The organism is Kribbella sp. DT2 (assembly GCF_049844575.1).
GTDB lineage: Bacteria > Actinomycetota > Actinomycetes > Propionibacteriales > Kribbellaceae > Kribbella.
Window position 1 is genome coordinate 220,475 of record NZ_JBNCLH010000009.1, and the last position, 57,008, is coordinate 277,482.

The following is a 57,008-nucleotide window of genomic DNA, read 5'->3' on the forward strand; positions in this document are numbered from 1 at the left end:
GAGTCGGCCCAGGACACGTTGTTGTTGTGCGTCAGCGTCATGTACCGCACGCCGAGCGCGCGCATCACCCGGAGAACGCCGAGCGACTCACCGATCGAGTGCCCGCCCTCCATGCCCATCAGCGACGCGATCCGGCGCTCCTTGAACGCGGCCTCGACCTCGTCCGCGGTCGGCGTCAGCGCCATCGACTCGGGGAACCGCTCCACCATGCGGTGCACGAAGTCGAGCTGCTCGAACGTCCGCCGTACGGCGTCGTCGTCCTGCGGCACCCACAGCGACCAGAACTGCGCCGCGACCTGCCCGAGCCGCAGCCGCGGCAGGTCCGTGTTGAGCTTCGGCACCGAGACGCTGAGGTCGTACGCGTCCAGGTCGTAGTTGCACAGCTCCCAGAAGGCGATCGGCAGGTCGTTGTGCCCGTCGATCAGCGGATGGTCCCGCAACAGCGTCTGCACCCGCGCCACACTCGTCGTCATCCCGCCATCCTGTCAGCCCGGCGGGCGGCTGTCAGGCGGGGCCGGGCGTCCAACTCCTTACCTCCTGTCAAGGAGTGTCCCCGGCCTGAGGGACAATGGACCGGTGAGTATCGAGGAGCTGACCTTCGACGCGGCCGGGCTGATCCCGGCGGTGGTGCAGCAGTACGACACGCGCGAGGTCCTGATGGTCGGCTGGATGAACGCCGAGGCCGTCCGCCGGACCGCCGCGACCGGGCGGGGCACGTTCTGGTCGCGCAGCCGTCAGGAGTACTGGGTGAAGGGCGAGACCAGCGGCCATCGCCAGCACGTCAAGCAGATCCTCGTCGACTGCGACGCCGACACCCTGCTCGTGCTCGTCGACCAGGAAGGCCCGGCGTGCCACACCGGCACCCACAGCTGCTTCGAGCACGGCCAGATCGAGGTGAAGGCGTGAACACTCCGACCCTCGAGACCTTCCGTGAGTACGCCAAGGACCGTCGCGTGATCCCGGTGACGCGGCGGTTGCTCGCCGACGCGGAGACGCCGATCGGTGTCTACGGCAAGCTCGCGGCCGAGCGCGAGGGCACGTTCCTGCTGGAGTCGGCGGAGAACGGCGGCGTCTGGTCGCGGTACTCGTTCATCGGCGTCCGCAGCGCCGCGACGCTGACCGAGCGCAACGGCGAGGCGATCTGGACAGGCAACCCGCCGGTCGGCCTGCCTGAGACCGGTGACCCGCTGCTGGCGCTGCGCGAGACGCTCGAGATCCTGCACACCCCGCGCCTGCCCGACCTGCCCCCGCTCACCGGCGGCATGGTCGGCTTCCTCGGGTACGACGCCGTCCGCCGGCTGGAGAAGTTGCCCGACACAACGGTCGACGACCTGGGCCTGCCCGAGCTGACGTTCCTGTTCGCCACCGACCTGGCCGCGCTCGACCACGAGACCGGCGAGATCTGGCTGATCGCGAACGCGGTGAACTGGGACGACTCCGACGAGCGCGTCGACGAGTCGTACGCCGACGCCGTCCGGCGGCTCGACGCGATGGAGCACGACCTGGCGCGTCCGACGCCGTCGTACGTCGTACGGGCTGATCGCACGGTCGAGGCCGACCCGCACCGGCAGCGCTCGAGCGCGGAGTACCGGGAGGCCGTCGAGCACGCCAAGGAGGAGATCCGGGCGGGCGAGGCGTTCCAGATCGTCGTCTCGCAGCGGTTCGAGCTGGAGACGACCGCGAGCGCGCTGGACGTCTACCGGGTGCTCCGGAGGTCCAACCCGAGCCCCTACATGTACCTGGTTCGCCTCGACGGCTTCGACATCGTCGGCTCCAGCCCGGAGGCGCTGGTCAAGGTCACCGACAACAAGGTGATCCTGCACCCGATCGCCGGCACCCGCCGCCGCGGCGTGACGCCGGAGGAGGACCACGCGCTGGAGGAGGAGCTGCGCACGGACGCCAAGGAGCGCGCCGAGCACCTGATGCTCGTCGACCTGGGCCGCAACGACGTCGGCCGGGTCTGTGCGCCGGGCACGGTCGAGGTGGTCGACTTCATGGACGTCCGCCGGTACAGCCACGTGATGCACCTGGAGTCGACGGTGACCGGGCGGCTGGCCGCGGGCAAGACCGCGTTCGACGCGCTGACCGCGGCGTTCCCAGCCGGAACGTTGTCCGGGGCCCCCAAGCCGCGGGCGATGCAGATCATCGACAAGCTCGAGGTGACGCGCCGCGGCGTGTACGGCGGCGTCGTCGGCTACCTGGACTTCGCCGGTGACGTCGACACCGCGATCGCGATCCGGACGGCGGTGCTGCGCGGCTCGACCGCCTACGTCCAGGCCGGCGCCGGCATCGTCGCGGACTCCGACCCCGCCGCCGAGGACGCGGAGTGCCGCACGAAGGCCGCGGCGGTCCTGAACGCGATCGCCGTCGCAGGAACGTTCACCGAGGCCTGATGCGCAGCCCGCAACGAGTCGTCGACGCGCTCGCCGTCCTGGCGCTGGCGCTGCTCGCGCTCTCGGCGTACCTGACCTGGTCGACCGCCGACCCCGGCAGCGGCCGCCCGTCGGTCGACTTCACCGGGTACGCCGTCACCCGCGCGCCGCTGACGCTCGGCCTGGCGGCGGTGGTCGCGGTCGTCGTCGCCAAGCTCGCCGGTACGGCGCTGCGCCGGATCCTGTCCGCGCTGGTGCTGCTGATGGGCGTCGCGGCCGTCTGGGTCGCGCTCCAGGTCCGGCCGGACACGAACGAGCTGGGCCGGATCCGGCCCGAGCTGAGCCAGGCGGTCACCGACCACGTCGGGCTGAGCACCGGACCGGCGCCCTGGCTGGCGCTGGCCGGGGGAGCGGCGCTGGTCGCGGCCGGGCTCGCCGGCGTACTGACAGCGCACCGGTGGCGACGCCCCACCCGGCGTTACGAGCGTGATCCGGCCGCCACACCCGCGGATCAGTGGAAGGCGATCGACGCGGGTGAGGACCCGACGATCTGATCGCGGCGGGCTACCGCCACAATAGGACGGGACGACGACGAGGAGTGGCCCAGGTGACGGACAAAACCAGCACGGAAGTACCGGTCAAGTACGACAGCGACGACGACGCCCACGCGGGCGGCCTGCACGGCAGCACTCCCGCGGCCTGGACCGCCGTGGTGATCGTGCTGGTCGGCTTCACTCTCGGCGCCATCGCGATGGTGATGGGACCGAACTGGGTGCTGTTCTGGATCTCCGCCGCGATCGCGGTGGCCGGCGGACTGGTCGGCAAGGTGATGCAGTTGCTCGGCTTCGGTGCCAAGTCCAGCGACCACCACTGACGGACGGACCACGACATGACTGTGCTTGACGACATCCTCGCCGGGGTTCGGGAGGACCTCGCGGAGCGCCAGGCGTCGGTCAGCCTGGACGACCTGAAGCTCGAGGCCCAGCGGATGCCCGACGCCAAGGACCCGATGCCGGTCTTCCGCGGCGACGGGATCGCGGTGATCGCCGAGGTGAAGCGCTCCAGCCCGTCCAAGGGCGCGCTGGCCGAGATCACCGACCCGGCCGCGCTGGCCGGGGAGTACGAGCAGGGCGGCGCGGCGGCGATCTCGGTGCTGACCGAGAAGCGGCGCTTCAACGGCAGCCTCGACGACCTGCGCGCGGTCCGCGGCAAGGTCGACGTCCCGGTGCTGCGCAAGGACTTCGTGGTCTCCTCGTACCAGCTGTGGGAGGCCCGCGCGGCCGGTGCGGACATGGTGCTGCTGATCGTGGCGGCCCTGGAGCAGGAGGCGCTGGTCTCGCTGATCGAGCGGGCCCAGTCGATCGGCCTGTGCCCGCTGGTCGAGGTGCACGACGAGGAGGAGACCCGGCGCGCCGTCGACGCCGGAGCCCAGCTGATCGGCGTGAACAACCGCAACCTGAAGACCCTCGAGATCGACCGCGACACCTTCGCCCGGGTCGCGCCCGGCATCCCGGCCAACCTGGTCCGGGTGGCGGAGTCCGGTGTCCGCGGCCCGCGTGATGTAATCGAGTTCGCGCGCGCCGGGGCCGATGTCGTCCTCGTCGGTGAAACCCTGGTGACCGGCAGCGATCCCCGCAGCTCGGTCGCCGATCTGGTCGCTGCCGGATCGCACCCCGCCATCCAGCAGCGTCACTGAGACGTAGAACCCCTGCCTGGTCGGGGGTCCTGACACCGTCCGCGGGCTCGGCTTCGGCCGGGCCCGCGGACCGTTTCCGGACCTGGCCGGGGTGGGGTCGGAAGGTGAAGAGATGACCGCACTGCTTCCCGACCAGCTCGGGCACTTCGGCCGCTTCGGCGGCCGGTTCATGCCGGAGGCCCTGATCGCCCCGCTGGACGAGCTGACCACCGCGTGGCAGGAGGCGATGGCCGACAAGGCCTTCACCGACGAGTTCGAGCGGATGCTGCGCGAGTACGCCGGGACGCCGAGCCTGCTGTACGACGCCACCCGGCTGTCCGACGTCGCCGGCGCCCGCATCCTGCTCAAGCGCGAGGACCTCAACCACACCGGCGCGCACAAGGTCCGCAACGTGCTCGGCCAGGCGTTGCTGACCAAGCGGATGGGCAAGACCCGCGTGATCGCCGAGACCGGCGCCGGCCAGCACGGCGTCGCCACCGCGACCGCCTGCGCGTACCTGGACCTCGAGTGCGTCGTCTACATGGGCGAGGTCGACACCGAGCGCCAGGCGCTCAACGTGGCCCGGATGAAGCTGCTCGGCGCCGAGGTGATCCCGGTCAAGACCGGCTCGCGGACGCTGAAGGACGCGATCAACGAGGCCCTGCGCGACTGGGTCTCCAGCGTCGACAACACCCACTACCTGCTCGGTACGGCGGCCGGCGGCCACCCGTTCCCGGCGATGGTGCGCGACTTCGTCCGCGGCATCGGCGACGAGGCCCGGGCCCAGTCGCTGGAGCTGCTCGGCCGGCTGCCCGACGCGGCGATCGCCTGTGTCGGCGGCGGGTCGAACGCGATCGGCCTGTTCGCCGCGTTCGTGCCGGACACCGGCGTCAAGCTGTACGGGATCGAGGCCGGCGGCGACGGCTACGAGACCGGCCGGCACGCCGCGACCATCACGGCCGGCCAGATCGGCGTCCTGCACGGCGCCCGGTCGTACCTGCTGCAGGACGACGACGGCCAGACGATCGAGTCGCACTCGATCTCGGCCGGCCTGGACTACCCGGGCGTCGGCCCGGAGCACTCGTGGCTCGCGGAGACCGGGCGGGCGTCGTACCGGCCGGTGACCGACGCGGACGCGATGGACGCGTTCAAGCTGCTGGCCCGGACCGAGGGCATCATCCCCGCGATCGAGTCGGCGCACGCGGTCGCCGGCGCGCTGGAGGTCGCCAAGGAGCTCGGCCCGGACGCCGTGCTGCTGGTGAACCTGTCCGGCCGCGGCGACAAGGACATGGACACGGCCGGCACGTGGTTCGGCCTGATCGACGAGAAGGGCCACCAGGCATGAACGATGTGATTGCCCTGGGCAACGCAGGGCGCGCGATCCGGAAGGCCAACGACGAGGGACGGGCCGCGCTGGTCGGCTACCTGCCGGCCGGGTACCCGTCGATCGACGGCGGTGTCGACGTCATCAAGGCGATGATCGACGGCGGCGCGGACGTGCTCGAGATCGGCCTGCCCTACACCGACCCGGTGATGGACGGCCCGACCATCCAGCGGGCGGCCGAGGTCGCGCTGGCCGGAGGGCTGCGGACCCGCGACGTGCTCGCCACGATCGAGAAGGTCGCGGCGTACGCCGACGTACCGGTGCTGATCATGACCTACTGGAACCCGATCGAGCGGTACGGCGTCGACCGGTTCGCCACCGACTTCGCGGCGGCCGGAGGAGCGGGCCTGATCACGCCCGACCTGGTCCCCGACGAGGCCGGCGAGTGGATCGCCGCGGCCGACAAGCACGACCTGGACAAGGTGTTCCTGGTCTCGCCGTCGTCGACCGACGCGCGGATCGCGATGACGACCGCGAACTGCCGCGGCTTCGTCTACGCGACCGCCGTGATGGGCGTCACCGGGACCCGCGAGCAGGCCTCCGACCTGGCGGCGCCGCTGGTGGCCCGGACCAAGGCGACGACCGGGCTGCCGGTCGGTGTCGGGCTCGGGGTGTCGAACGCGGACCAGGCGGCCGCGATCGCGACGTACGCGGACGCGGTGATCGTCGGGTCCGCGCTGGTGAAGGCCGCCGGTGACGGGCCGGCCGCCGTCCGGGCCCTGACGGAAAGTCTGTCCGAAGGCGTCCGGCGGGAACCCGCGACGCCCGCCGCTCGTTAGACGCCCGTGAGTCGAACCAGGAACGCGGCCGTTCTCCTCGCCGCGGTGACTCTGCTCGCCCTCGCCGGGTGCAGCAGCGGGCAGAAGCAGCAGGCCGACAACCCGGGCGGAGCTGTGATCCGCACCGCATCGGGTGACCCCAACGGGTTGCGCGGCGCGGTGCTGGACCGGCCGTACGCGCTGCCGGCCAAGTCGCTGACCGACACCGGAGGCAACGAGTTCAACCTGCGGACGTCGACCAAGAAGCCGGTCACGCTGGTCTTCTTCGGCTACACCAACTGCCCGGACGTCTGCTCGACCGTGATGGCCGACGTCGCCTCCGCGCTGACCAAGCTCGACGACGCCGTCCGTGGCGACGTACAGATGCTGTTCGTCACCACGGACCCGGCGCGGGACACCGGTCCGGTGATCCGCAAGTACCTGGACCGGTTCGACCCGTCGTTCGTCGGGCTGACCGGGTCGCTGACCTCGATCAAGGACATCGCGAAGGCCGTCGGGGTCCCGGTCGAAGGCATGAAGAAGCTGCCGTCCGGCGGGTACGAGGTCGGCCACGGCGCCCAGGTGCTCGGTTTCGGCAAGGACGAGAAGGCCACCGTGCTGTGGCTCGACAACGCCGCGATCGGTGACATGGCGCACGACTTCGGCAAGCTGGTGGAGGACAACCGGTGAGCCGGCGGGCCTGGTTGCCCTGGGTGTCGACGGCGGCCCGGCTGACGCTGGGCGCCGTGATGCTGGTGGCCGGCGCCCTCAAGGTCGCCGACCCGGCGATGGCCGCCCAGGCCGTCCGGGCCTACGACTTGTTGCCTCAGGCACTGGTGACCCCGGTGGGGTGGGGTCTGCCGTTCCTCGAGATGGCGATCGGTCTGCTGCTGATCGTCGGCTTCGGGACCCGGCCGGCCGGTGTGGCCGCCGGGGTCTTCATGGTGGTGTTCATCGCCGCGGTCTCCTCCGCCTGGGTCCGCGGCCTGTCGATCGACTGCGGCTGCTTCGGCGGTGGCGGTACGGTCGCGGCCGGGCAGACCAAGTACCTGCAGGAGATCCTGCGCGACACCGGTCTGCTCGTCCTCGCGGGCTGGCTGTTCGTCCGGCCGTTCAGCAAGTTCGCCCTCGAATCCGATCCCCACGTACCGACAGGAGCTACGGCGTCGTGAGCAAGAGCAAAACCCCGGTGAACCCGCTGCTGCAGAGCAAGAAGCGCCGGATCGGGCCCGGCGTCGTCGTCGTGGTGATCCTGGTGCTCGCGCTCGGCGCGGGCGTCGGTGTCCAGTACTGGCGCAGCAACTCCGGCGTCGAGGTCAGCTCCAGCGGCGGACCCGAGCCGACCGTGATCACCGGTCCGGGCACCAACGGGCAGGGCGTCAAGGTCGGGCAGGCGGGCGCCAAGGTCAACATCGACCTGTACCTGGACTTCCGCTGCCCGCACTGCAAGGACTTCGAGGACGAGTCCGGCGACACGATCAACAAGCTCGTCGACGACGGCACGGTCACCCTGACCTACTGGCCGTTGATGTTCGTCAACCCGGACAACTCGCCGCGGCTGGCGAACGCCTTCGCGGCCGCGGCCGCCGAGGGCAAGGCCCGCAGCTACGCCGACGAGCTGTACGCCGACTTCGCGAAGTCGTGGACCGAGGACCAGCTGATCGAGCTGGGCAAGCAGCTGAAGGTCGACGACGCCAAGTTCGAGGCCGGCGTGAAGGGCACCACGTACGGCGGCTGGCTGGAGTCGGTCGGCCAGGCGGCCACCACCCGCAAGGTCGAGGGCACACCGACCGTGTTCGTCAACGACAAGATGCTGCCGGCCGACGCGCTGACGCCCGAGGGCATCACCGCGGCCGTCAACGAGGCCAAGGGCTGATTCGGCCGCTCGGAGTGCGGCTACCGGCGTACCGGCGGCCACACTCCGAGTCCCCATCGTGACCGCAGGTTGGTGGTCGCGGTGGGGACGGTCGAGTAGCGTTCGTGCTTGCCATGTCTAGTCAGCTGACCGCCGTGATCTTGCCGGCCTTCATTCCCAGTCCCAGCCAGGGCGTCTGGCACCTCTTCGGGCTGCCGCTGCGCGCCTACGCACTGTGCATCCTGGCCGGTATCTTCGTCGGTTACTGGCTCGGCCGGAAGCGCTGGGTCTCCCGCGGCGGTTCGGCCGAGGTGCTCGCCGACATCATCATGTGGGCGGTGCCGTTCGGTCTGGTCGGCGCCCGGATCTACCACGTCGTCACCGACTGGAGCCGGTACTTCGGCAAGGACGGCGACCCGGTCGAGGCGCTGAAGATCTGGCACGGCGGACTCGGCATCTGGGGCGCGATCGCGTTCGGCGCGCTCGGCGCGTGGATCGCCTGCCGCCGGCACAAGGTCCCGTTCCTCGCCGTCGCGGACGCGATGGCGCCCGGTATCGCCCTGGCGCAGGTCCTGGGCCGCTTCGGCAACTACTGGAACCAGGAGCTGTACGGGCGCCCGACGACGCACTGGTTCGGCCTGGAGATCGACCCGCAGCACCGCGTGGCCGGGTTCGAGCAGTACGCGACCTTCCACCCGACGTTCCTGTACGAAGCCCTGTGGAACCTCGGTGTCGTCGCGCTGGTGCTCCTCGCCGGCCGCCGCTTCAAGCTCGGCCACGGCCGGGCCTTCGCCCTGTACGTCGCCGGCTACACCGTCGGCCGTGCGTGGATCGAGAACCTCCGCATCGACACCGCCGACCACGTGCTCGGCCTGCGCCTGAACGTGTGGACGTCGCTGATCGTGTTCGCGGCCGCGGTGGTGTTCTTCATCCTGAGCGCCCGCCGGCACCCCGGCCAGGAAGACCTCCGCACGGCTACGCCGGAGGACGACGACACCCCGTCGGCCGCCGACCAGGTAGCGGACGCGAGTGAGAACGCCGACGAGCCTGCGAGCGGTGCTTCGCTGGTCGACACCGGGGACGAGAGCACCCCCGAGAGCGAGCGCCCCGAAGGTGCTGGTGCGCCTGCTGGCGACCGCCCTGTGGGTGCGAGCGTGCCTGCAGGCGACCGCCCGACGGGTGCGAGTGTGGCCGATGCCGGCCGCCCGGCGGATGCGAGCGTGCCTGCCGACGGTCGCCCGGCGGGTGCGAGCGTGCCTACCAACGGTCGCCCGGCGGGTGCCGGCGTTCCTGCTGGCGATCGCCCTGCGGGTGCGAGCACCCCGGCCGGCGACACCACCCCGACCGCGCCCGCCGACGGGCCGCGTGACTGACCACAGCACCACCCCAACAGGCGACGAGCCCACCTCGTCGCCTGTTCACGCCAACGGCGAAACACCGCCGCAGGCGGACTCAGGTGTGAGCGCGCACCCGGTGGGCGACGAGCAAAGCTCGGCCGCCGCTGGCGGCGCAACGCGGGCGGACGTAGCACCCGGCGCTGGTGCCGCCCCGGTTGCCGGGCCCGCGGCGGGTGGGCCGGGTTCGTCCGCTCCCGGCTCGGTGGGCGGGGATCCGGCAATGCCTACCGAGTTGAGCGGTGCGCCGTTGCCGGGTGGGGATCCGGGGGTGCCTGCTGAGTTGAGCGGTGCGCCGTTGCCGGGTGGGGGTCCGGGGGTGCGTGCCGAGTCGAGCGGTGCGCCGCTGCCGGGTGGTTCGGGTGCGAGCGCCTCCCCGGCGGGTGACGCGGCCGGGCGGCGTACCGGCGTACGGACTGTTTCTGCGGAGCACTCGGGGGATCACACTCATCGGGACGTGACCGGTGGGTGGCTGCGGCCGGCGGTGTTCGGGGCGATGGACGGGCTGGTCAGCAACTTCGCGCTGATCGCGGGGATGGACGGCGGGACCTCGTCGGGGTCGCAGTTCATCGTGCTGGCGGGGCTGGCCGGGCTGGCTGCGGGAGCGTTCTCGATGGCGGCGGGGGAGTACACCTCCGTGGCGTCGCAGCGGGAGCTGGCGCGGGCCGAGATCGAGGTCGAGCGGCTGGAGATCCAGCGGCACCCCGGGGACGAGGAGCTCGAGCTCGCCGACACCTACCGGGCGAAGGGCCTCGATGCAGACCTGGCCGACAAGGTCGCCAAGCAGTTCCACGCCAACCCCGAGCAGGCCCTCGAGGAACACGTCCGCGAAGAGCTCGGCATCGACCCCAACGACCTCCCGTCGCCGGTCGTCGCGGCCGCGTCGTCGTTCGTCTGCTTCGCCGTCGGCGCGCTGATCCCGCTCCTGCCGTACCTCCTCGGCGCCTCCAACGTCCTCCCGGCGCTGATCATGTCCCTCACCGCGCTGTTCGTCTGCGGCGCCGTCGTCAGCCGCGTCACCAGCCGCTCCTGGTGGTACTCCGGCCTCCGCCAACTCCTCCTCGGCGCGGCCGCCGCCGCCCTCACGTACTTCGTCGGCACCCTCGTCGGCCCCGGCATCGGCTGACCCCAACCGATACCCAGTACGCCGTACTGCAGGACACCACCCCAGCTACACCGCTTAGTCGCAGGCGAGATGGACAACCTCCTCCAGCTCCACCAACCGCCGCACATGCCCACCGGCGTCTGGCTGCCCGAGTGCCCAAGCAGCCCGTGACGCTGCGGTGAACGCGGCAACGAGCACGGCACCACGCCGTACGCCGGGATCGCCGAAGGCGTCGACCAGCTCGTCCAGCGAACGATTGGACGCCAGCAACAGATACCCGAGATCGAACCCGAGCGGCCCGAGCCCGAACTGCTCCCAGTCGATCGCCACCACGTCGTCCCCGTCGCGCCCGAGCAAGTTGACCGGGTGCGCGTCCCCGTGGGTCGGCACCCGCGGCAACGCCGCGAGCTCCGCCAGCGCGGCCTTCCGGTGCGTCCACAACCGATTGAGGGCCTCAAGCAACGAATCGCTCAAGCCGGCAGAACCGAGAGCGGACCAGCCACCGCGCCGAGCAACAGTCTCCAAGCGCGCCGCCAGTACGTCGCGCGCACCCCACGGCGGCTCGGTCACGTCGGCGCGGGCGAAGCGCCCGAGAGCGGCGGCCAGGAGGAGATCGGCAACAAGTGAACGGGTGCCCGGCTCACCTCGGGCCGGCTCGACCCACTCCATCCACAGCGTGATGCCCTCGGCGTCCTCCTCCACCCGCAGCGTCTCCGGCGCCCTCAGCCCCGGCGTACGCCGTACAAGCCCGGACTCGGCCACCAGGGCCTGCCGGCGCCAGTAGGTGTAGTGGCGGGGGTCCTCAGCTCCGCGCACGAGGCGTTTGACCACCGTGCCCTCCGGCGTACGCCAGACTCCTCCGTTGTGGCCGGTGCCGGTGGTGAGCGGGGTCCAGGTCGGGTGCACGAGCAGCAACCCTGCCTGAAGACACGCCGGATGTTCACCTGGTTTCGGGTGGTCGCGGAGGGCGCCAACTGCGAAGATGGAGTGGCGGAGTGAGCGCTTGCTTACAGGGCGTGACACTCAACAGTGAAAGGGCGTCCGGCCGTGAAACGACTGTCCACCAGTCGGGCGTCTTGAGGTAGTCTCGGGACTCCCGGCTTGGGCCAGTGTTGTCCCGCGGCCAGTTGTTGACCGTAGGACGACGGGAGCCCTGAATGTTTGGTCGCCCCCCTTTCTTTGGCGAGCAGAGCCCCAGCGAGGGTCTGTACGACGGCAAGCACGAGCACGACGCGTGCGGTGTCGCCTTCGTCGCCACCCTGACCGGTGAACCGAGCCACGACATCGTGGCCAAGGCTTTGACTGCCCTGCGCAACCTCGAGCATCGTGGAGCCTCCGGTGCCGAGCCTGACTCCGGTGACGGTGCCGGCATCCTGATCCAGGTCCCGGACGCGTTCTACCGCAAGGTGTGCGACTTCGACCTGCCCGTCGCGCGCGCCTACGCGACCGGGATCGCGTTCCTGCCGCAGGACCCGGACGACGCCGCCAAGGCGGTGGCCCGGATCGAGGAGCTCGCCGACGAGGAGAACCTGACCGTCCTCGGCTGGCGCGACGTACCGACGACACCGGACCTGCTCGGAAGCACCGCCCGTTCGGTGATGCCCGTCTTCCGCCAGTTGTTCGTCGCGTCGAAGGCCGGCCGCGTGCTCGGCCTGGCCCTGGAGCGGATGGCGTTCCGGCTGCGCAAGCGCGCCGAGCGCGAGACCGCGACGTACTTCCCGTCGCTGTCGGGGCGGACCATCACCTACAAGGGGATGCTGACCACCGACCAGCTGGACAAGTTCTTCCCCGAGCTGACCGACCCCGACCTCGCCTCGGCGATCGGCGTCGTGCACAGCCGGTTCTCCACCAACACGTTCCCGTCCTGGCCGCTGGCCCACCCGTACCGGTACATCGCCCACAACGGTGAGATCAACACCGTCCAGGGCAACCGGAACTGGATGCGCGCCCGCGAGGCCCTGCTCGCGAGCGAGCTGATCCCGGGTGACCTCGAGCAGCTGTACCCGATCTGTACGCCGGGCGCTTCGGACTCCGCGTCCTTCGACGAGGTGCTCGAGCTGCTGCACCTGGGCGGCCGTTCGCTGCCGCACGCGATGCTGATGATGATCCCGGAGGCGTGGGAGAACGCCGCCACGATGGATTCGAAGCGCCGCGCGTTCTACGAGTTCCACTCAACCCTGATGGAGCCCTGGGACGGCCCCGCGAGTGTCGTGTTCTCCGACGGCACCAAGGTCGGTGCGGTGCTCGACCGCAACGGCCTGCGCCCGTCGCGCTACTGGGTCACCGAGGACGGCCTGGTCGTGCTGGCCTCCGAGGCCGGCGTACTGGACATCGACCCCGCGACGATCACCCAGAAGGGCCGGCTCGAGCCGGGCCGGATCTTCCTGGTCGACGTCGAGGCGCACCGGATCGTCACCGACGCCGAGGTGAAGTCCGCGCTGGCCGACGAGAACCCGTACGACGAGTGGCTGCACGCCGGCCTGATCCGGTTCGAGGACCTGCACGAGCGCGAGCACGTCGTCCACAGCCACGCGTCGGTGACCCGCCGCCAGCAGGTCTTCGGGTACACCGAGGAGGAGCTGCGGGTCCTGCTCACCCCGATGGCCAAGACCGGCGCGGAGCCGATCGGCTCGATGGGCACCGACACCCCGATCGCCGTGCTGAGCGATCGTCCGCGGCTGCTGTTCGACTACTTCGTGCAGCTGTTCGCCCAGGTGACGAACCCGCCGCTGGACGCGATCCGTGAGGAATTGGTGACCTCGCTGTCGTCGAGTCTCGGCCCGGAGTCGAACCTGCTCGACCCCGGCCCGGCGTCGTGTCGTCAGGTGGTGCTGCCGTTCCCGGTGATCACCAACGACGAGCTGGCCAAGCTGCGGCACATCAACCTGGACGGCGACATGCCGGGCCTGGCGACGATGGTCCTGCGCGGCGTGTACGACGTCGAGGGCGGCGGCGACGCGCTGAAGGACCGGCTGGACGAGATCTGCGCCGAGGCGTCCGCGGCGATCGCCGACGGCGCCCGGATCCTGGTCCTGTCCGACCGGCACTCCAACGCCGAGAAGGCGCCGATCCCGTCGCTGCTGCTCACCTCCGCGGTGCACCACCACCTGGTCCGCGAGAAGACCCGCACCCAGGTCGGGCTGGTCGTCGAGGCCGGTGACGTCCGCGAGGTGCACCACGTCGCGACCCTGATGGGCTACGGCGCGGCCGCGGTCAACCCGTACCTGGCGCTCGAGTCGGCCGAGGACCTGGCCCGGCGTGGCACCTACCTGCCCGGGGTCGACCCCGACCAGGCGGTCCGCAACGTCGTGAAGTCGCTCGGCAAGGGCGTGCTCAAGGTGATGTCCAAGATGGGCGTCAGCACCGTCGCGTCGTACACGGGCGCGCAGATCTTCGAGGCGTCCGGCCTGGCACCGGACCTGGTGGACAACTACTTCACCGGTACGGCGAGCAAGCTCGGCGGCATCGGCCTGGACGTCGTCGCCGAGGAGGTCCACCGGCGGCACCTGCGGGCCTACCCGGCCAGCGGGATCCTGCCGGCGCACCGCAAGCTCGAGATCGGCGGCGAGTACCAGTGGCGGCGTGAAGGCGAGCCGCACCTGTTCGACCCCGAGACCGTGTTCCGCCTGCAGCACTCGACGCGGACCGGCCGGTACGACATCTTCAAGCAGTACACGAGCCGCGTCGACGAGCAGTCCGAGCGGCTGATGACGCTGCGCGGGCTGTTCGGCTTCAAAGATCAACACAGTGACTCGGGTCGCGAGCCGATCTCGATCGACGAGGTCGAGCCGGTGGCGGAGATCGTCCGGCGGTTCAGCACCGGCGCGATGAGCTACGGCTCGATCAGCGCCGAGGCGCACACCACGCTGGCCGTCGCGATGAACCGCCTCGGCGGCAAGTCGAACACCGGTGAGGGTGGCGAGGACTCCAACCGCCTGCACGACCCGGAGCTGCGCAGCTCGATCAAGCAGGTCGCGTCCGGCCGCTTCGGCGTGACGGCGGAGTACCTGACGAACTCCGACGACATCCAGATCAAGATGGCGCAGGGCGCGAAACCCGGCGAGGGCGGGCAGCTGCCCGGCCACAAGGTGTACCCGTGGGTCGCCGGGACGAGACACTCGACGCCGGGCGTCGGCCTGATCTCGCCGCCGCCGCACCACGACATCTACTCGATCGAGGACCTGGCCCAGCTGATCCACGACCTGAAGAACGCGAACCCGTCCGCACGGGTGCACGTGAAGCTGGTCTCGGAGGTCGGGGTCGGCACGATCGCGGCGGGTGTCAGCAAGGCGCACGCGGACGTCGTACTGATCTCTGGTCACGACGGCGGGACCGGTGCGGCTCCGCTGACGTCGCTCAAGCACGCCGGTGGTCCGTGGGAGCTGGGCCTGGCCGAGACCCAGCAGACCCTGCTGCTGAACGGTTTGCGCGACCGTATCGTCGTCCAGACGGACGGTCAGCTGAAGACCGGTCGCGACGTCGTCGTCGCTGCGCTGCTCGGGGCCGAGGAGTTCGGTTTCGCGACCGCGCCGCTGGTGGTGTCGGGCTGCATCATGATGCGCGTCTGCCACCTGGACACCTGCCCGGTCGGCGTCGCCACGCAGAACCCGGTCCTGCGCGAGCGGTTCGCCGGCAAGCCGGAGTTCGTGGTGAACTTCTTCGAGTTCATCGCCGAGGAGGTCCGCGAGTACCTGGCGGAGCTCGGCTTCCGGACGCTGGACGAGGCGATCGGCCACGCCGAGGTGCTGGACATCAAGCGGGCGGTCGACCACTGGAAGGCTGACGGGCTCGACCTGTCGCCGATCCTGCACGTGCCGGCACTGCCCGAGGGCGCCTCGCTGCACCAGACCGTCAAGCAGGACCACGGCCTGGACAAGGCGCTCGACAACGAGCTCATCCGGATCTGCGCGCCGGCCATCGAGAACGGCGAACCGGTCCGGGCCCAGCTCCCGATCCGCAACGTCAACCGGACCGTCGGCACGATGCTCGGCCACGAGATCACCAAGAAGTACCGCGCGGCCGGGCTGCCCGACGGGACCATCGACCTGACCTTCACCGGGTCGGCCGGCAACTCGTTCGCGGCGTTCGTCCCGCGCGGGGTGACGCTGCGGCTCGAGGGCGACGCCAACGACTACGTCGGCAAGGGCCTGTCCGGTGGTCGGGTCGTGATCCGCCCGGACCGCGACGCGCGGTTCGACGCGGCCGACCAGATCATCGCCGGCAACGTCATCGCGTACGGCGCGACGTCCGGTGAGCTGTTCATCAACGGCGGCGCGGGGCAACGGTTCTGCGTCCGGAACTCCGGTGCCACCGCGGTCGTCGAAGCGGTCGGCGACCACGCCTGCGAGTACATGACCGGGGGCCGCGTCGTCGTGATCGGCGCCACCGGACGGAACTTCGCGGCGGGCATGTCGGGCGGCGTGGCCCACGTGCTCGACCTGGACCCCGCGCTGGTGAACCCGGAGCTGGTCGACCTGCTCCCGCTCACCTCCGAGGAGTCCGACCTGTTGCAGGACCTGGTCCGCCGTCACCACGAGGAGACCGGTTCGGAGCGGGCGGCCAAGCTGCTCGCGGACTGGACCGCCGCCGAGACCAGGTTCACCACGGTGATGCCCCGCGACTACGCCCGGGTGCTGGCGGCCAAGGCGGCCGCCGAGCGCGACGGGCTGGACGAGGACGCCACCACGCGAGCGATGATGGAGGCCATCTGATGGCTGACCCGAAGGGATTCCTGACCACCCCGCGGGAGGTGGCCGACCGCCGTCCGGTCGAGGAGCGCAAGCAGGACTGGAAAGAGGTCTACCCGGGCGGAGCCGGCAAGGCGCTGCTGCCGATCATCGGCAAGCAGGCCGGCCGGTGCATGGACTGCGGGATTCCGTTCTGCCACTCCGGGTGCCCGCTGGGCAACCTGATCCCGGAGTGGAACGACCTGGTCTGGCGCGACGACTGGACCGGGGCGATCGAGCGGCTGCACGCGACCAACAACTTCCCCGAGTTCACCGGCCGGCTCTGCCCGGCGCCCTGCGAGCCGGCCTGCGTGCTCGGCATCAACCAGGAACCGGTGACGATCAAGAACGTCGAGGTCGCGATCATCGACAAGGCCTGGGAGGCCGGCGACGTCCGCCCCCAGCCGCCGGAGTGGCTGACCGGCAAGACGATCGCGGTCGTCGGTTCCGGCCCGGCCGGTCTGGCTGTCGCCCAGCAGCTGACCCGCGCCGGTCACACCGTCGCGGTGTACGAGCGGGCCTCGGCGCCGGGCGGGCTGCTCCGCTTCGGCATCCCCGAGTTCAAGATGGAGAAGGCCCAGGTCGAGCGCCGGATCCAGCAGATGAAGGAAGAGGGCACGGTCTTCCGCTCCGGCGTCAACGTCGGCAAGGACGTCACCGGGACCCAGCTCAAGCAGCGGTACGACGCCGTCGTGATCGCCACCGGCGCGACCGCGGCCCGCGACCTGCCGGTGCCCGGCCGCGAGTTCGGCGGGATCCACCAGGCGATGGAGTTCCTGCCGCAGGCCAACCGGGTCGCGCTCGGCGAGACCGTCGAGGACCAGATCGTTGCCACCGACAAGGATGTCGTGATCATCGGTGGTGGTGACACCGGAGCCGACTGCCTCGGCACCGCGCACCGGCAGGGCGCGCGCAGCGTGACCCAGCTGGAGATCATGCCGCGCCCGTCGGACGAGCGGCCGGACGCGCACCCGTGGCCGACGTACCCGATGATCTACCGGGTCGCCTCGGCGCACGAGGAGGGCGGCGAGCGGGTGTACGCCGTCTCGACGAACAACTTCGTGGCCGACGACAACGGTCAGGTCGCCGGGCTGGACCTGGTCGAGGTCGAGATGGTGAACGGCAAGTTCACGCCGGTGGAAGGCAGCGAGCGGACCATCCCCGCGCAGCTGGTGCTGCTGGCGATGGGCTTCCTCGGGCCGGAGAAGGAAGGCTTCCTCGAGCAGCTCGACGTCGAGCTCGACGAGCGCGGCAACGTCAAGCGGGACAAGGCGTACCAGACCTCGGTCGACGGCGTCTTCGCCTGCGGTGACGCGGGCCGCGGCCAGTCGCTGATCGTCTGGGCGATCGCCGAGGGGCGGTCCTGCGCCAACGGCGTGGACGCGTTCCTGACGGGATCGTCCACGCTCCCGACGCCGATCCCACCGACGGCACGTCCGCTGGTGGTCTGACCCCCTGCTGACCGGGTACGGCATTCACCGAAACGCCGCGCCCGGTCAAGCGAGGGTTTGACCCCGACCCATAAGTTGGTGGTCGTGCCTCGACGACTCCTGACCCGCGTGCGGCTCCGCAAGGCGGTGCCGTGGGCCGTGCTGGTCGTGCTCTGGTTCGTCGTCTCGGTCGTCGTCGGGCTGCTCGGGTTCGCCAACGACTCCGAGCGGGTCACGATCGGCGCGCACACCGCGCAGGTCTCGCCGACCTTCGACTCCCACGCGACCCTCGATCTCGGGGCCGTGCTGCCGCGGCTGCGGCTGGACATGAACCTGCCGCTCGGGCTCGGCGTCAACCTCGACGTCCAGGAGACCGATGCGAGCAACCTCAACGACCTGCTCCAGCGCGACGCGCTGATCGCCTCCCAGCCCGACGGTGAGATCGCGCGGATCCGCGAGGTCGTGCAGCAGATGGCCGTCGACAACGCGGTCGCCGGCGTCGGGTCGGGGCTGCTGGTCACGGTGCTCGTCACGACGCTCTGGGCGATGGTCGGTCCGCGCCGGCGGCGTGAGCTCTTCGCGTTGGTGCACAGGGGCGAGCGGCGCGTGCAGCACCGGGCGGTCGTCGTACTGGTGGCTCTGCTGGTGACGGTCGCGTCGGTGATCGGGCCCGGGCAGATGCGCCAGGCGCAGGCACCGCCGACCTCCTGGCGGCCGCTGGGGGAGCTGCTGCCGGAGGTGTCGTTCGACGACCGGCTGAAGACCGTAGAGGTCGCGTCCGGGTTCTCCACCGACGGGGGAGTGGGCGTCATCCGTACGGCGTTCGAGACCTACGAGCGGTCCACCGAGTTCTACGGGCAGCTGCGCGACCGCGTCGGCCGGGTCGGCGGACGGATCCGCGCCGCCGGCGAGGGCGAGACCGTCGCGCTGCTCGTCTCGGACCGGCACGACAACATCGGGATGGACCCGTTCGCCGCCGAGGTCGCCAAGGTGGCCGGGGCGAAGGTGCTGATCGACGCCGGCGACGACACCTCGTCGGGGCAGTCCTGGGAGGCGTTCAGCATCAACTCGCTGGCCCAGCACTTCAAGGACCTCAAGGTCGTCGCCGTGGCCGGCAACCACGACTCCGGCGGATTCGTCGAGGAGACCATGCGGCGGAACAAGTTCACCGTGCTCGACAGCAAACCCGTCGAGGTCGAGGGCATCCGCTTCCTCGGCGACAGCGACCCGACCCGGACCGGACTGGGCAGCGCCGACTCACCGGGCGACGAGACCACGGGCGAGCAGTCGACCCGGCTGGCCGACGTCGCCTGCTCGCAGGCCGAGGACGAGCCGATCTCGACGCTGGTCGTGCACGACCCCTCCTCGGGTCAGGAGACCGCGTCGCGGGGGTGCGCGTCGCTGGTGGTCTCCGGGCACCTGCACCGGCAGGTCGGGCCCGACACGAAGACCGTCGACGGGCGCTCGGTCACGACGTACACCAACGGCACGACCGGCGGAGCGGCGTACGCGTTCGCCCTGGGGTACACACTGCGGCGGCCGGGCGAGATCACGCTGATCACCTATTCCGACGGCCGACCGACTGGTCTGCAGACCGTCACCGCCGAGCTCACCGGCGAGGTCACGGTCGGCACGTACCGGCCGCTGCCCGCCTGAGATCTGCTGCCTGGTCAGGCGTTCTCACGCTCGTCACCCGCTGTTGACCACCCGGTAACGGGGGCGGACCAGCGGGCCAGTGGTCTTGTAGGAGTAGGGTTTTGTGACGTGCGTCGCGCAAAGATCGTTTGTACGCTCGGCCCGGCTACGGCCGCCCCGGAGCGCATCCTGGAACTCGTCCAAGCAGGTATGGACGTCGCTCGGCTGAACCTGAGCCACGGCGCCCACGCCGAGCATGAGCGCATCTACCACCGGATTCGCGCTGCAGCGGAGGAGACCGGCAAAAACGTCGGCATCCTCGTCGACCTGCAGGGCCCGAAGATCCGGCTGGCCGAGTTCGCCGAAGGCAAGGTCACCTTGACCTACGGCGAGCGCTTCACCATCACCACCCGTGAGGTCCCCGGTGACGTGACCATCTGCGGTACGACGTACGACGGGCTTCCCGGCGACGTCAGCCCCGGTGATCCGCTGCTCATCGACGACGGCCGCATCGCCCTGGTCGCCGAGGAGGTGACCGAGACCGACGTGATCTGCCGGGTCACCGTCGGCGGGCCGGTGTCGAACAACAAGGGCATCAACCTGCCCGGTGCCACCGTGAGCGTGCCGGCGATGTCGGAGAAGGACGTGGAGGACCTGCGCTGGGCCCTGCACCTGCCGGCCGACATGATCGCCATGTCGTTCGTCCAGCGGGCCGCCGACATCCAGATCGTGCACAAGATCATGGACGAGGAAGGTCACCGGGTCCCGGTGGTCGCCAAGATCGAGAAGCCGCAGGCGGTCGCCAACCTCGACGAGATCATCGAGGCCTTCGACGGCTTCATGGTCGCCCGCGGCGACCTCGGCGTGGAGCTCCCGCTGGAGGAGGTCCCGCTGGTCCAGAAGCTGATCATCGACCAGGCCCGGCTGAACGCGAAGCCGGTGATCGTCGCCACCCAGATGCTGGAGTCGATGATCTCCGCCCCGCGCCCGACCCGGGCCGAGGCCTCCGACGTCGCCAACGCCGTACTGGACGGTGCGGACGCGGTGATGCTGTCCGGCGAGACCAGCGTCGGCCGGTTCCCGATCGAGACCGTCAAGACGATGGCGCGGATCGTGGAGTCCACCGAGGAGCACGGCCTCGGCCGGGTCGCCGCGATCGACTGGGAACCCCGGACCAAGGGTGGCGTGATCGCCAAGGCCGCGGCCGACGTGGCCGAGGCGCTGGAGGCGAAGTACCTGGTCGCCTTCACCCAGTCCGGCGACTCGGCGCTCCGCCTGGCCCGCTACCGCACCGAGATCCCGGTGCTGGCCTTCACCCCCGTCCCGTCGGTCAGCGCCTGGCTGAGCGTCGTCTGGGGCATCGAGACCCACATCGTCCCCACCGTCGACCACACCGACGAGATGGTCCGCCAGGTCGACCAGCGCCTGCTGGAGCTCGGCAAGCTGCAGAAGGGCGACTTGGTCGTCATCGTCGCCGGCAGCCCGCCCAGCATCCCGGGCTCCACCAACGCCCTCCGGGTCCACCGCATGGGCGACGCCATCTCCGGCATCGCCCCGGCGTACCGGGAGTAAGTAACACCAAGAACAAAGAGTGAGTCTGTGTAACTGCGGCCGGTCGGGTGACCGGCCGCAGTTGTTTCTCAGGTTTTGGGGCCGACGATCCGGTCGAGTACGGCGACGGCTTCCCGGCGGGCTACTGAGAGGGCGTTGGGGCGGGGCATTCGCCAGGGCACGTCGATCAGGTCCAGGGCCCCCTGGCACAGACGCATGATGTCGGTGGATTCGTTGGAGAACATGTAGCGGGTGTACTCGTACCGGCGTACGTGGTGGCCGACCTGGCGGGTGGTCCAGTTGTTCACCCGGCAGCCGTCGGAGAGGAACAGGCCGCGGAGGAACGGTTCAGGGCGTTGGGCAACTATCTCTTGTTGCCAGTCGGCGAGGACAATCGGTCGGAGGTGTTTGCGCCCGGGATCGTGCTGGGGGAACAGGCACGGCCAGTGCTTCCAGTACGACACCAGGTGAGTGCAGCCGGGTGCCTGAACTCGATGGACCGGCCGGCCTGGGTTCACGGTGGTGATGACCTCTGCGGCGTCGGCGATGATGCCGGGGTAGGCGTCGTCGCACGCGATCCGGAGAGCGAAGACCGCCTTCCGGTGCTCGGACAGGCAGCCGTCACCCAGATAGAGACCAGCAACTGAGAGTACTCGTCGTCCGCGAGCGCCGAGCCTGTGCAGCGTGGACATGCCGTGGGATCAACAGAAGGCGCAGGCTCGTCCCGCCAGGCGCGAATCGCGCTGCGGCTGACAGAAAGCCGACGGCCGACCGAACTCAGAGTCTCACCCGCAGCGAGTGAGTCCAGCGCAGACTGCCGGATGCGAGCGTCGTACACGAGAAGAGTCTTGCAGCGGGAACCGACAGTTCCCGGGGAGGTTGTGTGCCCTGGGTGGGACTCGAACCCACACTGGATGCTGTTTGAGAGCACGGCCTCTGCCGATTGGGCTACCAGGGCGCTTTCGCTCGGAAATCGTAGCCCATGGGAGGTCGGTGAACGGCCAAGGGGCACCACGTTCCTGGCATGTCGGCCGCACGACGACCCAGCTGGATATGGTGTCGGGTGTGACTGCAAAGCGTGTGGTGATCGCTGAGGACGAAGCTTTGATCCGGATGGATCTGGCCGAGATGCTGGCTGAGGAGGGGTACGACGTCGTCGGGCAGGCGGGGGACGGTGAGGAGGCCATTCGGCTCGCGACGGAGCATCGGCCGGATCTGGTGATCCTGGATGTGAAGATGCCGAAGCTGGACGGGCTCAGTGCGGCGGAGAAGATCGCGGGGGACCGGATCGCGCCGGTGCTGATGCTGACGGCGTTCTCGCAGCGGGAGCTGGTCGAGCGGGCCCGCGACGCCGGAGCGATGGCGTACCTGGTGAAGCCGTTCTCCAAGGCCGACCTGCTGCCGGCGATCGAGATCGCGGCCAGCCGGTACGTCGAGCTCGCGGAGCTGGAGCGCGAGGTCGCCGACCTGTCGGAGCGGCTGGAGACCCGCAAGCTGGTCGACCGGGCCAAGTCGGTGCTGCAGACCAAGTTCGGCCTGTCCGAGCCGGACTCGTTCCGCTGGATCCAGAAGACCGCGATGGACAAGCGCGTCTCGATGCGCCAGGTCGCCGAGCTCGTCGTCGACGAAGCCGGCTCCTGACCGCAACCCGGGACAACCACCCGCGCGGGCACCCCGCACGGGCACCTGCGCCCCGGGCGCCCCGCCGAGCCCCGCCGGGTCGGTCCATGGCATGGAAGGCCGTCGTTCGCCACCCGTTCGGGCGTGGCGGGGGCGGCCTTTCGTCCGAGGAATGAGACGGCGGTCACACAGCGTGGTGCCCGGCCGAATACAGGGGGCACACATTGGTTGTCAATGTGGCTCTGAGTGCGCCACTCGGTCACCGAAAGTGAAGCTGCTGAGCAAAGCCAGTGGCGACTGATCAGGATGGTGCTTACAGCGGTAACGACCTCACAACACACGCTGGGTCACGTTCGCCTTGACCGCTCAGCGGGGTCTAACCTGCGGGTGCTCGCGGGAATCGCGGGGGTCCGGGGATCGCTCGGACTATCCAGACATGGGAGGAACAGTGCACCAGCGTTCCGTAGTACGGGTCGGCGCGTCGCTGATCGTTGCGTCGTTGGCCCTGACTGCCTGCGGTTCACGCAGTGACGACAACGGTGGCGGGGGCTCCGGCGATGCGACCAAGACCGCCAAGATCGGCGTGATCGCGCCGCTGTCGGGAGACCTGTCGGCGCTTGGTCTGGGTATCCAGCACTCCGTCGAACTGGCGGTCAAGCAGGCCAACGACTCCAACGCGATCCCGGGCTGGAAGCTCGAGGTCTCGGCCCAGGACGACGAGGGCAAGGCCGACGTCGGCAAGAACGCGGCCACCGCGGTCTCGTCGGACGCCGACGTGATCGGCGTGGTCGGCACGCTGAACACCGACGTCGCCCAGCAGGTCCAGCCGATCCTGGCGCCGAAGAACATCGCCCAGGTCTCGCCGGCCAACACCGGCCCGGGCCTGACCCAGGGTGCCGACTGGCAGAAGAGCCCGAAGCGGCCCTACCCGACGTACTTCCGCACCTGCACCACGGACGCCGTCCAGGGTCCGTTCGCGGCGCGCTACCTGTACGAGACCGCCAAGATCACCAAGGTCGCGACGATCCACGACAAGCGCGCCTACGGTCAGGGCCTGGTCGGCACCTTCACCGAGGAGTTCAAGAAGCTCGGTGGCCAGGTCGTCGCGGCCGAGACGATCAACGAGGACGAGAACAACTTCCAGGCCGTCGTCTCCGCGATCAAGCCGTCCGCTCCGCAGGCCCTGTACTACGGCGGTCAGTACCCGCAGGCCGGTCCGCTCTCGCAGCAGATGAAGGCCGCCGGCCTGAACATCCCGCTGATGGGTGGCGACGGCATCTACGACCCGGAGTTCGTCAAGCTGAGCGGCAAGACCGGCGAGGGTGACCTGGCCACGTCCGTCGGCGCCCCGGTCGACACGCTGCCGTCGGCGAAGAAGTTCGTCGCCGACTACGAGGCCGCGAAGTTCGCCGACCCGTACGCCGCCTACGGCGGTTACTCCTACGACGCCGCGAACGCGATCATCGCCGCGCTCAAGGTTTCGCTGAAGGACGCCGAGAGCGTCGAGGCCGCCCGGCCGAAGACCGTCGAGGAGCTCGCCAAGGTCTCCTTCGAGGGCGTCACCGGCAAGGTCGCCTTCGACCAGTACGGCGACACCACCTCCAAGGTCCTCACCGTCTACAAGGTCACCGGTGGCAAGTTCACCGCTGTCCAGACCAAGGACTTCGAAGCCAAGTAGGTCGACCTCGTGACACGGGGGTGGGACGCGGTCCCACCCCCGTGGCATGTCGGAAATGAGTTGGGAGGTCGACGTGGACCAGTTCTTACAGCAGCTCGTGATCGGGCTGAGTCTCGGATCGCTGTACGCCCTGATCGCGGTCGGGTACACCGTCGTCTACGGCATCGTGCAGCTGATCAACTTCGCGCACGGCGAAGTCTTCATGATCGGCGGCTTCGGCGCGCTGACGACGTACCTGTTGTTCTTCGAGGGACACACCAGTGTGTGGATCCTGCCGGTGATGCTGGTCGGTGCCATCGTGGCCTCGGTCGGTACGGCGGTGGCCATGGAACGTGTCGCGTACCGTCCCCTGCGGAACGCGCCACGCCTCGCGCCACTGATCACCGCGATCGGTATCTCGGTGTTCCTGCAGGAGTTCATCCGGCTGTTCTACGACCGTCCGGTCTGGACCGTGCCGGTGTTCGCGATCCTCGCGATCGGTACGGCGTACTGGGTCGGTAGCCGGCGCACGAAGGTGAACCTGAACCACCCGGTGACCAAGTGGCGCGACCGGGCCCCGCTGCTCGGTGCCGGCGCCGGTGCGCTGGCCGCGTGGATCGCCCTGCGGGTCGCCTCGCCGGACTACAAGCCGTTGCTGAGCATCGTGTTCTTCCTGGTCAGCGCCGTCGTCGGTACGGCGGTCGGCTGGCTGGTCGCCCGGTTCGGTGCCAGTGGCGAACGCGCGACGGCGTTGCGCGACGCGATCTGGCAGTCGGCCGTGGCCGGTGCCCTGGTCCTCGAACTGTTCTGGCTGGTGTACCAGGAACTGATCAAGCACGTCGACTGGCCGAGCGGCAAGCAGCGCACCACCTTCCCGTCCATCGATGTGGTCTCGGGGACCGCGTTGCAGGTCGGCGGTGTCACGATCCAGCGGCCGGCGGTCTTCACCGTCCTGCTGCTCGTCGTCTCCACCGCGCTGCTGTGGTACTTCATCAACCGCACCAAGCTGGGCCGCGGCATGCAGGCCGTGTCGCAGGACCCGGACACCGCGCGGCTGATGGGCATCAACGTCGACCGGATCATCGTGGTCGCCTTCGCGCTCGGCGCCGTCCTGGCCGCCGTGGCCGGTCTGGCCCAGGGCGTGCAGAACAACCTGGTCGACTACCGGATGGGCTTCCTGGCCGGTCTGAAGGCCTTCACCGCCGCCGTGCTCGGTGGCATCGGCAACATCCAGGGCGCGGTCCTGGGTGGTCTGCTGCTCGGTGTGGTCGAGTCCCTCGCCACGCAGTACATCCCGGGCCAGTTCGGTGGTAGCTCCTGGAAGGATGTCTGGGCGTTCGTCATCCTGATCCTGGTGCTGGTGTTCCGTCCGCAAGGCCTGCTCGGAGCAAGGGTGGTGGATCGCGCATGAGTGAGTCGACGAAGACCCTCGCGGCGCCGCCGGCTCTACCGGCCGCGGCCTGGCCGCTCGGTATCGCCGGTGTGGCGCTGCTGATCATCGGGTCGTTCCTGTCCTGGAGCTACGACGGCTCGATCCTGGGCGACCTGTCGATCAACTTCTACCCCGGTGCCCTGCAGATCCTCGCGATCATCCTCGCGGTGCTCGCGCTGGTCCTGCTGCTCACGGTGAAGGGCCCGCTGGCCTCCCGCCTCGGCCACTGGCTCGACGCGACCCTCGGTCTGCGGGCGCTCGGCCTGACGACGGCGCTGTTCTTGGTGCTCGTCCTCGTGGCGATCTCGATCGAGTCCGACGGCCTGATCAACGTGAACCCGGGCGGCTACGTGTCGCTGGTCGGTTCGCTGGCCCTGCTGGTCTCGTCGCGGATGATCCCGGTCCGCGAGCTGCGCGACCTCGGCGAGGCCCGGCTGCCGGGCTGGTTCGAGATCCTGTCGATCGCGATCCTGATGGCGGCCGTGCTGTTCGGCGCGGCGTACGCGCTCGGGCTGACCGACGTCTGGAACTTCGTGCTCTGCCTGGTGTTCATCGCCGCGGTCGTCGCGGCGCTGTTCCGGACCGGCGTGATGAGCTGGGTCGGGCACGTGGCGCAGCGGCACAAGAAGGTGCTGACGCTGGCGTCGTTCGCGGTGGCGTTCTTCTTCCCGTTCACCCAGAACGGCTCGGACGCGAACATGTCGATCGCGACCCAGGTGCTGATCTTCGCGGCCACCGCGATGGGCCTGAACATCGTGGTCGGTCTGGCCGGTCTGCTGGACCTCGGCTACATCGCCTTCCTCGGCTCCGGCGCGTACGTCGCCGCGATGCTGTCGGAGTCGGCGTTCGCGACCATCGACTGGCACCCGCCGTTCATCGTCGTGGTCCTGCTCGGTGGCTGCGTGTCGGCCGTCCTGGGCCTGATCATCGGTTCGCCGACGCTGCGGGTCTCGGGCGACTACCTGGCGATCGTGACGCTGGGCTTCGGTGAGATCTTCCGGCTGGCGATGTTCAACCTGGACGGCACCAACGGTCCGCTGCTGACCAACGGCCCGAACGGTATTCCCGGCATCCCGGACCTGCAGCTGGGCAGCTTCGACTTCGGCAAGCCGCACACGCTCGCCGGGATCGAGCTGGGCCGGTTCTCGAACTACTACTTCCTGCTGCTGATCCTGATCGGCTTCATCATCCTGGTCTTCTCCCGGCTCAACGACAGCCGGATCGGCCGGGGCTGGGTGGCGATCCGCGAGGACGAGAAGGCCGCCGAGGCGATGGGGGTCAACGTCTTCGGGCTGAAGCTGCTGGCGTTCGCGATCGGCGCCTTCCTGGCCGGTCTGGCCGGCACGGTGAAGGCCCACCAGGACGTCGCGGTCTCACCGGGTCAGTACATCTTCCTGGAGTCGGCGTTCCTGCTGGCCGCGATCGTGCTCGGCGGTATGGGCACCATCGCGGGCGTGCTGCTCGGGGCGACGATCCTGAAGCTGCTGCCGGAGAAGCTGCGGTTCTTCTCCGAGTACCGGCTGCTGCTGTTCGGTCTGCTGCTGGTGATCATGATGCGGTTCCGGCCCGAGGGCCTGGTCGCGAGCAGACGCCGGCAGCTGGAGTTCCACGAAGAGGACGAGGCGCTGGCCGAAGCGATCGAGCACGACCTGGTCGAGGAGGCGAAATGACCGTCACGGAACCGGCGCCGAGCGCGCCGGGCACTGGCCGGCCGGTACTGGAGGCTTCCGGCGTGACCATGCGGTTCGGTGGTCTGCTGGCGGTGAACGACGTGAACCTGACCGTCCGCGAGGGCGAGATCGTCGGACTGATCGGCCCGAACGGTGCCGGCAAGACGACGTTCTTCAACTGCCTGACCGGGCTGTACAAGCCGACCAGCGGTCAGGTCCGGTTCGAGGGGCAGGCGCTGCCGCCCAAGCCGCGGGCCGTGGTCCGCGCCGGGATGGCCCGTACGTTCCAGAACATCCGGCTGTTCGCGAACATGACGGCGCTGGAGAACGTGATGGTCGGGCGCTACTGCCGGACCAGCTCGGGCGCGCTCACCTCGGTGCTGCGCGGCCCGAAGTTCCGGCGCGAGGAGGCAGCCACCCGGGCCCGCGCCCAGGAGCTGCTCGAGTTCGTCGGGCTGGGCCGGTCGGGCGAGCACCTGGCCCGGAACATGCCGTACGGCGACCAGCGGCGGCTCGAGATCGCCCGCGCGCTGGCCACCGACCCGAAGCTCATCCTGCTGGACGAGCCGACGGCGGGCATGAACCCGCAGGAGACCCGGCAGGCGATGGAGCTGATCTTCAAGATCCGCGACTCGGGCCTGTCGGTGGTCGTGATCGAGCACGACATGCGGTTCATCTTCAACCTGTGCGACCGGGTGCTGTGCCTGGTCCGCGGCGAGACGCTGATCGAGGGCTCGCCGGGTGAGGTGCAGTCGGACCCGCGGGTGATCGAGGCCTACATCGGCACCGGTGAGGACGACGACGAGGACGACGAGCCGGCCGCCGGCGAGCGGCCGCAGGACGTTCCGGAGGAGGGACGATGACCGCCATGCTGGAGGTCCGCGACCTCGAGGTTGCCTACGGCAAGATCGTCGCGGTGAAGAAGATCAGCTTCTCCGTCGAGCAGGGGCAGGTGGTGTCGCTGATCGGCACCAACGGCGCCGGCAAGACGACCACGCTGCGGACGATCTCGGGGCTGCTGCGCCCGACGTCGGGCGAGATCCTGTTCCAGGGTCAGCGCATCGACGACGTACCGGCTCACGACATCGTCACGATGGGGCTGGCGCACTCGCCCGAGGGCCGGCGGATCTTCCCCCGGCTGTCGGTCGAGGAGAACCTGCTGCTCGGCGCGTTCACCCGCAACGACCAGCCGGTGATCCGCAAGGACCTCGACGCGGCGTACGAGCTGTTCCCGATCCTGGGGGAGCGGCGCAAGCAGCCGGCCGGGACGTTCTCCGGTGGTGAGCAGCAGATGCTGGCGATGGGCCGGGCGATGATGAGCCGTCCCAAGCTGCTGATGCTCGACGAGCCGTCGATGGGGCTGTCGCCGATCATGATGAAGCGGATCATGACGACGGTCACCGAGCTGCAGAAGCAGGGCACCACGATCCTGCTGGTCGAGCAGAACGCCCAGGCGGCGCTCAAGCGCGCCGACTACGGCTACGTGCTGGAGGTCGGCAAGATCGTTGTCCAGGGCACCGGCCGCGAGCTGCTGGTCAACGACGACGTCCGCAAGGCGTACCTCGGCGAGGACTGACCCCGTACGACGAAGAGCCCCGGCCTCCACCGAGACCGGGGCTCTTTGCTGTCAGCAACCGGTCAGTTGCGCACGACAACCAGGAGCTGGACCAGCAGCGGCGCGACGATCAGCGCCGGCAGCAGGTCCGCGACGGCCACCTGCTTGATCTTCAGCAGCCGCAGCGCCACACCGATCAGCAGCAGGCCGCCCGTCGCGCCCAGCGCCGTGACGTGCGCCTCGGGCAGCACGTCGCCGAGCAGAGCACCAACGGCCGTCATCAAGCCCTGGATCACCAGTACGACGAGCGCGGACGCCGCGACACCCCAGCCGAGCGAGGCGGCGAAGGCGATCGAGGCGAATCCGTCCAGCACGGCCTTCAGGAACAGCTGGTCCGCGCCCCGGCCCAGTCCGTCGGACAGCGCGCCCAGGAAGGTCAACGGCCCGACGCAGAACACCATCGACGACGTCACGAAGCCTTCGACGAACGTGCTCTCGCCGTCGCCCCGGCTGAAGCGGTGCTGGAGCCAGCTGCCGAAGCCCTCCAGGCGTTGCTCGATCTTCAGCAGCGAGCCGACGATCCCGCCGATTAGCATCGCGCCGAGCACGATCAGGACCGGAGCGCTGTCGCCGACCGCGTCGCTGAGGGCCGCGTCGCCGACGGTGAGTGCCGACGTGACCGCGATCAGCAGCGTGACCAGGCCGAGCGCGTCGGTGACCAGGTCGCGCGTCCGGCCGGGCAGCCGGTGGCCGATCAGGACGCCGAGGACCGAGCCGACAAGGACCGTCGCGACGTTCACGACGGTACCGATTCCGATGAACAAGCGTGCTCTCCGATCGCCGGCGGTCACAGCCGGTGTGGGGGTGGTCGCGTCGCTTTGCAAGCGACCTCCGAAGCCCTACTGTTGCGCGGGGACGAGCGTATCCGCCCAGTCCTGTTCACCTCGGGGGTGGATCAAGACCAGGAGGCCGACGTGGCATCTGCGATCGAGGTGCGCGACGCACGCCCCGACGATGCCGTGGCCCTGGTGGCGCTGTGGAGCGAGATGTCGATCGGCACCGGGCACCAGCGCGCGCTGGCCGCCCCGACGCCCGAGTCGGTCCGGGCCTCGATCGCCCGGCTCGCCAAGGATCCCGGCGCCCGGCTGGTGGTCGGCGAGCTCGACGGCCACGTCAGCGGCATGGTCTACCTCCGCCGTACGCCGATCTCTCCGCTGCACGCCGAGGAGACGATGACGGTCGAGTACCTGCACGTCACCGACCAGGCCCGGCGGCACGGCCTGGGCAAGGCGCTCGTCGCCGAGGCCGCGGCGTGGGCCGAGCACGAGAGCTGCCCGTACCTCGGAGTGGTCGCCCCGGCGGTCGCCCGGGAAGCGAACCGCTTCCTCGCCCGGCTGGGCCTCGGCCAGGCCGCCGTCCTGCGCTTCGCCGGGACGCACACGGTCCGCCGCCGGCTCGCCGCCGAGCACGCGCCCAACCTGCTGGCGATGCTCTCGTCACGCCGCTCGGTGATCGCCCGGCGGGCCCAGCTCGGGCACCGCCACGACCTCACTTCGCCGGCGGAGCCTGAATCAGCTGGCAGGTGATCCGGGCGGTGCAGACCCGCTTGTCCCGGTCGTCGGTGACGACGATCTCGTACGACGTGGTGGTGCGGCCCAGGTAGATCGGGGTCGCGACGCCGGTCACGGTGCCCTCCCGGACGGCGCGGTGGTGGGTCGCGTTGATGTCGACGCCGACCGCGACCTTCCCGTACTGGGCCGCGTGCATCGCCGAGCCGATCGAGCCCAGGCTCTCGGCGAGCACGCAGGACGCGCCGCCGTGCAGCAGCCCGTACGGCTGGGTGTTGCCCTTGACGGGCATGGTCGCGACGACGCGCTCCGGCGAGGCCTCGCTGACAACGATGCCCATCAGGCTGAGCAGCGTGCCTTCGACGTCCATCCCCGGCGGCAGTGCGGTGGGTTGAGTGCTCTGATCGCTCACAGTGCGCAGACTACCTTCGCCGGTCGTGACGGAAACTGTCCACGCCAACCACTAGAGTCTCTACGTGGCTCCAGAAACTGACACTTCTACGACGACCAAGGACCCGGTGGTGGCGGGCGACTCGCCCCGCCCGCGGATCCTGCTGCTGGACGGGCACTCGCTCGCGTACCGGGCGTTCTTCGCGCTGCCGGTGGAGAACTTCTCCACCACCACGGGTCAGCACACCAACGCGGTGTACGGGTTCACCTCGATGCTGATCAACATGCTGCGCGACGAGCAGCCGACGCACATCTGCGTCGCCTTCGACGTGTCCCGCAAGACCTTCCGCGCCGAGCAGTACAAGGAGTACAAGGCCGGCCGGTCGAAGTCCCCGGACGAGTTCAAGGGACAGGTCTCGCTGGTCAAGGAGGTGCTGGAGGCGCTGCGCATCCCGACCACCGAGATCGACGGCTGGGAGGCCGACGACATCATCGCCACGCTCGCGACGCAGGCCGACGAGCAGGGCTTCGAGGTGCTGATCAGCTCCGGTGATCGCGACTCCTTCCAGCTGATCAACGACAACGTCACCGTGCTGTACCCCAAGCGCGGCGTCTCCGAGATCGCCCGGATGGACCCGGCCGCCGTCGAGGCGAAGTACGGCATCCCCCCGCGGCTGTACCCCGACCTCGCCGCGCTGGTCGGCGAGAAGAGCGACAACCTTCCCGGCGTACCGGGGGTCGGTGACAAGACCGCGGCGAAGTGGCTGAACCAGTTCGGCTCGCTCAACGACGTGATCGACCGGGTCAACGAGATCAAGGGCAAGGCCGGTGAGTCGCTGCGCGAGCACCTGTCCGACGTGATCCGGAACCGGCAGATCAACGAGCTGGTCCGCGACCTGTCGCTGGACGTCGCGGTCGACGACCTGGTCAGGCACCCGTGGGACCGCGACAAGGTGCACACGCTGTTCGACAGCCTGGAGTTCCGGGTGCTGCGCGAGCGGCTGGTCGCCGAGCACGAGCAGGTCGAGGAGACGATCGAGGAAGGCTTCGACCTCGAGGGCACGCAGCTGAAGCCGGGCGAGGTCGCGGCCTGGATCAAGGAACACGTGTCGACCGGCGCGCGGACCGGCGTGGCCGTGCAGGGGACGTGGGGGCGGGGGACCGGTGAGATCACCGGCCTCGCGCTGGCGACGTCCACCGGTGCGGCGGCCTGGTTCGACCCGGCGGCGCTGACGCCGGACGACGACGCGGCTTGGCAGGCCTGGCTGGGCGACGCCGCGCAGCCGAAGGCGCTGCACGACGCGAAGGGTCCGCTGCTCGGGTTCCTCGAGCGCGGCTGGACGCTGGCGGGGCTGACCTCCGACACCCAGCTGAGCGCGTACCTGGCCCGTCCGGACCAGCGGTCGTACGACCTGTCCGACCTCACCGTGCGGTACCTCAAGCGCGAGCTGCGCACCGAGGAGGCCGAGAACGGTCAGCTCAGCTTCGACGACGTCGAGGGCGGCCCGGCCGCCGACGCGACGATGCTGCGCGCCCGCGCGATCGCGGATCTGGCTGACACGCTGGACGCCGAGCTGGAGAAGCAGGCCGGTACGGCGCTGCTCGCCGATGTCGAGCTGCCGCTGATCGACGTGATCGCGGCCATGGAACGCGACGGGATCGCGGTCGACCGGCCGTACCTGGAGCAGCTCGAGGAGCGGTTCGCGACCGGTGTCCGGGACGCGGCCGCGTCGGCGTACGAGGTGATCGGCAAGGAGATCAACCTCGGGTCGCCCAAGCAGCTGCAGGTGGTGCTGTTCGACGAGCTGCAGATGCCGAAGACCAAGCGCACCAAGACCGGGTACACGACCGACGCCGACTCGCTGCAGTCGCTGTTCGAGAAGACCGAGCACCCGTTCCTGGCCTACCTGCTCGCGCACCGCGACGCGACCCGGCTGCGGCAGACCGTCGAAGGGCTGCTGAAGACGATCAGCCCGACCGACGCCCGGATCCACACCACGTTCAACCAGACGATCGCGGCGACCGGGCGGCTCAGCTCGACCGACCCGAACCTGCAGAACATCCCGATCCGGACCGAGGAAGGCCGGCGGATCCGCGAGGCGTTCGTCGTCGGCGAGGGCTTCGAGGCGCTGATGTCGGCCGACTACAGCCAGATCGAGATGCGGATCATGGCGCACGTGTCGGAGGACGAAGGGCTGATCTCGGCGTTCAACTCCGGCGAGGACTTCCACTCCGTCACCGCCGCGCGGGTGTTCTCGGTCGAGGCCGGCGACGTGACCCAGGAGCAGCGCGCCAAGATCAAGGCGATGAACTACGGCCTGGCGTACGGGCTGTCGGCGTACGGGCTGAGCCAGCAGCTGAAGATCGGCGTGGACGAGGCCAAGGGCCTGATGGACGAGTACTTCGAGCGCTTCGGTGGCGTGCGGGACTACCTGCGCAGCATCGTGCTCGAGGCCGGCAAGAGCGGGTACACCGAGACGATCCTCGGCCGCCGGCGGTACCTGCCCGACCTGACCAGCGACAACCGGCAGCGCCGCGAGATGGCCGAGCGGATGGCGCTGAACGCGCCGATCCAGGGCTCGGCCGCCGACGTGATCAAGATGGCGATGCTCAAGGTCGACGCGTCGCTGCGCTCGTCCGGGCTGAAGTCCCGGATGCTGCTCCAGGTCCACGACGAACTGGTCTTCGAGATCGCGCCCGGCGAGCGTGAGGCCCTGGAGACCCTGGTCCGCAAGGACATGGGCGCCGCGGTCGAGATGGCCGTCCCGCTGGACGTCTCGGTCGGCGTCGGCCGCACCTGGCACGAAGCCGCCCACTGAGCGGATGAACGCGACCGCCTTCTCGCCCGAGAACCCGAAGGGCGGGGGGCCGGGTGGTGCCGGAAGCTCTGCCGCTGCGGCCGGTCGTGCCCGCTCGACGGGAGCCGAGCGCCCCGAGCCGACGCGGCCGTTCCGGTGGGATCTGGTGCGGCCGGATCAGCTCGGGTCGCTGCTCGACGGCGTCGAGGAGCCCGGCCTGTGGTTCCTCGACGAGCTGGTCGAGTGCGCCGGGCGGGTGCTGGCGCAGTCGGCCGGTGGTGATCTGCACTTCGTCGGTCGCTCGGTCGACAGCCTGTACGACCTGCTGAGCGGAGCTCTCGCCGGCACCGGGTGGCAGGACCGGCTGCATCCGCTGCCGTTGTCCTTGTACGGGTACGACGGCCAGGCCTTCAACCCGACGGAGCTCCGGCAGCTGCGGACGAACCTCACCGCCGCGGGCCTCGCGCCGGCGGAGCTGATGCGCGGGCGGCCGACGGTGTTCGTCGACCTCGTCTACCAGGGTTCGACGTTCGGTAACCTGTACGCCGTACTGCGCGAGTGGATCGACGACGAGCACGCCCAGTGGGACGTGATCCGCCGGCAGTTGCGGTTCGTCGGAATCACCTGGCGGCGGAAGACGAGCCCCAACACCTGGCGCTGGCAGCAGGCAGCCGAGTGGGTCGCCGAGCTCCCGGCGACCGCGATCCGCAACGTGTCTGTGGACGGTGCGGTGTGGCACTACTTCGGCAACGCCCAGGCGAAGACGGCAGCGTCGTTCCGGCGGACCCGGTGGAGCGACCCCGAGGTCGCCGAGCCACCGCGCGACGACCAGTCCCGCTTCGCACTCGCCGAAGCCGTCAGCCTGGTCGAGCAAGCCGGCACACCGGAGATCCGCCACAGAATCGCAGACCGGATGAGCCGAGAACCAACCACCGGCGAGCGCTGGTCACGAGAACTCCAGCGCGACCTCCGCCGCTAGCACATCGCAGCCACCACCCCGGGGCACCGCCTCGCAAGCCCCCCCGGGGCACCGCCTCGCAAGCACCCGCCGAGGCACCGCCTCGCAAGCACCCCCCGGGGCACCGCCTCGCAAGCACCCCCCGGGGGCACCGCCTCGCAAGCACCCCCCCGGGCACCGCCTCGCAAGCACCACCCCGGGGCACGTCCCCCCCAAGCACGGCCCCGCAGGCACCGTCCCGGGGCACAACCGCAAGCACCGACCGGCGCCGTGCACCTGCGGGCGGGCGTGAACCTGCATCTCGCCGAGGGCGCCCCGGCACCGCCCCGCAAGCACCGCCCCCGGGGCGCCGCCCCGCGGCCACCACCCCGGGCACCCTCCGGGGCGCCACTCCCCGAGGCGCCACTTCCCGAGGCGCCCCGCGGGGCACCACTCCCGGGGACACCCCCCGGGACGCCATCCTCGGGGCCCCCGGGACGCCATCCTCGGGGCCCCCGGGACGCCACCCTCGGGGCACCACCCGGGCACCACCTCTGGGGCGCCACCCTCGCGGCACCCCTGGGGCGGCTCTCGTTCAGCTGGTGGTGAAGACCGGCGCCAGGTTGTCCTCCAGGGCGTTGCTGATGCAGAGCTCTTCGCGGGGGTGCAGCTTCGGGTGGTCGGTCAGCGGGAACCAGCCGACCTCCAGCGACTCGTCGTCGTTGACGCGTGGCGTGCCGCCGGTGGGGTGGCAGCGGAAGCACAGGTCGAGGTACTGGACCTGGTCGCCGTTCGGGTACGCCGTCGGCGGGAGGGACTCGACGCGGACGAGCCGGTCGACGGTGGCGTGCACGGCGGTCTCCTCGTGGATCTCGCGGACGATCGCCTCGGCGGGCTGCTCGCCCGGTTCGAGGATGCCGGCGGGGAGACTCCAGCGGCCGTCGTCGGCACGGCGTACCAGCAGCACCTGGCTGGAATCGTCGAGCACGACCGCGGTGATCCCGGGCATCCACAACAGATCGTGACCGATCTTCTCGCGCAGCGCGAGGATGAACTTCGGCGTCGTCATGGTCCGACCCTAGCCAGGGCACGGTTACTTGACGCAAGAAAGTGAAACGGTTCAGTGCAGATGGTGAACGTTTCATTGGAAATCACCGATGGTTCACAACGAATCCACGGACGGTGACACCGACCCCTTTCGGGGCGTACTGATCTGTGCCATCCTCACCTGCCAAGATCATGGATCCTATCGGATATCTCATGAGGTCCGCGGTGACTTCGACTGGGAGGCGGCATGCAACCAGCAGTGAGGACAGGCGGCATCCGGCGGCGCACCTTCGTCGCCGGCGCGGTGGGGCTGACCGCGGCGACGACGAGCGGTCTGCTCAGCGGCTGCGGTCCGGACGAGGCGGTCGGGGCGAGTCCGGAGAGTCTCGCGGCTCCGCCGGTCACGCCCGGGCCGAAGACCGGCGGCATCGTCTACCCGGACGGCTACGTCGGCCCGGTGGCCCGCAAGCTCGGCCCGATCGTCACCGAGCCGACCAAGTTCGTGGTCGTGGTCCCGCAGGACCTGACCGTCGGCGACTGGGCCAAGAACAAGTTCACCAAGTGGCTCGAGCAGCGCACCGGCATCACGATCGAGTTCCGCCAGATCGCCGGTGCCGACGAGGACGTGACGATCAAGGTCAACGCGATGATCGCCGCCGGCGACATCCCGGACGCGTTCATGGGCGTGAACTTCAGCAAGTCCCAGCTCTACCTGTACGGCGCGCAGAACCTGTTCGTCGACCAGTTGGAGTACACCGACAAGTACGCCCCGAACCTGCAGCAGATGTTCCACGACTACCCGCTGGCCAAGAAGCTGTCGACCTCCCCGGACGGCAACGTGTACGTCTACCCGTCCTTCAACGACTGCTACCACTGCCGGGCCGGCAAGTCGCGGACGTGGATCAACAGCCGCTGGCTCCAGCAGGTCGGGCTGGCGATGCCGAAGACCACCGACGAGTTCCGTGAGGTCCTCCAGGCGTTCAAGAAGGCCGACCCGGCCGGCCGCGGCCGGACCCTGCCGTTCGTCGGCTACAAGGAGGACGGCACCAACCAGGTCACCGTCGACAAGTTCGTGATGAACGCCTTCCTCTTCAACCCGGCCTCGCCCTGGCTCGTGGTCGACGGCGGCAAGGTCAAGGCGGCGTACTCGCAGGACGGCTGGCGCGAGGGTCTGAAGTACCTCAGAACCCTGTACGCCGAGGGCCTGCTCAACCGCGACGCGTTCAGCATGACCGCCGAGCAGGTGCAGCGCGCCGGGAACAACCAGGACGGACCCCTGCTCGGAGTGTTCCAGGGCAACTACTGGGGCACCGCGATGGACGTCGACGTGGAGGATCCGAACGCGCGCTGGCACGACTACGAGGCCGTCCCGCCGCTGGAGGGCCCCGACGGCTTCCGGGTCGCCAACTGGGACCACTACGCCGGTTTCGACCCGCGGCTGGTGATCACCCGCAAGTGCCGGCGCCCGGATCTCCTGGTGCGCTGGGCGGACTTCCAGCTCGACCTCGAAGTGATGATGGCGGCGTACGCCGGTGCGGGCAGCTGGACCTTCGCCAAGCGTGGCGACAAGGCGATCAGTGGCAAGCAGGCGCTGTTCGGCATCTCCGGGACCTGGGCGCCGGACAAGACCAAGGACACCTGGGCGCAGCGCAACCCGAACTACCGCTCCGGCGACTTCCGGCTGGCCGAGCGGGTCGACCCGACCAAGCCGACGTTCGAGAAGCCGCTGTACGAGCAGACCAGGGACCGCTACTTCCCGTACGCCGAACCGATCGAGCAGCAGTTCCCGCCGGTCGCGCTGGAGGGTGACCAGGCCGCGCTGGACGCGTCGCTGCTGCTCGACCTGAGCGGCGAGGTGGTGCAGACGATGGCCCGTTTCGTCACCGGCAAGGGGGACCCGGCCGACGACGGGCAGTGGCGCGACTACCTGGGCCGGCTCGACAAGATCGGGCTGCGCCCGTACCTGGACATCCAGCAGGCCGCCTACGAGACCTTCCAGGGGTGAGCGCGATGACGACGACGCAAGCCGCACCGGACCGCGAGTCGGACGACTACCTGCCCGCGGCGGTCAAGGAGACCCGCGCCGACCGGATCGTGCTGATCTGCAACTACACCGCGCTCGGGCTGTTCTCGCTCGCGGTGCTCTACCCGCTGGTCTACGTACTGAGTGCCGCGTTCAGCGAGCCGAAGAACGTCCAGTCCGGCGAGGTCTGGCTGTGGCCGGTCGGGCTCAGCCTGGAGTCGTTCCGGTCGATCTTCGACTACGACGGCATCGTGCGCGGCTTCGGTAACTCGGTGGTCTACGCGATCGGCGGCGCGCTGCTGGCGACCGCGCTGACGCTGCTCGCGGCGTACCCGCTGTCGCGCCGGGACCTGCCGGGCAAGGGGCTGATCCTCGGGCTGTTCCTGTTCACGATGATGTTCAACGGCGGGCTGATCCCGAACTACCTGGTGGTCGACCGGACCGGCCTGCTGGACACCCGGTGGGCGATGATCCTGCCGACCGCGATGGCGGTCTGGAACGTGATCATCACCCGGACCTACTTCCAGACCACGATCCCGGAGGAGCTGCACGAGTCGGCGCGGGTCGACGGGTGCAGCGACATCGGCTTCTTCTGGCGCGTCGTACTGCCGCTGAGCAAGCCGATCATCGCGGTCAACCTGCTCTTCTACGCCGTCGCGCAGTGGAACTCGTGGTTCAACGCGCTGATCTACCTGACCAGCGAGCACCTGTTCCCGCTGCAGCTGGTGCTGCGGCAGATCCTGGTCCAGAGCAACGTCGACCCGTCGCAGGTCCGCGACGTCGCCGAGCTGCTGCGGATGAAGGAGCTGCAGGAGCAGCTGAAGTTCTCGCTGATCGTGATCGCCACCATCCCACCCCTGCTGGTCTACCCCTTTGTGCAGAAGCACTTCGTCAAGGGGGCCATGGTCGGCTCGCTGAAGGGATAACGCCATGGCCACCGAAATCATCGAGCGGCCTCAGGTCGCGACTACAACGCCGACGCGGAAGCCCCGCAAGCACTCGCAGACCCTCGGCGCACGGATGAAGAAGAACTGGCAGCTGTACCTGCTGCTCGCGGTGCCGCTGATCTGGCTGGCGATCTTCGCCTACTGGCCGATGTACGGCGCGATCATCGCGTTCAAGGACTACAACGTCATCGACGGGATCCTCGGCAGCCGCTGGGTCGGGCTGAAGCACTTCGAGCGGTTCACCGAGTCGTACCAGTTCTGGCGGCTGATCAAGAACACGCTGATCCTGCACGGCTACGAGCTGCTGGTCACGTTCCCGCTGCCGATCATCCTTGCCCTCGGCCTCAACCTCGCCCGGCGCCGCTGGTACCGGCGGTCGGTGCAGATGATCACCTACGCGCCGCACTTCATCTCCACCGTCGTGGTGGTCGGGCTGATCGTCGTCCTGGTCGACCCCAACACCGGCGTGCTGAACCAGTTCCTCGGGTTGTTCGGCGTCGGGCCGGTCGAGGTGCTGAGCAACCCGGACTGGTTCCGTCACCTGTACGTGTGGTCGGCGGCGTGGCAGACGATGGGCTTCTCGGCGATCATCTACCTGGCCGCGCTGACCAGCGTCTCGCCCGAGCAGCACGAGGCCGCGATCGTCGACGGCGCCTCGCGGCTGCGCCGGGTCTGGCACGTCGACCTGCCGGCGATCCGCCCGGTCGCGGTGATCCTGCTGATCCTCAACATCGGCTCGATCATGTCGGTCGGCTTCGAGAAGGTCCTGCTGCTGCAGAACCCGCTGAACCTGCAGAGCTCGGAGGTGATCGACACCTACGTGTACAAGCTGGGGTTCGTCTCCCAGATCCCGCAGTTCAGCTACGCGGCCGCGATCGGGCTGTTCCGCTCACTGATCGGCCTGGTGCTGCTCGTCGTCGCCAACAGCCTGGCCCGCCGCTTCGCCAAGTCCAGCCTCTGGTGAGCCTGCGTCTGTTGAGTAGGGAGCCAGCAGCCGGTCGCGGGCGGCCGCCTTCTCGGCCGCCCAGTCGGAGCTCCAGCTGACGTTGCCGAAGTGGATGACGCCTTGGTCCGACAGCGTCCAGTGCCGGCCGTGCGTCTTCATCACCTGCGTGAGCAGGCCGAGCGTGTCCCACCACTTGCCGCCGCGCTCGGCCTGCACGGCAGCGGGGGAGAGCCCGACGTGCTCGACCGTACGGCGGAACGCGGCGTCGTTGCGGATCAGCGCGCAGAACGGGTGCACCCGGTCGGTGAGCTGGAGGGTGACCGAGTACTCGATCGGGTCCGACCAGTCGTCGTCCGGTGAGCGGCGGACGGACTCGCGGACGTACGAGGTCGGGTGGGAGTCCTCGCCCGACGGGGGCAGTTCGCCACCGTCGTGCAACAGCCAACGAGCCTGTACGGCGAACGCTTCGGGGTCGGCAGCGAGTGAAGCCGCCAGCGCGTCGATGGTGCCGTCGGCAACGAAGCACACGTCGCAGTCGACGAACAGGTAGGCGTCGTAGTCCGGCCGGGCCAGTACGGCGTCGCGCAGGATCTCGCCGTGCGTGGTCAGCGTGTGGGTGGTCGTGTAGCCGGTCTGCACGACCTCCACGCCGGCGAAGCGGGAGAGCCGGTCGAGCTCGGTGGAGTCGTTGTCGAGGACGACGACATCCAGGTCCTCACGGTCGGGGTGGTGGTGCAGCAGCGACGCCAGCAGCAGTTCGGCGTACGGCGTGGTGCCGTGGTTGACCGTGAGGACGCAGATCTTCATTCAGCTTGTGCAACCGATTGACGATGGAGACCCGAGGCGAGGGCGACCGACAGGGCGATGGCGCAGGCGCTGGTCATGGCGACGAGGACCTTGACGCCGGTCATGCCGGTGGCGATGTCCGCGCCGAGGATGATCAGGGTGGCGATCGCGAGGCTGGCCAGGCCGATCCAGATCAGCACCGCGGCACGCTTCTCCTGCTGCGCGATCGCGGCGTACACGACCAGCTGCAGCACGGCGTACGACGAACCGGCCAGTGCGAACAGCCACGCGATCGGGCCGACCGGCGCGTAGTCCGGACCGCCGACGATCTTGACCACGAGGTCCGGCAGCACGAGTGCGCCGAGCACCGTGCAGACCCCGAGCGCGGCGACCGCCTGGATGGCACGGCGCAGCCGCTGCGTGTCACCCGGACTGGTGGCCAGCGACGGGAACACGATCACGATCACGAACTGCGGCAGGAACAGGCACGCCTTCGCCACGATCACGCCGGCCGCGTAGTACCCGCTGTCCTTGGAATCGAGCAGGCCGCGCGCGAGCAGCACGTCGGCGTTCGCGATCACGAAGAACGCGAGCAGCGTGTGAGTGCCGTGCACGGTCTCGCGCAGCACCTCCTTGACCTGCTCGATGGTGCCGCCGGTCGAGCCGCGCAGCAGGAACGTGCCGAGCAGGGCCGGTACGGCGGCGCCGAGCGCCAGGCCGATCATCGCCGACGGCACGCTCGGGTGGATGAACAGCGCGCCGCCGCCGAACACCAATCGGCCCACTCCGGTCGACGTGTAGACCGCCGCCAGCTCGGTCCAGTTCTGGCCGCCCTGGAGCACGCCCAGCTGCGAGCCCATCACGGTCAGAAAACCCAGTGTCGGTGCGACCATCACCGCTGCGATGATCGAGTCGATGTGCAGCAACCACATGATCAGCGGCGTCGCGACCAGGCAGACGGCGGTCAGGCCGACCGCGGCCCGGCGGCCGGCCTTCAGCATGCTGTCGGCCAGCGCGGCCTCGCCCGGACCGGTGTGCGTGGCGATCCGGCGCGCGCCGGAGGCCTGCAGTCCCAGGGAGGCGACGTTGCCGATCAGCAGCAGCCCCAGCAGGGCCGTGACGGCGCCGAACTGCTCCGGGATCAGCCGATGAACCGCAATCAGGGTGAATCCGTAGGCGGCCACGTTCATGATGGCCATACCGACGGCGACCACCGTGGCGCTGCGGAGGAACGCCAGCTTCGGTGCGGCCGGCTGCTGGTCGGGAGTCGTGTCTGAGGTCATCCGGCTTCTGTTCTGCTGGTGGGTCGGCGATTACCGTGCGCTGGAACGATACTGCGAGGAGGCGGTCTTGGAGCGGGGAACCAACCGGGCAGCCCGGCTGATGCCGTGGGCCTGGCCGGTGCTGCTCACTGTGCTGATCACCGCTCCGCTGCTCGCTCCGGGGTACGTGGTCGGCTACGACCTGGTGTTCGTGCCGGACCTCACGCTACGGCGTGACCTCTTCGGTGTCACAACTGCCTTACCGCGCGCGGTTCCTTCCGACGTCGTGGTCGCGCTGCTCGACGAGCTGGGCGGTGGCCAGGTCCTCAACAAGGTGGTCCTCGTCGCGGTGCCGTTGCTGGCGGGTCTGGGGATGACAGCGCTGTGGCGCGAGCTACGGCTCGGCGGACCACTCGCCGGCGCGGCGGCCGCCACGCTCTTCGTCTGGAACCCGTTCGTCGCCGAGCGCTTCCGCCTCGGTGCCTGGGCCCTTCTTCTCGGGTACGCCGCCCTGCCGTGGCTGGTCCGTTCGGCTCTGCGCCTGCGCCGGGGAGAGGGGTGGGTCGGCTTCCTGCTGGCCTCCGCACTCTGCGCGCTGACGGCTTCCGGCGGCATCGTCGGTCTGCTGGTCGGCGGACTCATCCTGCTCTGGCCGCGCGGCAGCCGACCGGGCCCGCTGGTCGGAGCGGTCATGCTCAACCTGCCGTGGATCGTCGCCGGCTTGGCTCGTACGTCGGGCGCGACCACCGACCCTGCGTCGGTTCCGGCCTTCGCGGCGCGCGACGAGGGCTACGGGGGAGTGGTGCCGACGCTGCTCACGCTGGGTGGGGTGTGGAACGCCAACGTGGTTCCCTCGCGGCGGGGCGACCTGGTGCCGTTGCTGCTGGCATTTGTCCTGCTCCTGATCGCGTGCGTCGGGGTTGTCCTCTGGTGCCGACTTGAAAGGCTCGCACAGGCACTGGTGGTGGCGGCGGGGGTTGCGCTGCTCATCGCGATGGCCGGCGTGGTGGCCACCGAGCCGCTCTCGTGGGTGGTGGCGCACGTGCCGGGCGCTGGTCTGTTCCGGGACGGCCAGCGGTACCTGGGTCCACTGGTGCTGCTGGAGGCGATCGGCTTCGGTGCTGCGATCGCGGCCTTGCTGCGGGTCGCGCCGCTGACTTGGCTGGTCGGTGCGACCGCTGCGCTCATGCCGCTGGCCGCGCTGCCGCAGCTGGTGGGTGGAGGGTTCCAGACCTCGCAGTACCCGGCCGACTGGGAGCAGGCGCGCCAGGTGCTCGGGGCGGACTCACAGACGGGTGATCTGATGCCCTGGCCGTTCGAGTCCTACCGGGCGCCACGCTGGAACGCCCGCCGCCCGGTGCTCGACCCGATGCCGCGCTACTTCGACAAGCCCGCGGTGGTCCCGGACGAGCTGATCGTCGGCGGCAACCGGCTGGCCGGCGAGGACCCACGCGCCGCCGCTGTCGCGAACGCGCTGCGCACCGCCGTACGGACCGGTGCTGATCCGTCGCCGGAGCTGCTGCGGCAGGGGATCGGCTGGATCGTCGTGGACCGCGAGGCGGGTGGGCCGCAGCCGCGGCAGCTGATCCCGCGGCTGACCGAGGAGTTCAGCGGTCCGTCCGTGAGCGTGTACCGCCTCGACGGAACGCCCAAGGAGCAGCACTTCCCGCCCTGGCGGGTGGTGCTGATCGCCGCCGCATGGATCGCCGCGGGCGCCGTACTGGCAGTGGCTCTCCTGAGCTCCGCACCGGTCGTCCAACGCGTCCGATCCAGGCTCTAGCCGCGCGCCCGGCTCGTTGTTACTCTTCGGTTTACTTCGAGGAGGGGACACGTTTCATGGGAGCTTTGATCGGTGCCATCATCGCGGTGCTCGCGGGGGCGGGGATCGCGTCGGCCGCGGTCATCGGGGTGGTCCAGTCCGTGCAGGAAGACCCGGCCAAGCCCGGCCCCGACGCCGCGCAGGGCCAGGCCGACGTGCCGATCGTGGCCTACGGGAACAAGTAGGACCTCTGCCGTTCGAGAGCCGGCCGGCCGGTGAGGACCCGGTCGAACGCGGTCGCCGTGGCGGCCCAGGTGTAGTTGCCCGCACTGGCCAGCGCACCCGCCGCCAGCGCCCGCCGCCGGCTCTCGTCCAGCAGCAGCGTGGTGATCGTCGCGTTGAACTCCGCGGCGTCGTCCACCAGCACCCCTGACACGCCGTCCTGCACCGACTCGGTCGGCCCGCCCGCACTGCGGTAGGCAACAGTCGGTACGCCGTGGCCGGCAGCCTCGCCGACCACCAGCCCCCAGCCTTCCTTCAGGCTCGGCAGGGCCTGCACCCACGCTTCGTCGTACGCCGCGTGCTTGTCGGCCTCGCTCACGTGTCCCCGGAACTCCACCGCGTCCCGCAGACCCCGCGAAGCGACGTACTCGCGCAGTGAGTCCTCCCACCAGCCCGACCCCACCACGACGAGTCGCGCGTCGGGCAGGACTACGCGCGCCGCGGCGATGGCGTCGACCGCGTGCTCGACCTGCTTGTGCGGCACGATCCGTCCGACGCACACCACCGTCGGTACGCCGGCCTGCGCGACCTGTCGGGCCGGCGCCGGGTCGGTGCCGTTGTGCACGACGTCCACCCGTTGCTGGTCGACGCCCAGGGCAACCAGTTCGTCCCGGGACGCCGAGGAGACCGTGACGTAGCGGCAGTCCCGGTAGAGCCTCGGTGCGACCCGCGACTCGAGCCACCACCCGAACCGGCCACGCCAGCCGGGGTACACCACCTGCCACTGCTCCTCGTGGACGTGGTGGACCAGCACGACCACCCCGGTACGACGTACGAGGCGGGTAAAGAATGGCAAACCGTTCTGCACGTCGACCACCCTGTCCGGCCCGCGCAGGACCGTGTGCAGCAGGCCGCGCAGGTACACGGTGACCTTGCTGCCGCGGTAGACGTACCGGACGTCGTACCGCCGTGCCTCGCGGGGACTGCCGGGGTAGGCCGCGCACAGCACGGTGACCCGCCAGCCCAGCGCTGCAAGGCCTCTCGCGACCTCCTCGACGTACCGCTCCGAGCCCCCGCCCTCCGGATTTGTCGTGTCCCGCCAGTTCAGCAAAAGCACGCTCTGAGCACGCACTCCACAACCCCCACCCTCGACGAAGCTACCCCCGGGTAATGCGGCGCGAGGTTACCAGGCAGTAACGATGTCCGCCAGAGGTCGTGAGATCGGTTATCGTCCCGCCTGTGCGTGCAACGTTCCCGGACTCCGAAACCACCGTGCGGTGGACCGCGGACGTCCGGCGCGCGCTGCGGTTGTTTCGGGCCTTCGGGGTCGAGCAGAGCGACCCGGACACCTTCTACGGAACGCTCGCCGAGGACTCGGTCGGCCAGCTCTCGGCGTACGTCGACCTGCGCGGCGCGCGGATGCTCGACGTCGGCGGCGGACCCGGCTACTTCGCCGACGCGTTCCGGGCCGCCGGCGCTCGCTACTACGCCGTCGACTCGGACCTGGGTGAGCTCAGCGGCCGTGGCGAGCCCTCACCGGGCACAGTGCTCGGCAGCGGGATGGCCCTGCCGGTCGGTGACCAGCAGGTCGACATCTGCTTCTCCTCGAACGTGCTGGAGCACGTGCCGGACCCGTGGCTGATGGCGGACGAGATGGTCCGGGTCACCAAGCCCGGCGGCACGGTCTTCCTGTCCTACACCGGTTGGTGGGGTCCGCACGGCGGCCACGAGACGGCTCCCTGGCACTACCTCGGCGGGGACCGGGCCGCACGCCGGTACGAGAAGCAGAAGGGCCACCCGCCGAAGAACAGGTTCGGTGAGTCCCTCTTCCCGATCACCGTGGCCGGCGGACTGCGCTGGGCCCGGCAGTGCGCGGAGGCCGAGCTGGTGGCGACCGTGCCGAGGTACCACCCGCGCTGGGCGTACGGCGTACTGGCTGTGCCTGGTGTGCGTGAGGTCGTGACCTGGAACCTCGTCCTGGTGCTTCGGCGCCTATGAGCAGCTTGTTGCGAGGACCACTCAAGCGGCTGAGAGCAGGCAGCCCGGAGCAGGTGGTCTGGCGGGCACGTCTCGTCCTGGGCTGCCTGCTGCTGGTGGCGCTGTCGTTCCACCAGGCGCCGGGCAAGATCGTGCCGGACACCAAGCTGGACCTCACGGCCAACCCCGGCGCCTTCCTGGCGCGGGCGCTGCACCTGTGGGACCCGCAGGGCGCGTTCGGGCAGCTGCAGAACCAGGCGTACGGCTACCTGCTGCCGATGGGACCGTTTCACTGGCTGCTGGACGTGGTGAACGTTCCTGGCTGGGCGATTCAGCGACTGTGGTGGGCGCTGGTCCTCTGTACGGCGTTCGTCGGCGTCTGGAAGCTGGCCGGTGCACTCGGGTACGGCGCGCCCTGGGCTCGCTTCACTGTCGCCCTGCTCTACGCACTGAGCCCACGGATGCTCGGCGAGGTGGCGATCACCTCGATCGAGGTCTGGCCGCTGGCGATGGCGCCCTGGGTCCTGCTGCCGCTGGTGACGCCGCGGGCGCGCTCCGGCTGGTGGCGGGTCGGTTGGTCGGCCGTGGCCTTCGGACTGGTCGGGGGAGTGAACGCGGTCGCGACCGGCGCGACGCTGGTGCTGCCCGCGCTGTGGCTGCTGACGCGCCGGCTGGACCGGTCGACGCTGAAGATCGCGGCCGGCTGGTTCGGCTGCATCGTCGCGGTGTCGTTCTGGTGGCTGGTCCCGTTGCTGCTGCTCGGCCGGTACAGCCCGCCGTTCCTGGACTGGATCGAGAACGCGGCAACCACCACCGGCACCGCGAGCATCTTCGAGTCGTTCCGCGGCACCTCGCAGTGGCTGAACTTCCTGGGCACCGGTGACGGACCGAGCTGGCCGGCGGGCTGGCTGTTCGTCACGCAGCCCGCGCTGATCCTGACGACCGCGGCCGTGGCCCTGCTGGGCTTGGCGGGTCTGGCGATGGGCTCGCTGAAGAACAGGGGCTTCCTGCAGCTCTCGGTCGTGGTCGGGCTGCTCCTGCTGACGCTGGGCCATCACAGCTCGCCTCTGTCCGGGCAGCTGCAGGACCTGCTCGACGGACCGCTGGCAGCGCTGCGCAACACCCACAAGTTCGAGCTGGTCGTGCGGCTGCCGCTGGCACTCGCCGCAGCTCATGCGCTGACCCGGTTGGCCAGCTGGGCGACGGCCCGCGGAGTACAGCGTCGTCTGGTGCCTGCGCTCGCCGCGTGCCTGGTCCTGTCGGTCGCGACACCGGCCATCTTCGCTCAGCTGCCCAGAGACGAGAGCTACGAGGCGATCCCCGCGCACTGGCGTGAAGCCGCGTCCTGGCTCGACAGCCAGCAGACGAGCGGCAGCGTGCTCGTCGTACCGGCTGCGTCGTTCGCGGACTTCACCTGGGGTTCCACGAAGGACGAGCCGTTCCAGGCGTTGCTGAAGCGGCCGATGGCGGTGCGGGACGCCGTTCCGCTCGGATCAGCCGGTACGACGCGCTGGCTGGACGAGGTCGAACGCCGACTCGCCTCCGGCATCGGCGACAGGACCCTGCAGCAAGCACTGGTCCGCGCCGGCGTCCGGTACGTCGTCGTCCGCAACGACCTCCGGTACGACGCGCAGGTGAGCCCGACGGTCGCCGTGCACGAGAGCCTGGCCGAGGCGGGCATCGCCCGGGCGGCGTACTTCGGCCCGGTGACCGGTAGCTCGATCGAGTCGCCCACCGTGACCCTGGACGAGCGCACCCGGCTGCCCTACCCGAGCGTGGAGATCTACGACGTCGGCGACGACGTCAGCCCGGGCCGCCTGGTCCCGCAGTCGGAGCTGGTCGCGGTGCGCGGCGGCCCGGAGGACGTGCCGTCGGTGCTCACCGCACTAGGTGGCAATCGCGAGGCGGTGCTCAGCACCGACACCAACGGCCTCGACCTGCCGCTGGTCCAGACCGACGGCCTGCAACGGCGTGAGGTGTCCGTGGGGCGCCCGGCCGAGAACTACTCGCCGGTGATGACTGCCGACGACCCGGGCCGGATGGGACGCCGGACGCTCGACTACCTGCTCGACCCGCCCTCACCGCCGACGACCCGGGTGTGGGGCGGCGGCGTGGCCGACGTACGGGCTTCCTCGTCGGCAGCTGATGCCGACGCGACTCTGCGGACCGGACCGGGCAACGGGCCGTTCGCGGCGCTGGACGGCGATCCCTCGACCCGCTGGATCTCCGGCACGTTCGGGCAGAGCAGCGGTGAGTGGTTGGAGCTCGACTTCACCGCGCCGCGCAAGGTGTCCGACCTGAAGGTGCAGTTCTCGCTGCAGGCACCGACGACCGACCCGGTCCGCACGCTGAAGGTGGACACCGACGCGGGGTCGCTGACCACCGTGGTCGAGGGCACCGGCAAGCCGCAGCCCGTGCCGGCGCCGGATGGATTCACGCAGCGCCTGCGGCTGAGCGTCGGCGTGACCGACGGCAAGAACCCGAACGGCGTCGCGATCGCCGAGGTGATGCTGCCCGGTCTGACTCCGGTCAGCCGGCTCGAGGTGCCGGGCGGACTGGTGAAGCAGCCGGACGCGCTGCTGTTCCGCAACGAGCAGCCCGGTCGCTCAGCCTGCCTGCACGTCGGCGCCCGCTCGCTGTGCCGGCAGGGCGTCGCGAAGGACTCGGAGGAGCCGACCGGTCTCTACCGCAGCGTCGACCTGCCCGGCGCCGCGTCGTACAAGCTGCAAGGGACGGCGCTGCCACGGGACGGCGCGTCGCTGGAGCGGCTGCTGGAGGTGCCGGGCGGGATCACCGCGACGGCGTCCTCGCGAGCAGTGACGGCGCCCGAAGGCCGGCCCGGTGCGGTGGTCGACCAGGACCTCGGCACCGGCTGGGTAGCAGCACCGGGGGACGAACGTCCGACCCTGACCCTCAAGTTGCCGGGGTCCCGCAAGCTGCAGGGGATGCAGTTCCTGAGCGACCCGTACCTGGCGGCGGCCCGGCCGAGTGAGGTGGCGGTTCGCTTCGACGGCGGTACGCCGACGACGCTGAAGGTGACGCCCGAGGGGTTCGTGACGTTCCCGGACCGGTTCAAGTCGGTACGCACGATCGAGCTGGTGTTCACCGGGACGCAGGACCTGGTCGACGTCGACTCCGCGACCGGTCTGTCCCGCCGCCTGCCCGTCGGGGTGGCCGAGCTGCGCATCCTCGGGGCCAACGACCTGCGCAAGGCGATCGACCCCAACGCGGTCACCGGCGCAGTCTGCGGATTCGGTCCGACAGTTCAGGTCGACGGTGTGCCCGCCGCGACCAAGGTGACCGCGACGATGCGGGACGTGCTGCAGCGGCGGCTGGTGAAGTACTCGTTGTGCCAGCAGCCGTCCGTCCCGTTGCAGGCCGGTCGCCACACCCTGGATGTCGTTGGCAGCAAGGACTTCGTGCCGGTCGAGCTGGCGCTGACCAGGACGGACGCGACGCAGCCGGAGAACGCGGCAGCCCAAGGTGTCAACGTCTGGCGGCCCAGTCCGTCGGAGCTGATGCTGGAGGCGCCGCTGGCCACCGAGGACTCGGTGCTGACCGTCGCGCAGAACTTCAGTACGGGCTGGGAGGCCCGCGACAGCACCGGCCGCAAGCTGACACCGATCCGCGTCGGCGGATGGCAGCAGGGCTGGCTGCTCCCGGCCGGACCCGAGCAGCAGGTCACCGCGCGCTTCACCCCCGACCGCGACTACCGGGCCGGTCTGCTGGTCGGACTGGTCGCCCTGCTCCTGGTGGCCGGGCTGGCGATCTTCTCGCGTCGCCGGTCGCGGCACTCCGGCCACCGGCTGCGTGAGGCCCAGCGCCTCGGCGCTTGGCCCACGTCTGTCCTGCTGGTGGTGGCGGGCATCTTCATGGCCGGCTGGATCGGCCTGGTCGTCACAGTCGTTGCCGCAGCGCTTGCCTGGTTCCTGGACGGTCGCAGGATCGCCCTGATCGGTGCGGTGGTCGCAGCCGTCCTGCTCGGTACGGCGATCGCCGCGGCTCAGCCCTGGCCGGACGGGGGAGCAGGACTGACCTCCGGAGTCGTCCAGGGATCCGTACTGCTGGCAGCCGCGTTGGCCGTGCTGTCCAGACCGACCGGTGAGACGTCGTAAGAGCGGTCGCGGCGACCGAGCCGCATGATCGGCCGCTCCATCAGGTAGTAGCTCGCGGCCGCGACACCGGCTGACACGACCAGGGTCGGCCAGAACAGCAACGCGAAGTGCCCCTGGAACGGCTCGATCCCGAAGAGTCGCTCGATCAGGCTCAGCACGATCAGGTGGTAGCAGAACACGCCGAACGAGATGTCTCCCGCGACGTGCGCGATCCGGCCGCCGAGCATCGCGGTGGTCCGCCGCGACGGTGTGATCGCCGGGAACACCACGCAGGCGGCGATCGCGGTGTAGAGCAGGCTCTTCACGAACGCCTCGCCGGCGCTCGACGACGTCAGGTCGTAGGGGCCGGCGAGCGGGCCGGACGCGATCACCAGCAGGACGGCCGCGACCGCCCAGATCGTGCCGGGGATCGTGGACAGCGTGTCCAGCGCGGACGGCCCGAGCCGTCCGCTGCTCCGGGCGACCTGCCAGAGCGCGAACCCCATCCCGACCGCGAACCAGCCGAGGTATCCGGGCAGCCAGAGCCCGGCCATCGGCCGGTCGGTGGCGTTGACGGCGGCCATCCAGATCGGGCCGAGCACCGTGAAGCAGGTCAGCACCGCCAGCCGGCGACGGACGGCCTTGCGGGTCGGGCGCTCGTAGCTGATCAGCAAGCGGGCCAGGAACGGCAGCAACAGGTAGAACGCTACCTCCGTCGCCAGGCTCCACATCTGGGTCAGCCCGTCGGCGGCGGGCGAGTCGACGTAGATCTGGCTGAACGACGCGTGCCGCAGGTACGTCGTCCAGGTGATGCCGTCCTGCCGGGGGACCAGCAGGGCCGCGAGCACGACGGCCACCCACAACGCGGGCAGGATCCGCAGGGCGCGGTTGCGCAGGTACGGCAGCGTCAGCGGCGGCTCGGTCTCGCCGAACCAGGCGACGACGTACGGGCGGTAGAGCAGGAAGCCGGAGATGGCGAAGAAGATCGCCACTCCGACGTCGAGCCGCGCCAGCAGGCCGGCGAAGGGTCCGTTGAGCGCGTCGCCGCTGTGGAAGCCGACGTGCGTCGTCAGCACGGCGAGGGCACCGAAGGCCCGCAGACCGTCCAGGGCGGGGAAGCGCATCCGTCTCATTCACTCACCTGCGTCTGTGGCTGGGCCTGTCTCATTGGCTCACCTGCGGCAAGCCGACCTCGACACTACCGATGCAGAGGTTGCTCTCGGGGTCGGTGGTCCGGAACCGGACCGCGGCCAGGTCGGTCGCCGGGGTCGGACCTAGGTAACTGTTCGCCAGTCCGGCAGGCCACGCCCCGGACCCCGCCGGTACGGCGACCGTGCGGCCGTCCGTGCCGACCAGTTCGACCGCGACGGTGTGCTCCCGGGTGCTCAGGTGACCGACCTCGAGGAACCAGGCGGCCTTCGGTCGCTCGGCGGTGGTCGCCTTCAGCGGCAGCGTGATCGTGCGCGCGCCTTGCAGGAGGACCGAGCAGATCTGTCCCTTCTTCTTCGGCGGCATCACGGCGGTCGCCCACGGGGTGAGGTGCGCCGGACGGATCAGCCCCGTGTCGTCGACCATGCGCGGCTCGCTGCTCGAGGCCTGCAGCTGGAAGGGGATCCCGGCCGTCCGCAGCACCGGGGAGACGCGTGGATCGGCCGACAGCGCGATCGACAGCGACTCGGGCAGGCGGGTGTCCCAGAGGTTCACCGACGGGCCCGCCTGGTCCAGCTCGGCGCGCAGCGTGGTGAAGTACGGGCGGGACGGGTTGTCGTCCCAGTACTGGGCGAAGTTGACCAGCGAGACGATCGCGGCCGCGGTCCACGCGACCATCGCGCCGGTGGCTACGAGTGGTGGGAGGCGGACCGACCGTGCCGTGAGGACGACGGCGAGCGTGAGCGGGATCGAGAGGTCCGACCAGTAGTGGTGGTGCACGGTGAAGGTGGCGCCGAAGAGTGCGAAGCGCCCGTAGCCCACGAGCAGGACGGTGACCAGGGTGTAGATGCCGACCGAGGCCCAGAGCAGCAGCGCCCGGCGATCCCGGCGCCACGCCGTCGCCAGTAGGCCGGCCGCGACGATCCCGCCGAGCACCACGACGACGGCCGGAGCCTCGGCCAGCCCGAAGGCGCCGGAGCTCGGGGTCCAGGTCCACGGGCCGCCGGCGAGGGCGCCGACCGGTACGGCGAAGGACCTGCCGGCCAGCTCGACCAGGGTGCCGAAGCCGGGCAGCCGGCCGTCCGACGGGTTGCCGTTGGCGGCGTACAAGATGCCGAAGGCAACGACAGGGACGGTCAGTGCGGCGGCGTACGGCCAGGTCCGGCGGAGCCAGAGCTTCAGGGGAGGCTCGCGCAGGTAGAGCGCCAGGGCCAGCGCGGTGACGAGGATCAGGCCCGACTTCTCCCAGCAGGCCAGGGAGACCAGCAGTGAAAAGGGGCCGTAGGCAACGGCTCGGCGGCGGTGGCCGGCGGACCAGTCGACGGTCGCGTGCAGCAGGAGCAGGCTGAAGACGTGGGCCGGGAGGTTGTTGACGCCGCTCGACAGGGACATGAACGACGGCATGCTGAGCGCGGTCAGCGCGTAGACGACGGTGCCGGTCAGGACCCACCAGGTCGACCCGAGCAGCCGCAGCAGGAGCAGGCCGAGCAGCGCGATCGCCAACGCCTGCAGGAGAACGCGGCACGCGACGGTGAAGTCCCAGTTCAGCGGGGCGAGCTCGGCGAAGGCCGCGTAGACGAAGCGCAGACCCGGCGCGATGTGATCGTTCACAGGGGTCAGCAGCTCGTCCGGCGCGAAGCCCCGGCCGCCCTGCACCAGGAACTCGAGGTCGTCGCTGAGCCAGTACCCGCGGCGCGCGAGCAGGCCGAGCACCACCGACTGGACGACCGCGACGCCGACGACGAGCGCCCGCAGAGCGGCTGGTTCGGGCGCGGTGAAGCGACTCGCCGACGCACGCCGTACAGCCGTCTCGGACGCGGTACGACGGCGCGCGAGCACGCCCTGGATCCCCCTCATGGAGCCGAACTATAGGTCAGTGCGGGACGACCACGACTGCCTCTGTTCAAGGACGCTACTCGCTGGTAGCGTCCCGCGGACAGACCGGGAGGGGTTGTTGTGGGGAATCGCAGTCGGATCGTGCTGCTGGCACTGGGGATCTTCTTCGTCGGGGTGGCCGTGATGGCCAGGTTCTACGCCTACCCGACGCTCGCGGTGGCGCCGCCGGACCAGGTCGCGCACACCACGTCGAAGACGGTGGACGACGGCACGGTGTTCGTGGTCGCGACGCAGCAGGAGACGAAGCTGCCGCTGACGTCGACCCGGACCGTGCGCGGTGACGTGGTCGCGGCCGAGAAGATCGGCAAGGAGCTGAACCGCAAGGTGGTCGTCTTCGACACCGCGGTGGTCACCGACGAAGACCCGGCCTACGCGTTCCCGAGCGAGGACGACGCCAAGCGTGACGACAAGGCGCCGCTGAGCTTCGTGCAGGAGCGGGTGGTGCTGGACGCGCACACCGGCGAGGCGATCGCCTGGAACCCGGACGGGGCCAAGGACAACAGCGGCGAGTACATCACCACGACGCTGAACGCCGCGGACCGCAAGCGGCCGGGCGACCAGGTCTTCAAGGACGGTCACGAGGGGCTGGTGCTGAAGTTCCCGTTCGGCACCGAGAAGAAGACGTACACGTTCTGGGACAGCACACTGCGCAAGGCGTTCCCGATCGAGTTCAAGGGCGAGACCGAGCTGCTCGGGCTGAAGGTCTACAAGTTCGTCCAGGAGATCCCGAAGTCCGAGGTGCCGCAGGCGGCGAAGCTGAAGGTGCCCGGCGCGCTGATCGGTGAGAAGGGCCAGCCGTCGGTCCTCGTGGACCGCAGCTACCAGAACGCCCGGACGCTGTGGATCGAGCCGGTCACCGGCGCGATCATCAAGGGCGAGGAGAAGCAGCTCGCCACGATCGACTACAACGGCGAGGCCAAGATCACCGCGACCGACGCGACGATCGGGTACGACGACGCGACGGTGAAGAAGAACGTCGAGGGCGCGACGGTCGACGGCAAGTCCGAGGGCGGCTACGCGGACAAGGCGTCCCAGCTGCACCTGATCGGCTTCTGGGTGCCGCTGCTGTCGCTGATCCTCGGCCTGTTGCTGCTCGCCCTGGCCGGGTTCCTGACGCTGCGGCCGCGGGGTCGTCGCGCGGCTTAGGGCTTGTGGGCGGACCAGATCGCGGTGCCTGGGAGCAGGCGGCCGCGTTCTGGTCCCCAGCCGCCCCAGACCTGGTCGTGGCCGGCCGGCCACTCCGGTTCGAGCAGGTCGTCGAGGACGAAGCCGGCGCCGGTGATCGCGCGGATCCAGTCGCCGGTGGTCCGGTGGTGCTCGACGTAGATCGCGGCGCCGTGCTCGTCGACCTCGACGTACGGCCTGCGGTCGAAGTACGAGTGGGTGATCCGCAGCCCGGCCGGGGTCGGGTCGTCGGGCATGCTCCAGCGGATCGGGTGCGTGACCGAGAAGACCAGCAGGCCTTGGGGTTTGAGGGTCCGCGCGATCTCGCGGAGCGCGGCCTCGGCGTCGGCGACGAACGGCAGCGCGCCGAACGCCGAGCACGCGATGTCGAAGGTGCTGTCCGCGAACGGGATCGCGACCGCGTCCGCGGCGACCGTGCGGACCGGCGTACCGGTCTTGCGGTCGAGTGCCTTGCCGATCTCGAGCTGCTCGCAGGAGATGTCGAAGGCAACGGATCGTGCGCCTTGCCGGGTGAGCCAGCGGGAGCACTGTGCGGCGCCGCAGCCGATCTCGAGCACGCGCTTGCCGCGGACGCTGCCGAGGAGCTGGGCATCGGCCTCGTCGACGCCCTCGGGGCACCAGACGAAACGGTCGTCGCCCAGAAAGGCGCCGTGCTCCTCGAGGTACTCCGACGCGGCCGAGTCCCAGTAGGTCCGGCTCGCCTTCGAGGTCTGTGCCTCGGTCAGCTCGATACGTCGCGGCTCGGCCACGCCGTCACCCTATCCCCGGGGCCCCGGGGATCTTTTTACAGGTTGCTGGCGGCGTAGACGTTCATCGCGTCGCGCAGGTACTCGACCAGCGAGTCGTCACCGGATCCGATGGTGCGCCGGAACCGCTCGTCGTCGACGTACATCTGCCCGAGTCCGCGATAAGCCTCGGCCGTCGGTGCCCAGAACAGGCTGGTCACCTCGAAGTGCAGCTGCACGACGTCCTGCACGCGCTGCTCCGACACGTCGGCACCGTCCGCCTTCAGTACCGCGAGCTGCTCGTGAACCCGGACGTAGCCGGTCTTCGCCTTCTCCGTCTCGGCCGGGGACCAGGACCGCATCTTGCGGTACCCGGCGTCGACGACCTCGTCGCCCCAGCGCTCGCGCGCCTCCGCCTCGTACGGGTTGTGCTCGAACCCCTCGAACACCTTGTCGGGTGCCATCTCTCCTCCGTTCTCGATGTTCTCGATGGTCGTCTCGACGGTCCTGACCAGCCGTCCGAGCCGCAGCTGCTCACGCAGCAGCCACTCCTTGTGCTTGCCGAGCACCTCGATCGTGTCCCGCGTACTGCGGTGCGCGATCACCTCGGCGACGACGCCGAGGGTGAGCCCGAGGTCCCGCAGCAGCAGGATCTGCTGCAGCTTCAGCAGCTCCTGCTCGCCGTAGTACCGCCGCCCGTCGGGCGCCGTCCGGGCCGGCTCGAGCAGGCCGATCGCGTGGTAATGCCGCAACGTCCGCGCGGTCACGCCCGAAGCCTTCGCGACCTCGGCGATCGACCAGGTCATCTCCGTCCTCCCATCGACTGACCTCTCCGACGGTAGGCGCTGCCGCTACGTCAACTTCAAGCCGATTTCAGGTCGTGCCCCTGCCCGAGACTCCCGGGCAGGGGCACGACGAGGTCATCGAGTTCAACGCCCGCGGCTGCCTGCCGGACCGCGGGGTGATCACGGCCCCGGGCGAACGCTCACGAGAACTGGTTGTCCCGGCCGGTACTCGTGGCGCACCCGCGGTTGCCGCCGGACGCGGTGTAGACGCAGACCGTTACCCGGGCGCTCGCGATCGCCTTCGTGCGGCTGACCCTGATGTCTCCGAAGGACGTGCCGCTGGAGCTGCATCCGCTGGTGACGTTCCGCCAGGCGCCGTACCCGATCGAACCGTCGGTGTAACGCCACTCCACTCGGCCACGGACCGGCAGGCTGTCGCCCGGGCAGACGTCGCGGACGGTGAAACTCCGGTACACGACCTCCGTGCGACTGACGAAGTCGAGCCTCGTCAGAACGTGTCCGCCGTTGCCGAGATCCGACGGGTAGTACACCCGCACGGAATCCAGTCCGTCCGCGGCGTGTGCCGGGCTCGCCGGTGCGACGCCGGTCGCCGCCACGGTCAAGGCCAGTGCGGCCCACAACTTTCGTGTCTTCATCTGTGCTCCAGGACGTAGGGAACAACGGGTGATCGCCGATCTGATCGGCCGCGAGGTCAGGCGGACATCGTCTGCATGTGTGCCGAGATCCCGACTTCCCACTTCTCGCAATTGACCCGCGTCCAGTTTCCGCCGGTGGCCCAGTTCCCGGAGCGCCAGATGTTGCGGGTCCCGTCGTAACACTTCATCTGGACCCGGTAGGCGCCGGTTCCCGACGTGCACTTACCGGCCGCGCCACTGAGGCCGAGCCCATAGGTGGCGCCGATCTTGCAGTTCGTCGGCGCCGCCTGTGCTGTCGTCGCTGTTCCGGCGACGAGGCCGGCGGCCAGGATCGCGGTCGCCGCCAGTCCAACGAATGCCTTGCGCCTCACTGCCTGTGTCACTGCTTGCATCGCGACCGTCTCCTTGTTCGGTTGACTCGACAAGGTACGAGGTGTCACAGGTGCATCACTGCCCGTACTGCGCCCGTACTCCGGGGCGTCTGGTGGGCTACGCCCTTCGGCGCAGTAGCTCCGCGCGGGACTACCTGGAGCGCTCGGCGATCGCCTGGTTCATCGCGTGGAACTGGGGCTCGATGGTGTCGCGGAGCATGCCGGTGGTGAACGGTACGGCGACGCCGCGGAAGGTCTCCTCCTGGATCAGCCTGCTGCGGCCGTTGGCGAGGGGCTCGATGCGGAAGGCGTGCTCGCCGTCGAAGACGCCGCCGAAGCCGATCTTGCCGATCCAGCGGAGCTCACGACCGGGCTCCACGGCGAGCAGTTCGGGGGTGAACTCGGTGTCCTTGCCGTTGGTGTCGCGCAGGACGTTCGTGATCGTCGTACCGACCTTCAGCTCGCCGGTCGAGGAGACGATGAACGGGTTCCAGGCGGGGTAGTTCTCGCGGTCGGTGAGCGCCTTCCAGACCTGGTCGGGCGAGGCGTCGATCTCGAGCTCGGTGTGCAGGACGGTCGGGCGGGCGATCGCGTAGACGGAGTACCCGATCAGGACGATCAGGAGCGCGCCGAGCGAGAGCAGGAGGCGGCGGCGGGCCGGGCGGC

The 57,008-nt window shown here is 69.8% G+C and carries 49 protein-coding genes and 1 tRNA gene (2 of these 50 running past the window's edge); 33 read left to right on the plus strand and 17 right to left on the minus strand.

The genetic code is table 11. From position 1 onward, the window contains the following. On the minus strand, nucleotides 1-473 hold the 5' end (the start) of the coding sequence (locus tag ACLQ2O_RS33255; protein WP_425839686.1) for a dipeptidase. 640 nt of this gene lie to the left of the window's left edge; the window shows 473 of its 1,113 coding nt (coding positions 1-473); it begins with the start codon at nucleotides 471-473; its stop codon lies beyond the left edge, outside the window. A 103-nt stretch (nucleotides 474-576) separates the two neighbouring features. Here ACLQ2O_RS33255 and hisI point away from each other — a divergent pair, with 103 nt between their 5' ends. The 12 genes from hisI (at nucleotide 577) to ACLQ2O_RS33315 (ending at nucleotide 10,564) form a co-directional block, all read left to right on the plus strand. Next, nucleotides 577-906 carry a phosphoribosyl-AMP cyclohydrolase gene (hisI, locus tag ACLQ2O_RS33260; protein WP_425839689.1) on the plus strand — a complete coding sequence of 110 codons (330 nt, stop codon included), beginning with the start codon at nucleotides 577-579 and terminating at the stop codon, nucleotides 904-906. Further along, on the plus strand, nucleotides 903-2,393 hold the full coding sequence (locus ACLQ2O_RS33265) for an anthranilate synthase component I (protein ID WP_425839692.1): 1,491 nt from the start codon (nucleotides 903-905) through the stop codon (nucleotides 2,391-2,393). The genes hisI and ACLQ2O_RS33265 overlap by 4 nt, the downstream gene beginning before the upstream one ends. Continuing rightward, nucleotides 2,393-2,926 carry a Trp biosynthesis-associated membrane protein gene (locus ACLQ2O_RS33270; RefSeq protein WP_425839695.1) on the plus strand — a complete coding sequence of 178 codons (534 nt, stop codon included), beginning with the start codon at nucleotides 2,393-2,395 and terminating at the stop codon, nucleotides 2,924-2,926. Before ACLQ2O_RS33265 ends, ACLQ2O_RS33270 begins: the two co-directional genes overlap by 1 nt. 53 nt (nucleotides 2,927-2,979) lie before the next feature. Further along, a complete protein-coding gene (locus tag ACLQ2O_RS33275; RefSeq protein WP_425839698.1) occupies nucleotides 2,980-3,246 on the plus strand; it encodes an HGxxPAAW family protein in 267 nt (88 codons plus the stop codon). Nucleotides 3,247-3,261: 15 nt separating this feature from the next. Continuing rightward, nucleotides 3,262-4,068, plus strand: coding sequence for an indole-3-glycerol phosphate synthase TrpC (trpC, locus tag ACLQ2O_RS33280; RefSeq protein ID WP_425839701.1), 807 nt, complete (start codon nucleotides 3,262-3,264; stop codon nucleotides 4,066-4,068). Between the two features lie 112 nt (nucleotides 4,069-4,180). After that, nucleotides 4,181-5,392, plus strand: a complete 1,212-nt coding sequence (gene trpB / locus ACLQ2O_RS33285) for a tryptophan synthase subunit beta (protein ID WP_425839704.1) — start codon at nucleotides 4,181-4,183, stop codon at nucleotides 5,390-5,392. Further along, the gene (gene trpA / locus ACLQ2O_RS33290) at nucleotides 5,389-6,210 is read left to right on the plus strand and encodes a tryptophan synthase subunit alpha (RefSeq protein ID WP_425839707.1); all 822 of its coding nucleotides are present in this window, start codon (nucleotides 5,389-5,391) and stop codon (nucleotides 6,208-6,210) included. The genes trpB and trpA overlap by 4 nt, the downstream gene beginning before the upstream one ends. Nucleotides 6,211-6,216: 6 nt before the next feature. After that, the gene (locus ACLQ2O_RS33295; protein ID WP_425839709.1) at nucleotides 6,217-6,879 is read left to right on the plus strand and encodes an SCO family protein; all 663 of its coding nucleotides are present in this window, start codon (nucleotides 6,217-6,219) and stop codon (nucleotides 6,877-6,879) included. Then, complete coding sequence (locus tag ACLQ2O_RS33300; protein ID WP_425839712.1) at nucleotides 6,876-7,361, plus strand: DoxX family protein; 486 nt, start codon at nucleotides 6,876-6,878, stop codon at nucleotides 7,359-7,361. Before ACLQ2O_RS33295 ends, ACLQ2O_RS33300 begins: the two co-directional genes overlap by 4 nt. After that, on the plus strand, nucleotides 7,358-8,065 hold the full coding sequence (locus ACLQ2O_RS33305) for a DsbA family protein (RefSeq protein ID WP_425839714.1): 708 nt from the start codon (nucleotides 7,358-7,360) through the stop codon (nucleotides 8,063-8,065). Before ACLQ2O_RS33300 ends, ACLQ2O_RS33305 begins: the two co-directional genes overlap by 4 nt. Before the next feature lie 113 nt (nucleotides 8,066-8,178). Beyond that, complete coding sequence (gene lgt, locus ACLQ2O_RS33310) at nucleotides 8,179-9,417, plus strand: prolipoprotein diacylglyceryl transferase (protein WP_425839718.1); 1,239 nt, start codon at nucleotides 8,179-8,181, stop codon at nucleotides 9,415-9,417. Nucleotides 9,418-9,661: 244 nt separating this feature from the next. Beyond that, the gene (locus tag ACLQ2O_RS33315; RefSeq protein ID WP_425839721.1) at nucleotides 9,662-10,564 is read left to right on the plus strand and encodes a VIT1/CCC1 transporter family protein; all 903 of its coding nucleotides are present in this window, start codon (nucleotides 9,662-9,664) and stop codon (nucleotides 10,562-10,564) included. Nucleotides 10,565-10,618: 54 nt separating this feature from the next. On the opposite strand, the gene ACLQ2O_RS33320 is transcribed toward ACLQ2O_RS33315, so the two are convergent. Continuing rightward, the gene (locus ACLQ2O_RS33320) at nucleotides 10,619-11,449 is read right to left on the minus strand and encodes a phosphotransferase family protein (protein ID WP_425839724.1); all 831 of its coding nucleotides are present in this window, start codon (nucleotides 11,447-11,449) and stop codon (nucleotides 10,619-10,621) included. A 251-nt stretch (nucleotides 11,450-11,700) separates the two neighbouring features. On the opposite strand from ACLQ2O_RS33320, the gene gltB reads away from it, so the two are divergent. The 4 genes from gltB to pyk all read left to right on the plus strand — a co-directional run bounded on the left by gltB (nucleotide 11,701) and on the right by pyk (nucleotide 20,906). Further along, nucleotides 11,701-16,254, plus strand: coding sequence for a glutamate synthase large subunit (gltB, locus tag ACLQ2O_RS33325; protein WP_425839727.1), 4,554 nt, complete (start codon nucleotides 11,701-11,703; stop codon nucleotides 16,252-16,254). After that, nucleotides 16,254-17,720 carry a glutamate synthase subunit beta gene (locus ACLQ2O_RS33330; protein ID WP_425839730.1) on the plus strand — a complete coding sequence of 489 codons (1,467 nt, stop codon included), beginning with the start codon at nucleotides 16,254-16,256 and terminating at the stop codon, nucleotides 17,718-17,720. Before gltB ends, ACLQ2O_RS33330 begins: the two co-directional genes overlap by 1 nt. 84 nt (nucleotides 17,721-17,804) lie before the next feature. Next, entirely contained in the window at nucleotides 17,805-19,355 is a 1,551-nt protein-coding gene (locus ACLQ2O_RS33335) for a metallophosphoesterase family protein (RefSeq protein WP_425839733.1), read from the plus strand. Nucleotides 19,356-19,463: 108 nt separating this feature from the next. Continuing rightward, entirely contained in the window at nucleotides 19,464-20,906 is a 1,443-nt protein-coding gene (gene pyk, locus ACLQ2O_RS33340; RefSeq protein WP_425839736.1) for a pyruvate kinase, read from the plus strand. A gap of 68 nt (nucleotides 20,907-20,974) precedes the next feature. On the opposite strand, the gene ACLQ2O_RS33345 is transcribed toward pyk, so the two are convergent. Both ACLQ2O_RS33345 and ACLQ2O_RS33350 read right to left on the minus strand, forming a co-directional pair. Further along, nucleotides 20,975-21,577, minus strand: a complete 603-nt coding sequence (locus ACLQ2O_RS33345) for a transcriptional regulator (RefSeq protein WP_425839739.1) — start codon at nucleotides 21,575-21,577, stop codon at nucleotides 20,975-20,977. A 192-nt stretch (nucleotides 21,578-21,769) separates the two neighbouring features. After that, a tRNA-Leu gene (locus ACLQ2O_RS33350) sits at nucleotides 21,770-21,843 on the minus strand. 95 nt (nucleotides 21,844-21,938) lie between these two features. Here ACLQ2O_RS33350 and ACLQ2O_RS33355 point away from each other — a divergent pair. From ACLQ2O_RS33355 to ACLQ2O_RS33380, 6 genes are all read left to right on the plus strand, one after another. Beyond that, entirely contained in the window at nucleotides 21,939-22,526 is a 588-nt protein-coding gene (locus ACLQ2O_RS33355; protein ID WP_425839741.1) for an ANTAR domain-containing response regulator, read from the plus strand. A gap of 415 nt (nucleotides 22,527-22,941) precedes the next feature. After that, nucleotides 22,942-24,183: a branched-chain amino acid ABC transporter substrate-binding protein gene (locus ACLQ2O_RS33360; protein WP_425839744.1), complete on the plus strand. Its 1,242-nt coding sequence runs from the start codon at nucleotides 22,942-22,944 to the stop codon at nucleotides 24,181-24,183. A gap of 73 nt (nucleotides 24,184-24,256) precedes the next feature. After that, the gene (locus ACLQ2O_RS33365) at nucleotides 24,257-25,573 is read left to right on the plus strand and encodes a branched-chain amino acid ABC transporter permease (RefSeq protein WP_425839747.1); all 1,317 of its coding nucleotides are present in this window, start codon (nucleotides 24,257-24,259) and stop codon (nucleotides 25,571-25,573) included. Continuing rightward, on the plus strand, nucleotides 25,570-27,264 hold the full coding sequence (locus ACLQ2O_RS33370; protein WP_425839750.1) for a branched-chain amino acid ABC transporter permease: 1,695 nt from the start codon (nucleotides 25,570-25,572) through the stop codon (nucleotides 27,262-27,264). Before ACLQ2O_RS33365 ends, ACLQ2O_RS33370 begins: the two co-directional genes overlap by 4 nt. Continuing rightward, entirely contained in the window at nucleotides 27,261-28,127 is an 867-nt protein-coding gene (locus tag ACLQ2O_RS33375; protein WP_425839753.1) for an ABC transporter ATP-binding protein, read from the plus strand. The genes ACLQ2O_RS33370 and ACLQ2O_RS33375 overlap by 4 nt, the downstream gene beginning before the upstream one ends. Continuing rightward, nucleotides 28,124-28,840 carry an ABC transporter ATP-binding protein gene (locus ACLQ2O_RS33380; protein WP_425839756.1) on the plus strand — a complete coding sequence of 239 codons (717 nt, stop codon included), beginning with the start codon at nucleotides 28,124-28,126 and terminating at the stop codon, nucleotides 28,838-28,840. The genes ACLQ2O_RS33375 and ACLQ2O_RS33380 overlap by 4 nt, the downstream gene beginning before the upstream one ends. A gap of 62 nt (nucleotides 28,841-28,902) precedes the next feature. On the opposite strand, the gene ACLQ2O_RS33385 is transcribed toward ACLQ2O_RS33380, so the two are convergent. Then, nucleotides 28,903-29,643, minus strand: coding sequence for a DUF554 domain-containing protein (locus tag ACLQ2O_RS33385; protein WP_425839759.1), 741 nt, complete (start codon nucleotides 29,641-29,643; stop codon nucleotides 28,903-28,905). 150 nt (nucleotides 29,644-29,793) lie between these two features. Here ACLQ2O_RS33385 and ACLQ2O_RS33390 point away from each other — a divergent pair, with 150 nt between their 5' ends. Beyond that, a complete protein-coding gene (locus ACLQ2O_RS33390) occupies nucleotides 29,794-30,405 on the plus strand; it encodes a GNAT family N-acetyltransferase (protein WP_425839762.1) in 612 nt (203 codons plus the stop codon). Here ACLQ2O_RS33390 and ACLQ2O_RS33395 read toward each other — a convergent pair. Continuing rightward, nucleotides 30,368-30,799, minus strand: a complete 432-nt coding sequence (locus ACLQ2O_RS33395) for a hotdog fold thioesterase (protein ID WP_425839765.1) — start codon at nucleotides 30,797-30,799, stop codon at nucleotides 30,368-30,370. The two genes, ACLQ2O_RS33390 and ACLQ2O_RS33395, sit on opposite strands and share 38 nt — an antisense overlap. Nucleotides 30,800-30,905: 106 nt before the next feature. On the opposite strand from ACLQ2O_RS33395, the gene polA reads away from it, so the two are divergent. Further along, nucleotides 30,906-33,596, plus strand: a complete 2,691-nt coding sequence (gene polA, locus ACLQ2O_RS33400; protein WP_425840170.1) for a DNA polymerase I — start codon at nucleotides 30,906-30,908, stop codon at nucleotides 33,594-33,596. Nucleotides 33,597-33,600: 4 nt separating this feature from the next. Continuing rightward, nucleotides 33,601-34,554 (plus strand): hypothetical protein, encoded by a 954-nt coding sequence (locus ACLQ2O_RS33405; RefSeq protein ID WP_425839768.1) that lies wholly within the window; start codon nucleotides 33,601-33,603, stop codon nucleotides 34,552-34,554. Nucleotides 34,555-35,107: 553 nt separating this feature from the next. On the opposite strand, the gene ACLQ2O_RS33410 is transcribed toward ACLQ2O_RS33405, so the two are convergent. Next, on the minus strand, nucleotides 35,108-35,581 hold the full coding sequence (locus ACLQ2O_RS33410) for an NUDIX hydrolase (protein WP_425839771.1): 474 nt from the start codon (nucleotides 35,579-35,581) through the stop codon (nucleotides 35,108-35,110). Between the two features lie 225 nt (nucleotides 35,582-35,806). On the opposite strand from ACLQ2O_RS33410, the gene ACLQ2O_RS33415 reads away from it, so the two are divergent. From ACLQ2O_RS33415 to ACLQ2O_RS33425, 3 genes are read left to right on the plus strand one after another with little or no spacing between them, the layout of a single operon-like run. Continuing rightward, the gene (locus ACLQ2O_RS33415) at nucleotides 35,807-37,564 is read left to right on the plus strand and encodes an extracellular solute-binding protein (RefSeq protein ID WP_425839774.1); all 1,758 of its coding nucleotides are present in this window, start codon (nucleotides 35,807-35,809) and stop codon (nucleotides 37,562-37,564) included. Nucleotides 37,565-37,569: 5 nt separating this feature from the next. Beyond that, nucleotides 37,570-38,508, plus strand: coding sequence for a carbohydrate ABC transporter permease (locus ACLQ2O_RS33420; protein ID WP_425839777.1), 939 nt, complete (start codon nucleotides 37,570-37,572; stop codon nucleotides 38,506-38,508). A 4-nt stretch (nucleotides 38,509-38,512) separates the two neighbouring features. Beyond that, nucleotides 38,513-39,493, plus strand: coding sequence for an ABC transporter permease (locus ACLQ2O_RS33425; protein WP_425839780.1), 981 nt, complete (start codon nucleotides 38,513-38,515; stop codon nucleotides 39,491-39,493). On the opposite strand, the gene ACLQ2O_RS33430 is transcribed toward ACLQ2O_RS33425, so the two are convergent. Both ACLQ2O_RS33430 and ACLQ2O_RS33435 read right to left on the minus strand, forming a co-directional pair. Beyond that, nucleotides 39,419-40,282, minus strand: coding sequence for a hypothetical protein (locus ACLQ2O_RS33430; RefSeq protein ID WP_425839783.1), 864 nt, complete (start codon nucleotides 40,280-40,282; stop codon nucleotides 39,419-39,421). The two genes, ACLQ2O_RS33425 and ACLQ2O_RS33430, sit on opposite strands and share 75 nt — an antisense overlap. After that, nucleotides 40,279-41,544 carry a polysaccharide biosynthesis protein gene (locus ACLQ2O_RS33435; RefSeq protein ID WP_425839785.1) on the minus strand — a complete coding sequence of 422 codons (1,266 nt, stop codon included), beginning with the start codon at nucleotides 41,542-41,544 and terminating at the stop codon, nucleotides 40,279-40,281. The genes ACLQ2O_RS33430 and ACLQ2O_RS33435 overlap by 4 nt, the downstream gene beginning before the upstream one ends. A 67-nt stretch (nucleotides 41,545-41,611) precedes the next feature. Here ACLQ2O_RS33435 and ACLQ2O_RS33440 point away from each other — a divergent pair, with 67 nt between their 5' ends. Together ACLQ2O_RS33440 and ACLQ2O_RS33445 are read left to right on the plus strand one after the other, a co-directional pair. Then, nucleotides 41,612-43,303 (plus strand): hypothetical protein, encoded by a 1,692-nt coding sequence (locus tag ACLQ2O_RS33440; RefSeq protein ID WP_425839788.1) that lies wholly within the window; start codon nucleotides 41,612-41,614, stop codon nucleotides 43,301-43,303. Between the two features lie 56 nt (nucleotides 43,304-43,359). Further along, nucleotides 43,360-43,527: a DUF2613 family protein gene (locus ACLQ2O_RS33445; protein WP_425839790.1), complete on the plus strand. Its 168-nt coding sequence runs from the start codon at nucleotides 43,360-43,362 to the stop codon at nucleotides 43,525-43,527. Here ACLQ2O_RS33445 and ACLQ2O_RS33450 read toward each other — a convergent pair. Then, a complete protein-coding gene (locus ACLQ2O_RS33450; protein WP_425839793.1) occupies nucleotides 43,512-44,636 on the minus strand; it encodes a glycosyltransferase family 4 protein in 1,125 nt (374 codons plus the stop codon). The genes ACLQ2O_RS33445 and ACLQ2O_RS33450 overlap by 16 nt on opposite strands. Nucleotides 44,637-44,743: 107 nt before the next feature. On the opposite strand from ACLQ2O_RS33450, the gene ACLQ2O_RS33455 reads away from it, so the two are divergent. Together ACLQ2O_RS33455 and ACLQ2O_RS33460 are read left to right on the plus strand one after the other, a co-directional pair. Continuing rightward, on the plus strand, nucleotides 44,744-45,502 hold the full coding sequence (locus tag ACLQ2O_RS33455) for a class I SAM-dependent methyltransferase (protein WP_425839795.1): 759 nt from the start codon (nucleotides 44,744-44,746) through the stop codon (nucleotides 45,500-45,502). After that, nucleotides 45,499-49,596 (plus strand): alpha-(1->3)-arabinofuranosyltransferase, encoded by a 4,098-nt coding sequence (locus ACLQ2O_RS33460; RefSeq protein ID WP_425839798.1) that lies wholly within the window; start codon nucleotides 45,499-45,501, stop codon nucleotides 49,594-49,596. The genes ACLQ2O_RS33455 and ACLQ2O_RS33460 overlap by 4 nt, the downstream gene beginning before the upstream one ends. Here the strand turns inward: ACLQ2O_RS33460 and ACLQ2O_RS33465 are convergent. Next, a complete protein-coding gene (locus tag ACLQ2O_RS33465; RefSeq protein ID WP_425839801.1) occupies nucleotides 49,485-50,708 on the minus strand; it encodes an acyltransferase family protein in 1,224 nt (407 codons plus the stop codon). The genes ACLQ2O_RS33460 and ACLQ2O_RS33465 overlap by 112 nt on opposite strands. A 31-nt stretch (nucleotides 50,709-50,739) precedes the next feature. After that, nucleotides 50,740-52,581: a hypothetical protein gene (locus tag ACLQ2O_RS33470; protein ID WP_425839804.1), complete on the minus strand. Its 1,842-nt coding sequence runs from the start codon at nucleotides 52,579-52,581 to the stop codon at nucleotides 50,740-50,742. Nucleotides 52,582-52,680: 99 nt separating this feature from the next. On the opposite strand from ACLQ2O_RS33470, the gene ACLQ2O_RS33475 reads away from it, so the two are divergent. Then, nucleotides 52,681-53,766: a DUF3068 domain-containing protein gene (locus ACLQ2O_RS33475; protein ID WP_425839807.1), complete on the plus strand. Its 1,086-nt coding sequence runs from the start codon at nucleotides 52,681-52,683 to the stop codon at nucleotides 53,764-53,766. Here the strand turns inward: ACLQ2O_RS33475 and ACLQ2O_RS33480 are convergent. From ACLQ2O_RS33480 to ACLQ2O_RS33500, 5 genes are all read right to left on the minus strand, one after another. Further along, entirely contained in the window at nucleotides 53,763-54,554 is a 792-nt protein-coding gene (locus ACLQ2O_RS33480) for a class I SAM-dependent methyltransferase (protein WP_425839810.1), read from the minus strand. The two genes, ACLQ2O_RS33475 and ACLQ2O_RS33480, sit on opposite strands and share 4 nt — an antisense overlap. 35 nt (nucleotides 54,555-54,589) lie before the next feature. Next, the gene (locus ACLQ2O_RS33485; RefSeq protein WP_425839812.1) at nucleotides 54,590-55,336 is read right to left on the minus strand and encodes a MerR family transcriptional regulator; all 747 of its coding nucleotides are present in this window, start codon (nucleotides 55,334-55,336) and stop codon (nucleotides 54,590-54,592) included. 179 nt (nucleotides 55,337-55,515) lie between these two features. Continuing rightward, nucleotides 55,516-55,971 (minus strand): hypothetical protein, encoded by a 456-nt coding sequence (locus tag ACLQ2O_RS33490; RefSeq protein WP_425839815.1) that lies wholly within the window; start codon nucleotides 55,969-55,971, stop codon nucleotides 55,516-55,518. A 56-nt stretch (nucleotides 55,972-56,027) separates the two neighbouring features. Further along, a complete protein-coding gene (locus ACLQ2O_RS33495) occupies nucleotides 56,028-56,342 on the minus strand; it encodes a hypothetical protein (protein WP_425839818.1) in 315 nt (104 codons plus the stop codon). A gap of 151 nt (nucleotides 56,343-56,493) precedes the next feature. Continuing rightward, nucleotides 56,494-57,008: the 3' portion of an SRPBCC family protein gene (locus tag ACLQ2O_RS33500; RefSeq protein ID WP_425839821.1), read on the minus strand. 25 nt of this gene lie beyond the right edge of the window; the window shows 515 of its 540 coding nt (coding positions 26-540); its start codon lies off the right edge, out of view — the gene reads right to left on this strand; its stop codon occupies nucleotides 56,494-56,496.

What these genes read in the sequence shown, in the direction of transcription:
- ACLQ2O_RS33270 (WP_425839695.1), top strand. Translation starts at nt 2,393, where the DNA reads ATGCGCAGCCCGCAACGAGTCGTCGACGCGCTCGCCGTCCTGGCGCTG.
- trpC (WP_425839701.1), top strand. Translation starts at nt 3,262, where the DNA reads ATGACTGTGCTTGACGACATCCTCGCCGGGGTTCGGGAGGACCTCGCG.
- trpB (WP_425839704.1), top strand. Translation starts at nt 4,181, where the DNA reads ATGACCGCACTGCTTCCCGACCAGCTCGGGCACTTCGGCCGCTTCGGC.
- trpA (WP_425839707.1), top strand. Translation starts at nt 5,389, where the DNA reads ATGAACGATGTGATTGCCCTGGGCAACGCAGGGCGCGCGATCCGGAAG.
- lgt (WP_425839718.1), top strand. Translation starts at nt 8,179, where the DNA reads ATGTCTAGTCAGCTGACCGCCGTGATCTTGCCGGCCTTCATTCCCAGT.
- ACLQ2O_RS33315 (WP_425839721.1), top strand. Translation starts at nt 9,662, where the DNA reads ATGCCTACCGAGTTGAGCGGTGCGCCGTTGCCGGGTGGGGATCCGGGG.
- gltB (WP_425839727.1), top strand. Translation starts at nt 11,701, where the DNA reads ATGTTTGGTCGCCCCCCTTTCTTTGGCGAGCAGAGCCCCAGCGAGGGT.
- ACLQ2O_RS33330 (WP_425839730.1), top strand. Translation starts at nt 16,254, where the DNA reads ATGGCTGACCCGAAGGGATTCCTGACCACCCCGCGGGAGGTGGCCGAC.
- ACLQ2O_RS33345 (WP_425839739.1), bottom strand. Translation starts at nt 21,577, where the DNA reads ATGTCCACGCTGCACAGGCTCGGCGCTCGCGGACGACGAGTACTCTCA.
- ACLQ2O_RS33355 (WP_425839741.1), top strand. Translation starts at nt 21,939, where the DNA reads ATGGTGTCGGGTGTGACTGCAAAGCGTGTGGTGATCGCTGAGGACGAA.
- ACLQ2O_RS33360 (WP_425839744.1), top strand. Translation starts at nt 22,942, where the DNA reads ATGGGAGGAACAGTGCACCAGCGTTCCGTAGTACGGGTCGGCGCGTCG.
- ACLQ2O_RS33370 (WP_425839750.1), top strand. Translation starts at nt 25,570, where the DNA reads ATGAGTGAGTCGACGAAGACCCTCGCGGCGCCGCCGGCTCTACCGGCC.
- ACLQ2O_RS33375 (WP_425839753.1), top strand. Translation starts at nt 27,261, where the DNA reads ATGACCGTCACGGAACCGGCGCCGAGCGCGCCGGGCACTGGCCGGCCG.
- ACLQ2O_RS33380 (WP_425839756.1), top strand. Translation starts at nt 28,124, where the DNA reads ATGACCGCCATGCTGGAGGTCCGCGACCTCGAGGTTGCCTACGGCAAG.
- ACLQ2O_RS33405 (WP_425839768.1), top strand. Translation starts at nt 33,601, where the DNA reads ATGAACGCGACCGCCTTCTCGCCCGAGAACCCGAAGGGCGGGGGGCCG.
- ACLQ2O_RS33410 (WP_425839771.1), bottom strand. Translation starts at nt 35,581, where the DNA reads ATGACGACGCCGAAGTTCATCCTCGCGCTGCGCGAGAAGATCGGTCAC.
- ACLQ2O_RS33415 (WP_425839774.1), top strand. Translation starts at nt 35,807, where the DNA reads ATGCAACCAGCAGTGAGGACAGGCGGCATCCGGCGGCGCACCTTCGTC.
- ACLQ2O_RS33420 (WP_425839777.1), top strand. Translation starts at nt 37,570, where the DNA reads ATGACGACGACGCAAGCCGCACCGGACCGCGAGTCGGACGACTACCTG.
- ACLQ2O_RS33425 (WP_425839780.1), top strand. Translation starts at nt 38,513, where the DNA reads ATGGCCACCGAAATCATCGAGCGGCCTCAGGTCGCGACTACAACGCCG.
- ACLQ2O_RS33430 (WP_425839783.1), bottom strand. Translation starts at nt 40,282, where the DNA reads ATGAAGATCTGCGTCCTCACGGTCAACCACGGCACCACGCCGTACGCC.
- ACLQ2O_RS33435 (WP_425839785.1), bottom strand. Translation starts at nt 41,544, where the DNA reads ATGACCTCAGACACGACTCCCGACCAGCAGCCGGCCGCACCGAAGCTG.
- ACLQ2O_RS33445 (WP_425839790.1), top strand. Translation starts at nt 43,360, where the DNA reads ATGGGAGCTTTGATCGGTGCCATCATCGCGGTGCTCGCGGGGGCGGGG.
- ACLQ2O_RS33460 (WP_425839798.1), top strand. Translation starts at nt 45,499, where the DNA reads ATGAGCAGCTTGTTGCGAGGACCACTCAAGCGGCTGAGAGCAGGCAGC.
- ACLQ2O_RS33465 (WP_425839801.1), bottom strand. Translation starts at nt 50,708, where the DNA reads ATGAGACGGATGCGCTTCCCCGCCCTGGACGGTCTGCGGGCCTTCGGT.
- ACLQ2O_RS33470 (WP_425839804.1), bottom strand. Translation starts at nt 52,581, where the DNA reads ATGAGGGGGATCCAGGGCGTGCTCGCGCGCCGTCGTACCGCGTCCGAG.
- ACLQ2O_RS33485 (WP_425839812.1), bottom strand. Translation starts at nt 55,336, where the DNA reads ATGACCTGGTCGATCGCCGAGGTCGCGAAGGCTTCGGGCGTGACCGCG.
- ACLQ2O_RS33490 (WP_425839815.1), bottom strand. Translation starts at nt 55,971, where the DNA reads ATGAAGACACGAAAGTTGTGGGCCGCACTGGCCTTGACCGTGGCGGCG.